Source organism: Microcoleus sp. CZ3-B2 (assembly GCF_036705055.1).
Classification (GTDB): Bacteria; Cyanobacteriota; Cyanobacteriia; order Cyanobacteriales; family Microcoleaceae; genus Microcoleus.
This window is the reverse complement of the sequence record NZ_JAUBTN010000008.1, coordinates 65,235-121,197: the sequence shown is the minus strand read 5'-3', so window position 1 is coordinate 121,197 and position 55,963 is coordinate 65,235. Positions and strand designations below refer to the sequence as shown.

The following is a 55,963-nucleotide window of genomic DNA, read 5'->3' as shown; positions in this document are numbered from 1 at the left end:
TGTTTTGTCCACAAATATTGTGTGTTGTTGGCACGGAAGGAGACGGCAATGCCGTGTCCCTACAAATATTGTGTGTTTTGTCCACAAATATTGTGTGTTGTTGGCACGGAAGGAGACGGCAATGCCGTGTCCCTACAAATATTGTGTGTTGTTTCGACGGTAGGGAGACGGCAATGCCGTGTCCCTACAAATATCGCAATCAAATCGCAAATTAAGCAGTAACTGCGAGCAATTTGTCGGCTTGTTTGGCGGTTTCAAAGAAGAAACGCACGTTGTCTTCGGGGGTTCCCGGTAACACGCCGTGTCCTAAATTGAGGATGTGTCCGCGATCGCCTGCTTTGCGAATTGTATCAAGAATTCGATCGCGAATAAACGCTTGAGAACCAAACAACACGCCGGGATCGAGATTTCCCTGAACGTTCATGTTGGGGCCCAAACGCCGGCGGGCGTCAGCCATATCAACTGTCCAATCGACGCTGATGATATCGGCGCCGGATTTTGTCATGCTTTCGAGGAGGCCGCCACTACCGCTGACTAACAGAATTAGCGGGGTGTCGGGATGGGTTTTTTTGACTTGATCGAAAACCTGTTTTTGGTATGGTAGGGCGAAGGTTTCGTAGTCCTGCGGGGACAGTTGGCCGGCCCAGGAGTCGAACATTTGCACTACTTGCGCGCCGCAGTCGATTTGGTAGCGCATATAAACGGCGATCGCATCGGCGAATTTTGACAGCAACTGATGCAGTAAAGTTGGATCGGAAAATGCCATGTTTTTGATGATGGCATAATACTTAGAACCTTTGCCCTCAACCGCATAGGCGGCCAGCGTCCAGGGCGCGCCCACAAAACCGAGCACGGTGGATTTGTTGCCGACTTCTTCGCGCAGGGATTTCAGGATTGTTTTGATAAACGGCAAGCTTTCTTCCGGGTTCAGCGGTTGGAGGTTGTCGATTTGCTCTTTAGTGCGGATGGGTTCGTGGATAATCGGGCCTTTGCCTTCGGCGATGTCCATGTCGATGCCCAAACCGGGCATTGGGGTGACGATATCGGAAAACAGAATTACGCCGTCGGGTTGAAACGCGCGCCACGGCTGAAGGGAAACTTCGATGGCGACTTCGGGAATTTCGGAACGTTCGCGAAACGAGGGATACTTTTCTCGCAAATCTCGATAAGCCTTCATGTAGCGACCGGCTTGGCGCATCATCCACACGGGCGGGCGGTCTAGGGTTTCGCCGCGGGCTGCCCGCAACAACAAGGGAACTTCATTTAATGCCGACATTTTAACTTTTCTCTACCTTAGATATTTCAATGCCTTTGGTAGCTTACCATTGTCCGATCGTCCTTTTCGATCGAAAATTCGGCGATCGGCCCGCACCAGCTATTTCTGACCTGCGTATCTGGATTCGGACTGATGCGGGGTTCATAAACCGGGTTTTTGGCGATAATTCTTCGTCGCAGTCGGCAGATTCGCAAAAAAACCCGGTTTCTTTGGGTTTGATGGGTAGATGCCATGTATCTGTCATCGCAATGACAAGAAACCGTCTTCGCAATGACAAGGAACAGCTTACCTAGTCACGCACACTCCGCCTACCGATACGCGACATCGATCGCGATCGTACCAGTTATTATCATTAGCGCGATCGTCGTCGAATCTACTATTATCCACCCTCGCCGAGTCTAAATCTCTAGTGCGCGGATTGTAATAATAGTCTCCCTGCGGATACTTGCGACTCGGTTCAGCGCAATAAGTCGCGTTTCTGTCACCATCTTCAAACCTTACTCTCACCATAGTACGTCTCACGCGACAATCAAGAGGCCGCAAGCCAAAATCATCTCGCAAAATCCGTTCTCCGTCGTAGTTACGGTTGTTTCTGTCCCTGTCGTTTCTGTCATCCCACCTATTGCTAGCCCTGTCGCCATCAATTCCCGCAACTTCCAGCGTGTAACTACCGCCCCTAGCAGCATCTTTTGCTAACACTAACAACTTGTAATCGCCGCTGCGGGGAATTTGATAATTAAAAGAACGGTCTTGGGTAAAAGCTACTTGTTTGTTGTTTCCGTAAAATAGTACCATCACGGGAGTAAAACCGCGACTTCTATCTGTATTTAAAAATACTTGAATGTTATCGCCTTCCCGCGCGCTGAACGTGTATTCTTGACCGCGCAATTCTTCTGTCGGAGAGCCCGGTGTCCACATATTTCGGAAACGGTAAATCGGCGAAGTGCGGCGAATTACTCCATCTATGCGATCGTTATTTCGTATCTGTTCGCCAACCGCACTAGAAGAAATCCCCGTAAGTGCCAATCCTGTAACTAGCACAGCGGTAGCAATACTGTTTAACAAGTTGTGTTTTTTCATGTTAACCTCTGGAAAATTATAATTTTTTTTTGCCTTCTTGGCGCGGACATTTGCATACACAATCCATTTTAAATCTAATTTCTGCCCACCGTCTCAACCATTAGTCTCAACTTTCGTTATTTTGGGGTGCGTCTGGGCTGATTTTTTTAACCGCAGACTAATAATTTTTCCCCCAACGCACCTTACAAACTTATAGACGTTGATGTAGCTTTTAAAGTTGCGATGTATCTCCACAAATCAGCAATCCCGATTCACCGTCGATACTCGCCTCAATTCCCATTGGTAAAGCAGCGTTAACGCCCTCGTGACCAAAGGGTAAATCCGAGACAATGGGAATATTTAGGTCTAAAAGCCGATCGCGCAAAACTTCTTCTATGCTAAAAGTAGGAATCTGCGGGTCAATCTCGCAGCGGCTGAAACGCCCCAAAGCAATCCCCCGCACCCCTGCAAAAGCCCCCGCCATCCGCCACATAGTTAGCATTCGATCGACCCTGTAAGGAGCCTCAGAAACATCCTCAAATCCGAGAATAACCCCGGTCAAATCCGGTTGATACGGGGTTCCGAGCAAATGAGAAGCCACCGTCAGATTCGCCGGAAACAGCCGCCCCGCAGCCTTTCCACCGCCCCAACCTTTACCTTGCAAAGATTGTAACGGACGGCCTTCGATGCAGTCAAAAAGGCGATCGACAGACCAATCCGGTTCCGCGCCCAAAGTTGTCAGCATCGGCCCGTGAACGCCCCAAATCCCCAATTTGTCGTCATTCCACAGCAAAGCCGTAATGTCGGAAAAGCCGATCAACCATTTCGGCGCATGGGAATCGGGAGTGGGAAACTGAGAATTTGCCCAATCTGCGACTTTGCCTTTTTCCAAAAGTCGAGTGCTGCCAAAACCGCCTCTAGCACATAGAATACCGCGACAATCTGGGTCAGTGAGGGCCTCTGCAAGCTGTCGGACGCGGTTTGTGTCGGAACCGGCCAAGTAGCCAGTGCGATCGTCAAAACCGGGTGTTAATTCAATGCGATAGCCGCGAGATTTCCAAATTTCTACACCCTTTTCAAAGTTAGTTAATTCTCGCAACGCGCCGCTAGGTGCAATTACTTTGAGCAAATCTCCCGGTTGCAACCATTTAATGTTAGTCATTTGTTATTGGTTATTTGTTATTGGTTATTTGTTATTTGTTATTGGTTATTTGTTATTGGTTATTTGTTATTTGTTGTTTGGTGAATCGATCGTAATTTCGTCGGGACGGGTTTTACAGATGATTTCTAACTGCAACAGACAATCTCGCAAACCAGCCCCCACCTACCCATAAATACAAATCTACATTTTCGGATTCGATGCAAATTTTAGGTTGATGTGGGTTATCGGTTGTGGTTGCATCGGAATGATTTAACCGGCGCTAGGGCGCAGAGAACACAGAGGAAGACAATAGAGAGATGAATACAGGACGATGAAGTGGCGGGGCGGGTTGCTCTAGATTGTTGATAATTGTTAGATATTTTCGGTGAAACCCGCCCCTACGGAGTATTGTAATTATTGATTTAGGAGTGGGTTTTTGAGATTGTTTGTTAATGATTGCTACGGTAAAGTTAGAATTTCTACCCCGGAATCTGTCACGGCTAGGGTGTGTTCAAATTGAGCCGAAAGTTTTTTATCCTTAGTGATTGCAGTCCAACCATCGCCCAATATTTCTACTTCCCAAGTTCCCTCATTAATCATCGGTTCAATGGTAAAAACCATGCCTTGTCTGAGTTTTTTTCCCGTGCCCCGCTTCCCGTAGTGCAAAATTTCCGGTTCGGTGTGAAAAACGCGGTGCACGCCGTGTCCGGCAAAATTTCGCACTACCGAAAAACCCTGTGCTTCAGCATATTCTTGAATTGCTGCACCGATGTCGCCGGTACGAGCACCGGGTTTGACTTCGGCAATTCCTCTTCTCAAGCATTCTTCGGTAACTTCAACTAATTTTTTAGCTACTGGTGAAGGTGTTCCCACAAAAAAAGTTTTAGAAGTATCGCCGTGATAGCCATCAACTAAGGGGGTTACGTCTATGTTAATAATGTCGCCTTCTCTGAGAATTTGTTTGGCATTGGGGATGCCGTGACAGACTACTTCATTGACGCTGGCGCACAGAGATTTTGGAAAGCCTTTGTAACCTAAAGGAGCACTTTTTGCTCCGCGTTCTACAGTCCAACGTTCGGCTTCGTCGTTAATTTGGAGGGTGCTAACTCCTGGTTTAATCATTGGTTCGAGATGCAACAAAAGTTGAGCTGCTAAGCTGCCGGCTTGACGCATTTTTTCTATTTCTCTGCTGGATAGCAGCACTAGACGTTCGGTTGGCATAGTTTTTTTCGGTCTTTTGTTGTGGTCGATTAGGAGTTTATTTGACTCAATTTTAGATTAGATTTGAACTAGCGTTCAATCAATTTATCAAGGAGCTCAGTCAGCGGAGATTTCTCACAATTTTGCTACTATTACTGACGCACCTTACTAGCTGCAATCGAGTTGAACCAGTGTTGAAATCGATCGCCCAAAGCTTCCAAAGAATATTCTACCTCTGCTTGTCGCCGGCAAGCGCTGCGGTCAATTTGGTCTAAACGGGCGATCGCACCTACCAAGCCATTTACGCTGTCAGGCTCCACTAAAAAGCCCGTGTGGCCGTCTCGAACAATTTCGGCGGGGCCCCCGCGCGCGTAGGCAATCACCGGCACACCGCACGCTAAAGCCTCGATCGCGACATTTCCAAAAGCTTCTACCCAGCGCGGTGTCATCAACAAGGCTCGGCACTGGCGGACTTGCTCTTGCATTTGGGTTGTTGTCAGAAACCCTAAATATTCTACCGGAGCATCCGGGTAATCTGCACAAATTTTTTGCCAATAATCCTCATCCTGCATTTTGCCCATAATTTTTAGGGGAAGGCCTGTAATTTTTGCTGCCGCCACCGCATCTTCTAAGCCTTTCTCCGGGGCGATGCGGCCTAGCCAAGCTAATTTTGATTGTGGTTGGCTGCAAAATTCGTACAGCGATAAATCTATGCCGCTTCCCAACAACTGACATTCTGCGGCAAAGGCAAAGGTTTCGGCTTGGGAAGCGGTGTAAACTCCGATCGTACCGGGAAATTGGGCGGCGGTTTGTTCAGCGACGCGATCGAGCGATCGCACCAGAGAGCCCATACTGATAAAATGGGCGATCGGAGTCCTAAAAAAAGGTGTCAAATAAAACGGCAACCAATCGTAGGCAAAATTAACAATCACATCCCATTCATCCTGAACTTGGCGCGCGTATTCCCACATATTCGCCAGCACAGCATCGGCGGGCATCACAATAGAATCATTGTAATCTTGTGTTTGGGCAGTTACTTGCAAATCTCCCGCTATCTCGATTACTGGAATTGATTCTAAGACTGAACCGACGGGTGCTACAACTGTTATTTTATGACCGCGCCGGTGCAATTCTTTCGCAATATTGAGGACTGTAAGTTCGACTCCGCCGCCCAACCCCGAACCGAGTTGGCCGACAGAAGTTGATAGAAACAATAATTTTAAAGAGTTATTAGTAGTCATTAGTCCTTAGTCATTAGTCATCAGTCATTTATTTTAGCATAGGATCGCTCGTCGTAACGTTTCGGTTTGCATCGGAATAATATTTGTCCGATTGCAGTGCTGGCGCAAGTTCGCGATCGCACTGCATTCAGATAGCATCTGTTAGATTGACCGGAATAAAATTAGTCCGCACTACGAACCAACCGTTTTTGTTATCAATAATCGACAGGACATGATATGACTGTTAACTGTTGACTGTTGACTGTTAACTGTTAACTGTTAACTAATGACCAATGAATGTTGACTTTTAACTGTTAACTAATGACCAATGATCGATGACTGTTGACTAATGACTAATGACTAATGACTAATGACTAATGACTAATGACTAATGACTACTCATCCCTTTCAGAACGAGGATGGATGCGATTTAACTGATTGATTGCCCAGCGAGCAGTCTCCTGAACTTCTGCATCTGGATCGTTAGTCGCGCGGTGCAATAAATAACTGATTTGATTCACCATTTCGTAAATTCTAGTCAAGTCGCGAATCGCATTTTTTCGCACTTCTGGGTTTTCATTTTGCAGCGAAATTGACCAGGCATTATTCATGGGTTTGAGCGTGCGAATGCCAATTTCTGAGACACTTGCCAAAATTAAACTGTACTGGTTTGAGTCGGAATTTGCTAGCAAATCTAGCAACGGTTCAACAGCTCTCGAATCTCCCTGCTGGCCTAGTTCCCAAATTGCTTTGCGCCTATAAGCTGGATTTCGGTGCTGCAAATCTTCAATCAGTGCTTCAATAATATCAACGTTATTTGTATCATCTGTTTGTGCAAGGGAAATATTTTTTTTCTTATTTGTCGCTAGCGAATCACCTCGATTAGTTGTTTCGGGAAGGTTGAAACCTGTTTCGCTGTAGCCGTTGCTGTTAGTTTCTGAGGGCGCGCCGCGGGCATTAATTCGATCGCCCTCTAGTCCAGCATTCTCCGATTCGGATGCTCCAGATTCCAGGAGAGACGGTAAAGATCGATCGCTGTTGTTGTCGAGACTGTGGCCTGTTGAAAAATCCACAGGGTAGACCAATTTTGCCCGATCGCGCGGATTGGTGGCTCGATAGTTTCTTGGGTTGCGGCGATTGCCTCTTCCCCCTCGACGCCTAGAATTATTTGACTCGTCGTTGCCAACTAATTTCAGCATGATAAATACTGCCGCTGCCGTGATGACAACTGCAGCCAAACCCAATATTAAGAATCCCCGCTGGCGAGACAAAATGACGATTAGATTGGAGATTGCTTTCGGGATTTTGGAATTGGATTTTGGCGGTTGGGACGGCTTAGATTTGTTTTTATCCGCCACCGGAGAGGGTTTTGGAGCGTTGGAATCCGGGCGATCGTCCGCCTGAGCAATTTCTTGGGAAACCGCCCGGTACGAAGCATTGAGAGTTTGTGGTCTTCCGTCCGCACTTGGACTGAAGGCAGCGCCCAGACAGGCAAGACAGGTCAATAAACATAAAGTGGAGCGGTAGTGCGCCATAGGACTCAATCAGGGTTTTGAGAGGCAACGCCGCGTGACGAGCTTTAGTGTAACCTTGAGTTAGCTCGATCCTAGCTGCTATGAGTCCAACTAACTTACAAATACCACGGCTTTTCACAAAAAATCTTTAATCCAGATGGTAGCGATCGAGAATGCGATCGCACAATTGTCTCAATAACCGCTGCAGCAGGTAAAGCAGCGGCATCCACAAAGTCGATTGCTACACCTAGCAGAGGCAACAATCGCCTCAGTTACCTGCTGCGATGCGCCGGCCGGCAATTAATTGTTGCTTGCCGTCGATTTCTGACCCCTAGCGTCCCACAAGCAAGAGTTTAACTGTTGCGTTGGCGAGTCGGTCGATCGCTTTTTGTCTCATCGAAATCGGGGTTTGGACGGGGAGGATTTGCTGCGGCAGCCAGAAACCGGGTTTTTGAGTATATTTATGGTAGCAAAACCGCATATTTTTACTATGTTTTTTACTACGCACTTAACCTGAGTTAAATCGATCGGCATTTAATTTGCTTTCATCAAATCTGATATAAGATAGAACTAAATTTTTCGTGTGAGAGTAGAGGCATTTGTGAGCCAACAAGACATCTTAAATTTAGCAAAAGAAGGCGACCCAAGGGCGATCGCATTTCTGATCGGCCAAGCACTCCACAGCTTCGGAGTCACAGCTAAAGCCAGCCGGGAAAACGACACCCTGCACCTGCTGCTGGAAGCAGAACAATTACCCGCAGAAGAAGCCTGTCTGCGAGTCGCAATCAAAGGATTGCAAAGACTCCAAGCAAATAACGTTTACTCAGTAACAGTTTACGGGCGACAGGCCGGTAAACAAATGCCCGCTTGGACTCAAACAGTAGAATTAAAAAAAGCCTTAACTTTCGCACCCATTAGTCTGGCCTCACCCGTTAGCGTAGCCGCAGCCCCAATTCCTGCCGCCGCAGGCCTACGCACAGCCCCAATTCCTGTGACTTTGCCAACCAGAGAAAAAACTCACCATTTTGTCACCACAGCGCCCCCTCCAACACCCGAAAAATTTCCGCCCCAACCCCGGAAAATCCCAACTCCCAAACCCACAAACCAACGCCAGCCAAAGCCATCACCGCGCCCAAAGTTAGCCCGCACTAAAACTAAAAAATCTTGGCTGTCAGTCGGTGCCCTGAGTCTGATTCTCGTGCCGATATCCGGCTTTGTTTTGCGCGCTCAATTTCACAAATCCTCCAGCACCGCCCCCATTAATTCTATAACCTCAAAACCTGCGGTACAACAAGTGCGTGAAGTGCAGCTATCCCGCAGCCCATCGACACCAGCACCAGCGCCCGCAGCCAAACCAGAACCAGCTCCAAAATCGCCCTCTCCCGCAGCACAAAAACCCGCCAATCTCCCCGCAACAGTCAGCATCAAAGCCGTTGGCGACATCATCCCCGGCACCAATTTTCCCTACAACAAACTGCCAACAAATAAGGAGCGTTTATTTGATTCGGTAAAACCGTACCTTCAAGGAGCCGACATTCTGTTTGGCAATTTTGAAAGCACGATGACCGATTACCCTTACAGTTCCAAAGGAGTCGGCGGACGAATGCTTTTTGCCTTTCGGACTCCTCCGAGTTATGCCAAAATCTTCAAAGATGTTGGTTTTGATATTTTGAATATTGCCAACAATCACTCCTACGATTTTAACGAGCAGGGATTTAAGGACACGATTAAAAACATCGACAGCAACGGCATGAAAGCAGTTGGCAAAAGAAACCAAATTGTTTATCAAAATGTCAAAGGCGTAAATGTTGCTTTTATCGGTTTCAGCAACTACGGCGAAGTTCACAATTCCTTACTGGAACTTAAAGAAGGGGCAGAACTTGTCAAAAAAGCGAAGCAAAAAGCTGATATTGTAGTGATATCAGTTCATGCGGGAGCTGAAGGAACCGGAGCTCAGAATGTGAGAAATAAAACCGAGTTCTTTTACGGAGAAAACCGGGGAAATATGGTTTTGTTTTCGCGGACGATGATTGATGCGGGAGCGGATTTGATTTTAGGACACGGCCCGCACGTTACCAGAGCCGTGGAACTTTACAAAGGGAAATTGATTGCTTATTCCCTGGGCAATTTTATGGGTTATCGCACTTTGTCTACAGCCGGAGCACTCGGTCAATCTCTGATTTTGGATGTAAAAATGAATCCGCAAGGGGATTTTGTTTCTGGTAAGATTATCCCCGTGGAACTTGACAAGCAAGGTATTCCGTCTGTGGATCGAGATTTTAGGAGTGTGGGGTTGATTCGCCGTTTGACAAAGAGCGATTTTCCCAACACTGGTTTGACAATTGATGACAAGGGACAAATTTTGAAAAAGAGTAAGTAGTTAGTAGTCAGTAGTCAGTAGTCAGTAGTCAGTAGTCAGTAGTCAGTAGTCAGTAGTCAGTAGTCAGTAGTCAGTTGACTGTTGACTGTTGACTGTTGACTGTTGACTGTTGCCAACTAACAACTAACAAACAACTAACAACTGCCAACTACCAACTACCAACTGCCAACTAACAACTAACAACTAACAACTGCCAACTGCCAACTACCAACTGACTACTCGTCAACCATTGCTTTCAAAGCTTCTTTCATTTCCTCTGCTGTTGTCGTCGCCGTACCGAATTGACGCACGACAATGCTAGCCGCTAAATTGCCCAAAACTGCCGCTTCCCAACCGGATGCACCGACGCATAAAGCTAAAGTCATTGCTGCTACAACTGTATCTCCCGCACCGGTTACATCGAATACATCAGTTTTGTTAAAAGGGGGAATATCCCAACTTTGAATGTTAAATTTTCCCTGTTGGCAAATAGATGTTGGAGAAGGTGAATTTTTGATTGTTTCGCCGTTCACCCTTTCAAACAAACTCATCCCTTCTTCGCCGCGAGTAATCAGGATTTTTTGAGCTTGAGTTAAGTTCAATAAATCGCGTCCTGCCTGCATTAAAGTTTGAGGGTTTTTGATAGCATATCCGACTGCTTGTTCGGCTTCGGGCAGGTTCGGAGTAAACAGCATTGCTCCAGAATATCGCTGCAAATCTGTTTGAGCGTCTACTATTGTTTTGCTGGGAACTACTGCCGATTCGATCGCCAAATTGGTCAAAACTCCGTCGCCGTAGTCGGAACAAACCACAGCATCTACTGTCGGGATTTGGTGCCGGATGTAGTCTGCTAATTGCAACTGCAAGTCTAAATCCGGCAACTCGTCAGATTTGCGATCGACTCGGACAATTTGCTGAGTCACTGACTGTCGCGCGTGCCCGGAAATTCGAGTTTTGGTGACAGTTGGACGCTGCGAATCGATGAAAATCCCGCCCGTATCTATTCCCGCCGCCTCAAAAATACCGCACAAAGCCTTTCCCTGGTCGTCTTTTCCTACCAAACCGGCAACTTTGACTTTGCCTCCCAGTTTTGCCAAATTGTAGACAGCATTTGCGCCACCTCCGGGTAGTTGCCGAGTATTTTCGTAGCGCAAAATCAACACAGGTGCTTCGCGGGAAATTCGCTCTACTTGTCCGGTAAGAAACTCGTCCAAGGTCAAATCTCCGATCGCTAATACCTGCGCTCGATCGAAGCAGTCTAATCTTTTCAATAATTGCTCTGTTGAGGCACGCAGTTGAGGCAAAAAATCGGAATAGTCGTTAGTCATTAACCAAAAAAATGAGACTGAGGAGTTGATTGTTGAGCATGGGAGGAGCAGCACTTAAAAGTCCTAATAAAGATTAATAATTATTTCCTCCCTGATTTGATTTTTAACTGTTTGTTCATTGTCTCATTTGGATTTTGAGAAACCCGTTGCAGGCTGCGGGCGAGATCCCTCCCTCGACAAAGTTGCAAATAATTGCATTAAGACTCAAGATCGAGTTTCACGGTGTAGAATTTTCTTTCTACATAACTGCCTGCAAACAAACAGCAGAATTATTTCAATTTTTGCTTGATAATCGCAATCACCTGAGACATTTGTTTTTTGAGTGCATCAATTTCCGCTTGCATTTTTGCCATTTTCAGGGTCATCGCCTGAATGTCGGCAGTGCCCGCTCCTGAGCTTGGTGCTGCGGCGGCTTCGGGCACTGGTTTCTTTTTGGCCAGTACCATCGCCGATTTGATCGCCTCGGTTAGCTGCTTCTTCTCAAAGGGTTTGGCGATGAATGCAAAAAAATGCTTCTCGAAGGGTTTCGGAATTTTTTCCATCACCTCTTCTTCGCGACCCGACATGATCACCAAAGGTATCTTGGAAAGTTCGGCGTGGGCTTGCACTTTTTGATACACTTCCCAACCGCTGACTTTGGGCAGTAGGAAATCTAACATAATTAGATTCGGGCGGGCTTGGCGGATCAGTTTGAGTCCCTCTTCGCCGTCTTTTGCTTCTAGAACTTCAAAGTTACCTTGAGGTAACATTTCTCGGACTCGGACGCGGATGACTTTACTGTCATCGATTACCAAGATTTTTTGACCAGCCACGACTGACTCCTTCAGTAATGAGTGATGAGATTCGCAACCTTTAGTATATCCCTAACCGAATTCTACCCAGAATTCTGGGGAATATTGTTTTGCTGCAATGGTCGCCTGATTTTGATTTGGGGTGACGCTGCTACAAGTTGAGGGACTTTGATTTCGGATACGATCGAATATATTAACTCGATCGCCATCCTAATTTTATGTCGCCCCAGACTCCTCAAACTCCTACTGTCAAAGCAACTGCCGCCCAAATGCGGGATGAAATCGAAGCGATGCCGGAATGGCTGCGACGGCCTCTTGGCAAAGCTAGCGAACTTTCCCAAGTCCAGAAAATTATTAAACAGCGGCAAATTCACACGATTTGCGAGGAGGGCAGATGTCCCAACCGGGGCGAGTGCTACGCCCAACAAACGGCGACTTTTTTGTTGATGGGGCCAACTTGCACCCGCGCTTGTGCTTTTTGTCAAGTAGATAAAGGTCATTCTCCGATGCCCCTAGACCCGGAGGAACCGCAAAAGGTAGCCGAGGCTGTGCAATTGTTGGGTTTGCGTTATGCGGTGCTGACTTCGGTGGCGAGGGACGATTTGCCGGATGGGGGTGCGGGTTGGTTTGCAAGGACGATCGCCCAAATCCGCCTCTTAAACCCCGATACTGAAGTTGAGGTACTGACGCCAGATTTCTGGGGAGGAATCGGTAGGGGCGGTGTCCCCGACGGGGAGAATTCCGACCTCGATGAGTTGCAGCGAGAGCGGATTCGGACGGTGGTGGAGGCAAAACCGGCTTGTTACAACCACAATATTGAGACGGTGCGACGCTTGCAAGGGCCGGTGCGGAGGGGGGCTAAGTACGAGCGCTCGATCGGCGTTCTCCGTATTGTCAAGGAATTTGACCCAACTATTCCCACCAAATCCGGTTTGATGTTGGGCCACGGGGAAACCTCCGCCGAGATTGTCGAAGCGATGGCCGATTTGCGGGATGCCAAGTGCGATCGGCTCACCCTCGGTCAATACATGAGACCATCTCTAGAACACCTCCCAGTGCGTAAATACTGGACTCCGGCCGAATTTGACCGTTTTGGGTCGATCGCCCGAGAGATGGGGTTTGAGCGCGTGCGATCGGGGCCTCTCGTCCGCAGTTCCTACCACGCAGGAGCGATCGATTGAAATCAATCTCAATTTAACTCGGTATAAACTCCTAGTTACAAAAAATAACACTCTTAGATTGTGCAAATATGCCACGCTCTCTGCTATTTGTGAATACAGTGACTTATGAATTAGGAGCTTGAATCATGGCAGAGATAGCAAAGAACCAATTAAAATCCGACTCCGTGATGAAAACGGGCAAATTCCCTTACACCTTTCGCGCAGCGTGGTTTCTGTTGCTGTTAGGTATCAATTTCTTGGTTGCAGCCTATTATTTCCATATCATTGAATAGTTCTGCCGCCTGAATTTTAGCAGACCCTGCTTTTGGGTAGCTCAAAGTCGGAGACGGGGAGAGTGGGGGAGTGGGAGAGTGGGAGAGGGGAAGAGGGGGAGAGTGGGAAAGGGGAGACTTTTTCCTTTTTACTACTTCGCTTTTCCTTCTGACTATTTCCCTCGTCATTCTTCCCGATCATTCTTCCTCGTCCTTCTTGCGTCTTCTCTCTTCCCTCTTCCTTCTGACCAATGACCAATGACTAATGACCAATGACCAATGACCAATGACTAATGACCAATGACTAGCGATTTCTCGATGCTTCTAACTTAGACAACCGCTCTTTAATTTTGAGCACATCCTGCTTAGTTTCAATTGCCAAAGTTGCTAAATTGTCAAACATCGGATCTCCCGAAAGCATCCTAGAATTTGTCCGGCTCGAACCAGGCCGGTTCGGAGACTGAGACCGACTCACTCCAGAACCTTGAGACTGCAAGCTGTAGATTTGTGCCCTGAGTTCAGCAATTTGACCTTCTAATTGAGTAATCCGAAACTCTAGTTGAGTCGTAGATTGAGCGGGCGTAGAAATTGGTCTAACAGTAATTGCTAAAAAGCAAATAAGACACAAAAGAAAGATTTTTATGGCGCGGTGTCGAATATTTTTCGGCATAGCTTTAATAATTGAAATTATACCATTTCCGCTTGCATCGGAATGATTGAACCACAGAGAACGCAGAGTACACAGAGTCCGAGAATATATATCTGAATCATTCCGATGCTACCGGATTTGATATGAGTCCGTTTATAGGATAACAAATCGCCGAGATTTTACGTCTCTATCAGAAGTATGTTTTATGCCACCTAAAAACGTAGCTATTTTAATGTTTGATGATGTCGAGGTGCTGGACTTTGCAGGCCCTTTTGAAGTGTTTTCGGTGACAGCAGAATTAAATTCAGAATCAAATAAAGATTCGCGACCTTTTGCAGTCTCTACCGTAGCCCAACATCCCGGTGCTGTCAACGCCCGCAACGGTTTGAGCGTAAATCCCGACTGCACCATTTCCAATTGTCCGCCACCGGATATTTTAATTGTCCCTGGGGGAAAAGGTACGAGAAAGTTGATCGATAATTCAGCAGTTATTAACTGGATCAAAGATTGTTCGCAAACAGCAGAATTAGTGCTTTCTGTTTGTACGGGTTCGCTGCTGTTAGCAAAAGCTGGCTTATTGGAAGGATTGGCAGCAACTACACACCATCGGGCGTTAGATTTATTGAGAGAATTAGCTCCCAACACAACTATTCTTGAAAATCAGCGCTTTGTAGATAACGGCAAAATCATCACTTCTGGGGGAATTGCTGCGGGAATTGATATGTCTTTGCACGTTGTCGGTAAGCTTTTGGGCACAGCACAAGCTGAAAAAACCGCAGAGCACATGGAATATAAAATGGGGAATTGGTAATTGCGAATCTAGTTCATTCCGTCCTTATGCAAAACCTGTATATTTAGGGTGGGAAGTACGCACCTTACCGCTATAATTCCCTCGCGTCAAACTACGCATAATACCAATTCTCAAAAGCGAGCATCTGTAGGGACACGGCAATGCCGTGTCCGGCGCGGGGAGTAGGACACGGCAATGCCGTGTCCCTACGGTTCCCTTTTAATAATTGGTATAAGATTGAGGATTGTAGCAAGACTTTTTTAAATTGGTATCAAGCATCTTCGCTCCAAACTTTTAGTTGCACATAAACTAATATCAAAGCTACAGCCATCAGGAAAGTTGCCGCAGCCGCTGCATAGCCAAAATCGAATTGCGAAAAAGCTTGCTCGTAAATATAATAAACTAGCAAATTAGTAGAGTTCAAAGGGCCGCCGCCGGTGATGACGTAAACTTGCTCGAAACTCCGCAGGGTAAAAATAGCTGTTGTCACCGTAGCAAATATTAAAGTCGGTCGCAAGCCTGGTAAAGTGATGTGCCAAAATTGTTGCCAAGCGTTAGCTCCGTCCAATTCTGCCGCTTCGTAACGATTTATGGGAATTGCTTGCAATCCTGCTAAAAATACTACCATATTAAAGCCTAATTGTTTCCAAACACTGAGTAGAATTATTACTGGCATTGCCCAAACTGTGCTACTCAACCAAGGAATAGGATTTAAGCCGATCGCCATTAACATATCATTCACCGGGCCTTCGGTTTGAAATAACCACCGCCAACCCAAGCCAACGGCAACTAAAGAGGTAATCGAAGGGATAAAATAAGCGGTGCGGAGAGCGCCCCGCCAAGCAAAGGAGCGATTTAGCAGCACTGCTAAACCCAATGGAATCACTAAACTGGGAATGACTGTGGCGGTAGTAAAATAGATCGTGTTTTGGATAACTTGCCAAAAATCCGGGTTAGTGATTAGACGCAAGTAGTTGTTCAAACCAATTAAACGCACTCCCGACTGGGTAAAGCTGCCGCTGGTAAAGCTGAGGTAAAATAAATAGGCGATCGGCCCAATCAAAAAAGTACCCAGAAACAGCAAAGCCGGGGCCAGAAAAGTCCAAGCTGCGATCGACTCATTGTCCAACCAGTTAAAACGCCCAAATTTAATCGGAACCATTGGCTTGTAAATTGTAGCTTTTAGTTTTAAATGGTATCACAATCTAGGTCAAGGTAACAATGAATTTTCTCGATATATTATCTAACTTACCTACTATAGAAACCGAGAGACTATTGCTGAGAAAAATTACTTTAAACGATGCCAGCGATATGTTTGAATATGCTTCCCATTCCGAAGTCTCAGAATATACAATGTGGTCAACTCACAACTCGCTCGAAGATACTAAATATTTCATCAAATCACTGATGAAAATGTACAAAAAACGAGAGCTTGTAGATTGGGGAATTGTCCACAAAGTCGATGATAAATTTATCGGAACTTGCGGATTTGTGGAGTGGAGCATGAACCACAGCCGCGCCGAAATAGGCTACGCACTTTCTGGGAGATATTGGGGGGAAGGATACATGAGCGAGGCTGTCAATGCGGTTATTGAATTCGGCTTTCGGGAGATGTTGCTGAATCGAATTATGGCTCGATGTGAAGTTAACAATATTGCTTCGGCGAGGGTGATGGAAAAGGTGGGGATGCAATTGGAAGGAATTTTGCGGCAACAGCTATTTGTGAAAGGCAGATATTGGGATCTGAAAATTTATTCGATTCTCAGGGAAGAGTTTTTTGCCAGTCGGCAAGATTAGCAACCGTTACAGGTGGTACAATTATTTTAACGATTGGGCTTTAGTATTTATGAGCATAAAAAAGTTAAATATTTCCAGATTGCTGATTTGTGCCTGTTGCCTGTTACATTGGAGCAGAGTAGGTACGAGTGCGATCGCCCAACGACCAACTTTGCGATCGGCAATTATCTCTCAAGCAAATCCCCCAGCCCAAACTGTAGCCGAAAAATTGGTAGGACAGTGGCAACTGAAATATTTATCACCCACTCCTTTAACAGTAATTATCACACCTGAAGGCAAATTATTTATACTCAAGGGCTATCCTTTCCCTAATCCTAGCGCCTATCAATTTAGCTACCAAATTAACTCGCTCTTCCAACCCATGCAAATCGATTTAGTTAGCAGCGATAAAACTTTGCGGACAATTTTTGAATTCAACAATCGCGGTCAACTGCGTGTAGAACTCATGGGTTTAAAGCCAGGAGAACCCAGACCAAATACTTTTACGGCTGGGGCAATTTTTCTCGAAAAAGTTTCTACAGTTACAGCTTTACCGCGAAATACAAAAATCGAAAGATTTAATCTATTAGAAATAGAAAATCCGCGACGAGTGTATGAAGGTGAAGAATTTATTAGGTATGCGATTATGGCACAACAAACTTTTTACGCCGAAAATACCAAATTTGCTAGAACCCTTGAGGAACTGGGCCTAGGAATGAGATTAGATACAGAAAATTATCGCTATCAAATTTTACCGGAAAGTGGTTTAACCGAAGGTGTAATTATGACTGTTCAAGCTAAAAAGCTTCAATTTAGAAGTTATACAGGTGCAGTTTTTTTAGTTAAAGACAAAGATTACAATGATGCTCAAACTAGCATCGGATTTATTTGCGAAACAAATCAGCCTTCTACTATACCTCCACCTAGACCTATAATTCCGATAAATAATGACAAAGCAAACTTGAGATGCCCACTTAATTCTTCTTTAATATAACCATAAAAATTTTATGATCGCACCAAATACCAACTCTATAGATTGTTTGATTGTTCCCCCAATTCCTGCCGCCCAAGTCGAAAAAAATGCTTCTATTAGTAAGCCATTAAAAATAGGAATTCTAGCATCAGGAAGCGGCAGCAACTTCGAGGTAATTGCCCAAGCCATCCAAAACCAAGAACTTAATGTTCAAATTCCAGTATTAATTTACAACAACCCCGAAGCCAAAGCCGCAACGCGAGCCGAAAAATACGGCATTCCTTCGATTTTGCTCAATCACCGCGATTGCAAAAGCCGCGAAGAATTAGATACAAAAATTGTTAAAACTTTTCAAGCTCATGATGTAGAATGGGTAGTGATGGCGGGTTGGATGCGTATCGTCACCAAAGTTTTGCTCGATGCTTTTCCCGACAAAGTTATTAACATTCACCCCAGTTTGCTGCCGAGTTTCACAGGAATTCGCGCTGTCGAACAAGCACTCGCAGCCAAGGTTAAAATCACCGGATGTACGGTGCATATCGCCCGTTTGGAGGTAGATAGCGGGCCGATTTTAATGCAGGCTGCAGTGCCTGTATTACCTGACGATACGGCAGAAACGCTGCACGCCAGGATTCAGGTACAAGAACACAAGATTATGGTAGGGGCGATCGCCCTTATTGCCGAATCCCATCAAAAACATTGTGACTAAAAACCTCACCAGTTCCGCATCTGTCCCGGAATTACCAGTCAGCGACTCGCCCGAAATAAGGCCGCCGCTGACCGACTGCAATCGCTTGCAATTAATACTGAAAGACAGGCTCAAAAAAAACATCGGCATCAAGGGAGAATTTTATCTGCCTTGCTTGCCATCGATGCTAGACGACTATCTAAAATTACTCTCAGACTTCTTAATCATCCTCGGGCAAAACCTTGATGCTGCCCAATCCGAAAACTTGCGAATATTAATCGCCAACGCCTTAGCAGAAGGATTCAAAAATTCTCCCCACGCTAATCTAATAGTTTCATACTTTCCCGCCAATTCCCAAACCGGTTTAGCCGACGGCATTACTCTGAATACCAAGATTCAAATCGAATCAATGGCCGAGAAATATCATAGCTGGCCGGATATTCGCCCCGAACCTTTATTTGGTAGCCATCCCGATGCCAAAGTCATCGCCATTGCTACCGAATTAGGAGAACCAAGTAAAGCACCTATTTTAGATGTCGGTGCCGGCCCAGGGCGCAATAGTTTGCCTTTAGCAAGGTTAGGTCATGCCGTGGATGCGATCGAGCTAACACCGATATTTTCCGAGAAACTATCAGCAGCAGCCACCGCCGAAAACTTGCCGATCAATGTCACCCAAGGCGACGTTTTAGACCCTTTATTGAGGATGAAAACCTATCGGTACAAATTAGCCATTGCTACCGAAGTTCTCTCCCACTTCCGCTACCCCGAACAAGTCCGCTTATTCCTCGGCAAAATGTCCGATGCTGTTTTAAGTGGCGGGTTTATCTTATTCAGTGCTTTCTTAGCAGTAGATGGCTACGAACCCGACGAGATGGCCAAACAAATGTCTGAATTGTGTTGGTCTTATCTCATCACAAAGCAAGAATTGCAAGCAGCAATCGAGGGTTTGCCGTTAGCAATTATTTCTGATGAATCGGTGATTGAATACGAACAAAAACATTTGCCGGATTCTGCGTGGCCGCCGACACCTTGGTTTGTGAGTTGGGCCAGCGGGCGCGATTTATTTCCGGTGCAAGAAACGCCGCCGTTGGAGTTGCGGTGGATACTGGTTAAACGCTTGTAGATATCTGTTTCTTTTGTGTGAACTTATATCATCTCCGGTAGCATCGGAATTATGTAGTGCGATCGTCCCGCTCCCACGCAATATCATCCAAATATATGATTCCGATGCCATCGGAAACGATATTATCGATCGACCAAATTAATCAACCTGCCAATTACAAAATCTTTCGGTATCTTTTCCTGTTCTAAACGAATTGTTTGCTTCGATAAATAAACAAATAAATCATGCTCTTTAGGTTTCAGGTAAGGTAAGTTAGCAACCTTGCACAATGTTCCCGGCACAGCATATTCCTGAAATGTGTCGAAAGTTTCTCGATCCATCATAACAGAATTTATTTCAGAAAAATAAGACCTTAATTGCGAAAGAATCTGGAACCCTTGGGCATCCAAATCACCCCAGTAAATTATTTGGCAATCATTTAGCCACTCAACATCTTTTAAAATAGCTACATTAAATCCCTTTCCCCACAGTGCAAAGCTGTTGCTTAAATCAGGTAAGTTGCGAAAATTCATCAGATTTTCAGTAATAATAAAGCGGTATCCTTGAAGCTTGCGACGTTCAAAATCAGAAATGAGTATGCTCATCTCCGAGGTGCTAATGCCATGCTTCACCTGTAGGTTTTGATCCAAAGCTCTGATAGTTACCGATGGCTCAGCATATCGCAAACCAAATCGCTTTTCAAAATCATTTCCTTCTGGATTAATAGCATCGTCAGGCAGGATAGCTGACAGCAACTCATTCAGAATACCTTGATTTTGTTCTATGAACTTAGTGTGAACATTTATCGGTAGTTCGCGAATATAAAGATGAGGTTTCGGATTCTTCTGGAAATACAAGCAGACACGCAATAAATTATCCCATTTTCCTAAGTGCTTGATTACTTTTTTAGGATTTTGACTAAGCCATATCTTCAATTCAGGGAATTCATTTCTCATCCTTGCTACAGCTTGTTTAAAATCCGCCACTTCGGATTCCTTATTCAGGAATTTGAGATAATCTGTCTCGGCTTCAAATATAATTCTGGATGGTAACGACTGCATATCAAAGCGAGTTTTCCGCCGTATCGACTCAAGTTGATACCCGTACCCAACACAATGTTTTGAGCCTTTCTTAAGTTGCTCAACAGCATCTCTTAGCTTCTGGAAGTCGTCGGGAATTGTGCGACCTGCGGCAAAATCTCGCGGGAAAAAAGGTTCTCCCAGGAGCAAGGATTGCAGGAAGGGAATATAGAGTCGCTCGGCTTTTTTTCGGATTTCTTCGGGGGTAATCATCAACAGACACGGTTAATTTGAAGCAATTTGTCCAAGAGGCTGTTTGTCTAGGGACATATTATAAACCTTGGAGTCGTTCTCTTCTATACTGTTTTCAACATAGTAAGCAGCTCCTACATAATGCTCAACAACTGGGATTTTGTCCTTGGGCGTAACTACCAGAAGCTGAAGATTTAATTGTTTAAATAAGTTCATTGCATACCTTGCATTTGCTTCATCTGACTTGCTAAAAGCTTCATCAATCACCACGAGACGAAATGATTCAGATTTAGTTTTATCCTGTACTAATCCAAATTGGTAGGCAATAGCTGACGCTAGAATAGTGTAAGCTAATTTAGCCTTTTGCCCGCCGGATTTTCCAGAGGAGTCGGAGTGATATTCTTTCTCAGTGTCGTCGGTTTTATTCTTGACGCTGACTGAGAAATTGAGCCAATTACGCACATCGGTGACTCTTGCTGTCCACTTCTCATCTGACTGGAGGCGATCGATCAGCTCTTTAATTTTTTTAAAGCTAGCTTCGTCAGCTTCCGAAGTTCGCTCAACCCCTACATCAGCATAGCACAAACCTTTTTTTAAGAGATTTTTAAATTCCTTAATTTGGTTTTCTCCGTTGGGTTCGCATTGGACTTGTATATAAGTAAAGGGTGTATATTCAATCATTTTTAAGGATTGATTGAGATCGTAAATATTGTCTTTAATGTCACTTTCCCATTCTTCTAAAGTATCTTTAAAATTATAAATAGCGCTATTAATTTTCTCATCAAGCAGTTTTTTAAACCTTTGTTCCTGTGTGGGTAAATCATCTCGTTCTATTTTTTCTAGCATTCCCTTGAACTCAGGGATAAATTCTACTGATGCGTCAACATTTGCAGTTTCTGCGGGATAGCCCCCCTTGTAACTCATCATCTTTTTTTCAATGCTGTTTCGCAGAGAATTCAACTTGTTGTTTGCGTCGCTTATTCGACCCTGGTAAGACTCCTTTACTCTAGTTTCCCAAGTATCAATGTTATCGAGGCTCGGAATTTGATTGCTGAAACTCTCTTCAATATCAGGAGTATAAGTCTGCATCTCTTGGGATGTCGATAAACTTGAGCGTTTTTCGCATTCAACGCTCTGTTTTTGGTAATGCTCGATATCGCGATCGAGAATACCAATATTTCTTTCGGCGACACTTTTAGCTGCTTCGTTGTTCTGAATGTGGGTGCTGACATCAGCTAGTTTTCTCTTCAACTCCTCTAAACGATCGCAATTCTCCTCTAACTCCTGCTTTTGCTCCACTAGAGTTTGCTTTTTGCTCGCGTCCGGTTTCCAGTCGATCGCAGAAAAATCATTGAATTCCAATAACTTTTCTAGCAGATTCTTGTGCCTGTTGCGCTCTTTTTGTTGTGTTTCAATATCCTGTATAGCTTTTTCTACTCGACTAAGCTCTGCTTTACGCTCATTCAATTCAGCTTCACAATCCTTTATTCTCTTAGAATTGTCCCACCCCAAAATATATCTTCTTTTGTTCTCATTGCTGGAATGGCGATCGTCTTTTTCATGTCTATTCCCCTTCTTAATCAAGCCATTTATTGTAAGAGCATAATTCTGCTGCTCAAGCAGCTCTAAATCTTGACAACAGAGGTAGTTACCATAATATTGTGATAATTCATTAGCCAGCCAAACATTATATTTAGTATCAGATTTAATCTCCAGTTTGTAAAACAAAGAATTATCATCTAAGTTTTTGGAGACCAAATCTAAATTTTTATTGTCAACTTTCTGATAAACGACGCGGCCTCGCAGATTAGTGTGATCGACATATCGAGTGAATTGATGGTAGTATTTTTCAGGAACTAAGAGTTGCAGTCCAAAGTTGTGCAGCAGTTTTTCGATCGCCCCTTCCCATTTTTGGCGTTCTCCATCCTTTACCTTCAGCAGTTCGCCCACAAAAGGAATTTCCTCCTCAGCAATTCCCAAATATTTTAATATCTTTTCTCTGATTCGCAAATTGTCAGCAGGAATCTGATTTTTTCGCTGTCTTAAAGATTGCAGTTCTTGGTTTAACTCAGTCCAACTATCTTTAACTTGCTTAGCATAAGTTTTTTTGTCATCGCGTTGGGCTGTTAATTCTTCCAGTTGAACATCAACACCTTTTTGAGTTTCCCTTGCTTGGATTATAGAACTATTAAATGTATCCAGGTCACTGTAAGTTGGAAATCCTATACCTTCAACAATTTTATCGTATTTTTCGGCTGCTTGTCGATGATTAGCTATCTGACTGTCTAAAAACTTAATTTCCTGTTCTAATTCTTTGATTTTCCGTCCTGTTTCATCATTTTCAATGGCGGCTGTCAAGTCTTGCTTTTTCTGTCGTAAGCCTTCTAAATCTAGGCGTTTTTTTGATAAATCACGGCTAAGTTGACTCTGTTCTTGTTGTTTTTCGGCAATTGCTTTTTCCAATAAACCTATTTTATGCTGAGCGAAGTAGGCGGGAATAATTGGGAATACTTTATTTAAGTGATTCAGCTTCTCCTTGACATTTTCGTAACTTTCAGACTCAGCCATTAGCGGTTTTAAAACCTCTAGCTGGTTCTTGGCTTTCTGCATTGCTTCATGGGAAGAGGTTAAATTTTCATAATACTCAATCAGCTCTTTTATGGGATTCTCAACATAAGTTTTTTCCAGCATATGACCGCGCACAAAGTCATTTAATTTGCCAATTTCTTTGATACTAACAGTCTGATTGAATAAATCGAAAGCTTTTTCCGATTCCACACCAAAAATTTTACGAAATCGTTTGCTATAGTCAACAAATGTGTCAAATGGTTCTATTTTTACTTTCTGGAAAGATGCCAACTGCTTTTTTAACTGTGGTAAACTTTGAAAGTTATTGAAGTGTTCGGCGATGCTCAGTTCGCCAGCAGCAACCAGAAACAACTTTTCAACTCCCTCTTTTACATATAAAACCTGAGCCAGGGTGACTTTCTGTTTGTATCCTTCGTTATAGAAATAAGCGAGTAAAACTGAATAATCATCTTTGGTACGCAGGTACTGCGGTTTAGATTTGTAGTCATCTTCAGTTTTAATTGTGCTGTAGGCTCCGAGTACATACGTCTTTTCGTCTCGTTCTCGCTTTCCTGAACCTGAAGCCAAGTTATAATTCCGCTTTCCATTCGGCACTAATAGTGTCAGCAGTGCGTCAACCAAAGTCGATTTACCGGAACCATTTGCCCCCGTGAGCAAGGAAGTTTGACCGCACGGTGCGATCGTACCCTGCTTAAAAGTTCCCCAGTTTAATACTTCCAGCCGATGCAAGCGGTATCCAGCTTTGGAATTGTCACTCAAAAATTCAAGCATTAGATTTGTCATAAGCTTCTAACCCTTTTTTGATATCCGTCAATGTTTCAGCGGGAATTTTAGCTTTGAGGATGCGGCGAATTTCATAGGATTCGCCTTCTGTATTCTTTAACTCTTTCAAAAAGTGCAACTTGACAACTCGATTGATCGATTCGTCAAATTTTTTCAAAAGCTTTGGGTCATCACTTTGCTCTGGAAAAAACGGACGCATCAAATCGTGAATGTGATGTTTAGACACAATGCAGCGAGCCGAATCAGAGGTAGAGGTGCTGTTATTAAACTCTAGCAACTTCTCGCGTAATAAAACACATAGTACCGTAACTTCGTAACTCAGGGGAAGTCTCTTAACCAGCCTGGGCAGTTTCTTTGCTTCCTCGTCGCCATCGTCACCATCTGGCTGCTGTAAAAAAGCATATCCTTCCGCTTCATCTAAATAAAGTCTCAGCCCAATTTTTCCGAAGTATTCTCTGACGTTTTTTTCATTCTTCAATAGCTCACACCAATCCTCCTTATCTTCATCTTCATACAGGATACCCTGTAGTAATTTGATGATTGCTGGTGCGTAGGATGCGATAATCTCGTTTGTCATCATGAATTTGCTGTGTTTATCTTTTAAAAATAACTTGTGGGAGTGTCAGGTGCAGGATGTTCTGCTTGTCAAAGGAACTTGCCGTAATGCGATCGCTCACTGAGTCATCGATCGCGTGTTTTGTGTCTTGAGAGGCGATCGCCAAATAAGCAACTACTTCAGACAAACCCTTTTCCACCGGATACTTCTCAATTACTTCAGCTAGCGTTACCCAATCTTTGCCCTCCAATGTTGCTGCAATCTGCCGCTTCAATACTTCCTCATCCACATAACAAGAATTTCGCAAAGCATCAATTTGTTCCCTCGGTAGATCCACAGTTGCGTCGCTCAAATTGTAGCTTTTAAAACTCCGCTCTTCTGTTGGTTTACCCAACGGTCTTTCCATCACCAGTTGCACTTCCGGGTCGCCTTCTATCCAAATAAAGTCCTCATTTTTTGGAGGATTATCGCTCGCCGCAAGGGCTAATTTTTTAATCAGTTTAATCAGTTCAATTACTCGTTTGTTCTCGGCGATATGCTGCTCGGTCAGCATTTTTCGCAACTGTTCGGCAAGACGATAATTAGATTTAATAATTTTGTCGCTAGCTTGAATTAGACTACGTTTAATTCTTCGGAGTATGGGATTTTTTTTACCCAAATCTTGAAGTTCTGGCAAGCCATATACCCCATTAATCAGTTGTTCCAATTCTTCCTGTTTAGAAGGATCTGTCAGGAAATCTCGGAAGGCATAGAAGCTGCGCCCCTGATCGGATTTCCTAATTTCTTCATCCGCATCGATTACCAGTGCCACAACTAACCCCTTTCCCCCCTCCTCTTTTAGCTGTGCCTTTTTCACTTTGTCCGTGATTTCTTTAAAATTTTGCTCGACATCTCCAAAATCAGCAAGGAGTCGGCGGGCCACATCATTAGCTTTTAGAAACCACTCTTTGAGCTTAGCTTCGCTGTAGCGTTCAACCTCACCAGTTTGTTTGATTGTGTCGATTTCTTTCTGAATGGCTGCTTTTTGTTTTTCTAATTCGTCTAAACGCGCTGCTGGATCTTCTGTACTTTTGGTTACAATTTCTTTGAGAAGTGAAAATATCTCTAAAAACTGTGATTCAGTGCCAATAAACTCTCTCCTCTTCAAATCTTCCAGCCAACCAATCGCCCGATTAGTACCCGGTGTAAGTTCAAAAACCGGATCATCATCCTTCGTCTGATAATATCTCTTCAAGAACTGATGATCGCTGTTGCACCAAGTGTCCAGGTAAGTCTGTGCTTTCCCACGATATAGTTCCGGTTGATCTTCGCACAGCTTCTCCAAATAATTTTCAAGTTTTTCTACCAGTTCTGATTGGGAAACGGTAATCCGATTTAGAGACTTGAACTGGTGATACAAAAAACTGATAATTAAAGGTGCGTTGTCAGTTCTTAAAAGTTTAAGGCTAGGCTCGTTTTTTAAATCATATTCTATTTGGTCATGTTTCATATGCCCAGCGTTAAATTATAGATTTAATTGTCGTCCGATTAGCATTTAACCCTTGGCAAATATGAATTATGAATGGTGAATATGTTTTTTTCACAATTCATAACTCATAACTCATAAGATTTAAACCTCAGATGCCCGCAATTGTCCGCAGGCTGCATCTGCTTCTAAGCCGCGAGAATACCGCACGCTAACAGCAATTTTCTTCTCCTTCAAAACCGCAACAAAATTGTTGATTCGATTTGGAGTCGGACGCTGATATTCAGCTTCTTGAATCGGATTGTAAGGAATCAAATTGACGTGACACTGAAAACCGCGCAACTGATTTGCTAACTCGGCTGCGTGTTCTGGTAAATCATTTACGTTTGCTAAGAGCACGTATTCAAAGCTTAATCTGCGTCCAGTCGATCGCACATATTCCCGACATTCTGCCACTAACTCACCCAAAGGATAAGGGCGGGCGCTAGGAATTAACTCTTCGCGCAATCTTTGATTGGAAGCGTGGAGGCTGACGGCGAGGGTAATTTGCAGTTGATGTTCGGCTAGTTGGGTGATGCGATTGCGGATTCCGACTGTGGAAACGGTGATATTGCGCTGTCCAATTCCTACGTCTTTATTCAAACACTTGACAGCAGCTACAACGTTATCGAAATTCAGCAGGGGTTCGCCCATTCCCATAAATACGATGTGGCTGACTCGGCGGCCGAAATCTTGCTGTACTGTCAAGACTTGATCGACGATTTCGTTTACTTCTAAATTGCGCTTGAAACCGCCTTTTCCCGTAGCGCAAAAGTCGCAGCCCATCGCGCAGCCAACTTGGGCTGAGACGCACACTGTCAGCCGTTTTTCGGTGGGAATGCCGACTGTTTCAATGATTTGACCGTCTGCTAATTTTAGAAGATACTTTACCGTAGAGTCTGGTGCGACCGATCGATAGTGAATAGTCGATCGCCCGATCGGAATTTTCGCAACAGTCTCGCGCCACTGTTTAGAGAATACAGAAATCTCAGAGAGCGATCGCGCGCCTCTCTCATAAATCCACTGGTACAACTGCTTCCCGCGATAAGCGGGTTGCCCGTTTTGCTGCACCCACTCCGTTAACTCAGCCAAACTCGCGCCCAACAACGGCGGAATTTTACCAGACTCAACAGACAAAGCAGCAGTCTTGCGAGACTGATTCGCACCCTTGGAATTACCAGAAGAGTACACCTGAGAAACGGAAGTAGAAGGCATAGGTCATCAGAAAATTTTAAGCCACCCTCCATAGTAAAACTTCTCGACCAAAACTGCCGTTAATCCTCAAAAATGTGAAGTCTCGATCCCTCTAAATCCCTTAAGAAGGGGGACTTTAAGAATAATCCGGTTCCCCCCTTTAAAAAAGGGGGTTAGGGGGCTGTTATTGTGGACTCACAAAGAAAACTCCAGACAGAAATCTGCACAATCAAGAATCCAGTTAATTTTTGGCCAAATCCCCCAAAAATTGCGTGTAAATGACCGCAGCCCCCTAAAATAAACTCCAGAGTTTATTTTAGGGTATGCAATCTGACTGCTTTCCATCACAATTAATGCAACTTTTATGGTGCTAAATATTCTTGCGCTGCCCTTAGCGTTTCAATTTACATCCCCAGGCCCGATAATCTTTCAACTAGGCCCCCTAGCTATCCGTTGGTACGGGCTGTTGATAGCTTCTGCCGTCTTAATAGGGGTCAGTTTGTCCCAATATTTGGCCGAAAAGCGCCGCGTCAACCCAGAATTGCTGGGCGATTTAGCAATTTGGCTGGTTCTGGGCGCTATTCCCTGCGCTCGAATTTATTACGTGGCTTTTGAGTGGCCGCAATATGCCCAAAGACCTGAAGATATTATAGCGATTTGGAAAGGCGGAATTGCTATTCACGGGGCGATTTTGGGCGGCACGATCGCAGCTTTAATTTTTGCGAAAATCCAGCGAGTTTCTTTTTGGCAATTGGCAGATTTAATCGCGCCTTCGGTAATTCTCGGTCAGGCGATCGGACGCTGGGGAAATTTCTTTAATTCCGAAGCTTTTGGCGGCCCTACGGATTTACCTTGGAAACTTTATATTCCGCCAAACAGCCGCCCGATCGGCTACGCTAATTTTGAATACTTCCACCCCACATTTCTCTACGAATCTCTGTGGAATTTGACAGTATTTGGGTTGCTGCTGACTTTGTTCTTCCGCGATTTGCAAGGAAAAATTAGGTTGAAAACAGGTGCTTTGTTTTTGGTTTACCTGGCAGCTTACAGTTCCGGTAGAGTCTGGATTGAAGGGTTGCGAACTGATAGTTTGATGTTCGGGCCACTCAGGGCTGCACAGATGGTAAGTTTGACTGGGATTGTGTTAGGTTTGGGCGGGTTGGCTTGGCTTTATTTGCTCGATCGACCTTTACCCGATGTTGTCTCCCCCAATAGCGATCGGGCAAATATCGATCGCAAATCCCCGGGCGATCGATAAAAAACCCCAGAGAGGTTAGTCTCTAGGGCTCAAAACCAGGGTGCATCTACCATCCCTTACTTCCAACCAAAATCGGTGCATCCGGAAGCGTCGGTAAATTTAGCAAATTTTTTAGCAGCCATGAGTTTGACAGAGATTGAAGACCCCCTTTCAGGGGTGTACATTGTAGGTGCAGGCCCGGGAGACCCGGATTTGTTGACTGTTAAGGCTCAAAAATTACTGGCTGTCGCCGATGTGATATTATTTGCTGATTCCCTAGTTCCAGAGCAAATTTTGCAGGGAGTGCGCGCAGATGCTGAAATTATCCAAACTGCGGATAAGACTCTCGAAGAGATTGTACCTTTGATGGTGGAGCGAGTGCGCGCCGGGAAAAGCCTCGTCCGCCTCCATTCCGGCGATCCCTGTCTCTACGGCGCTGTCGGCGAACAAATGCAAGCTTTGGCCGAGGCGGGAATTGCTTTTGAGGTAATCCCAGGAATTAGCGCTTTCCAATTAGCCGCCGCGAAACTTAAAATTGAGTTGACAGTTCCCGGAATTGTACAGACAATTATTTTGACCCGAATTACCGGCCGCACTGAAGTACCAACACGCGAAGAATTGGCGAGTTTAGCGGCCCATCAAGCGAGTTTATGTCTGTATTTGAGCGCCCGCCATGTCGAACAAGCTCAATCTAAATTGATGGAACATTACCCATCGGATTTACCAGTGGCGATTTGTTATCGCTTGGGCTGGCCGGATGAAAAAATTGTCCTAGTTCCCCTTGACAAAATGGCGCTTGCTACCCGCGAACATAATTTGTTTAGAACGACCATGTATGTAATTAGTCCGGCTTTGGGAAAAGAGGCCCAAGGGCGATCGCGCTTGTACCATCCAGAGCACGATCGGCTGTTTCGTCAGTAGTCATTAGTCATTAGTCATTAGTCATTAGTCATTAGTCAGCAGTCATTAGTCATTAGTCATTAGTCATTAGTCATTAGTCATTAGTCATTAGTCATTAGTGGTTGACAATTCCCAATTCCCAATTCCCAATTCCCAATTCCCAATTCCCAATTCCCAATTCCCCATTCCCAATTCCCAATTCCCAATTCCCAATTCCCAATTCCCAATTCCCAATTCCCAATTCCCAATTCCCAATTCCCCATTACCCATGAAAGATTTAACTCGCAGAGAATTTATGACTGTCACCGCATTAACCGCCGGATTTGCCTTAGCAGTTCATCCGATTGCTGCGGCAACTATTACCACAGATAAAACTGGTTTAATAGCAGGTGAAGTGAAAATCCCCGTGAAAGACGAGTTCATTCCAGCCTACAGAGCAATGCCCGCTACTGGAAGCGATTTTCCAGTAATTTTAGTAATTCAAGAAATCTTCGGAGTTCACGCATACATTCAAGATATTTGCCGCCGTTTTGCCAAATTAGGCTATTTGGCGATCGCCCCAGAAATGTTTTCCCGTCAAGGCGATGTTTCTAAAATCACCGACATTCAAGAAATTATTAGTAAAGTTGTCTCGAAAGTTCCCGATGCTCAAGTTATGTCCGATTTAGATGCTACCGTAGAGTGGGCACAAAAGTCAGGAAAAGGCAATATTAATAAGTTGGGAATTACAGGATTTTGCTGGGGAGGCCGAATTGTTTGGATGTACGCGGCCCACAACCCAAAAGTCAAAGCAGGAGTTGCTTGGTACGGGCGTTTGGTTGGATCTTCAACGGCTTTAACTCCCAAACATCCGATCGACCTTGCAGCAACTTTGACAGTGCCCGTATTGGGTCTTTACGGTGGCAAAGATGACTCAATTCCCCTGGATACAGTCGAAAAAATGCAGCAACTGCTCAAAACCGGCAGCAGCGGTTCCGAAATCGTAGTTTATGCAGATGCGCCGCACGGTTTTAATGCCGACTATCGCCCCACTTACCGAGAAAAAGATGCCAAGGATGCTTGGCAAAAGCTGCAAAATTGGTTTAAGAAGCACGGGGTAGCATAAGAGTTTTGAGCGAGCAAGTTTTGAGTTTCTTACCTTCGCAACTAGAGCTCGCTCAAAGCCATTTCTTCCTGCAATCCCTCACGGGATTTAGCTTTCATGCTACATGCAAAAATACCAAATACCAGCACAAAAACAACAATTGTTCTCCATTGAACCAAAAAATTCCCACCCGCCGCTAAAAATATTCGTATATACTTGGTTGTCAAAAAATACAAATACCTTAATTTAATTCTAACAAAATAAAGGTGGCCCGAAGCAGCATATTTGCGATCGAAAACAGCCAGACAGGCAATCTGAACAATATCGGTGTAGCCCGATCGCCCTTAAGACAGTTGGGTTTGTGGGCGCAACTTGGTAAACTGGCCTGTGTAGAATTATCGATCGACAGGTAAGCCCGTGCTAGACGAACAAGCTAAAAAGACCATCTTGCGGAAAATCCCCCACGGATTGTACATTTGCGGCGTCAAAGAGGGAGAGGAACTCAACGGTTTCACCGCTAGCTGGGTGATGCAATCTTCCTTTACCCCTCCCTTAGTCGTTAACTGCGTCAAGCAAGACTCAAAATCCCACGCCATGATTGAAGCCAGCGGAGTCTTTGCGTTGAGTTTCCTAGAAGCAGGACAAAAAGAGTTAGCCCAGAAATTCTTCAAGCCACAGCGCCGCGTTGGCAATAAATTTGAGGATGTAGAATTTTATGCCGGGGCAGAAACTGGTTGTCCGATTATCTCCGACTCTCTGGGTTACATTGAGTGCAATGTTGTCGGCGCTGTAAAACATGGCGATCACACGGTGTATGTCGGAGAAGTGGTGGCCGCCGGCGTTCACCGAGAAGGCGATCCGTTGCTGTTAGAAAGCACTGGTTGGAATTACGGCGGCTAAAAACTTAGCAATTGGCAATTGGCAATTGGCAATTGTCAGTTGTCAGTTGTTAGTTGTTAGTTGTTAGTTGTTAGTTGTTAGTTGTTGGTTGTTGGTTGTTGGTTGTTGGTTGTTAGTTGTTGGTTGTTAGTTGTTGGTTGTTAGTTGTTGGTTGTTAGTTGCTAGATATAGCGGCTCGATCGCGTTGTGAGGTATGCCCTAGGCCCTAGGCCCTAGGCCCGACAGCGCCTCATCTTTCTGAGAAATACTATAGTTCATTGTTAAGCGATTCACAATAGATAAAAAATCGACAACAATCTTGTCGGTGTTGTCGGGAGTTAAAATCGGGACGTGGACAAAAATACATTGAGTGGATATTTGAGAATCATAAATATGCTTTAAAACCGCATAATAGAGGTCTTCGCAAACATATTTCCCGGCTTCGTGACTGATTTCTGTGACGGCTAAATCTGCGACTAGCTGTTCAAGATTAACTGTTGTTTTCAAAATATCCGCATCACAGCAAGCGCAGGATTCCACGGTTAATTTTTCCCTGCTTTCTGCCATGCCACAGCAGATAATTATGTCTGGTTGGAGTTGGTTGATTTGGGCGATCGCCAAATTCGCTGCTAGCTGGGAATCTACGGGTAGTTTTCTCAAAAAAGTCAGAGAATCAGGCAAAGATTGAATTTGGGAAATGTTAGCTAATAAATCGTCAGAAGAATTTGATTGCTGATGCGATCGCCAAGTGTCGAATGAAGTTAGCAGGATTTTGGTATTCATATAATCTCTCGTAAATTGACGTGCAGAAAACCTTGTCGCTGGGTAGGGGCGAGTGTCAAAAATCCTCTGGTTTTACAGCAGAGATACTGATGAACCAGTCCCTACGACTCTCGAATATGGGAATCAGGAATTGAAAATTCATCAGACTGTTGGCTGTTGGCTGTTGACTGTTGGCTGTTAACTGTTGGCTGTTAACTGTTGGCTGTTAACTGTTGACTGTTGGCTGTTAACTGTTAACTAATGACTAATGACTAATGACTACTGACTACTGACTACTGACTACTGACTAATGACTAATGACTACTGACTACTGACTACTGACTACTGACTACTGACTACTGACTACTGACTACTGACTAATGACTACTGACTAATGACTACTGACTAATGACTACTGACTACTGACTACTGACGTTTTGTGCAATAATACTAAAAATTGATCATATAAGGCAAGTAAGTCAATGTCTGTCATCGCAGTAGTAGACTATGACATGGGCAATCTGCACTCGGTCTGTAAAGGCTTGGAAAATGTGGGTGCAGTGCCAAAAATTACGGATTCTCCTGTAGAAATCGAGCAGGCTGATGCGGTGGTTTTGCCGGGAGTTGGTTCCTTTGACCCGGCAATGCAGAATTTGCGATCGCGCAATTTGATAGAACCGATAACAAATGCGATCGCCTCTGGAAAGCCTTTTTTAGGCATTTGTTTGGGCTTGCAAATGCTGTTTGACAGTTCCGAAGAAGGTACAGAACCAGGATTGGGAATTATTGCCGGAAAAGTGCGCCGATTTCGATCGGAACCGGGGTTAACCATTCCGCACATGGGATGGAATCAATTAGAATTCACTCAGCCAAATTTGCCGCTGTGGCAAAATCTTTCATCTCAACCTTGGGTTTATTTAGTGCATTCCTATTATGTCGATCCGGTGGACTCAACAGTCAAAGCTGCAGTGGTGACGCACGGAAGTCAGACGGTGACGGCTGCCATAGCTAAAGACAATCTGATGGCCGTACAATTTCACCCGGAAAAGTCTTCAAGCACGGGATTACAAATGCTATCAAATTTTGTGAGTCAAGTGAGAGCAAAAGTAGCCACTTAGAGTCAATTAAAAACCCGATTTCTTCAAGAAACTGGGTTTTTAATAAATCAGCTATTACTGTTTAGCGATCGATCGCCAATTTTATTTGAGACACTTTAAAATCACCACAGATCGCGCCGTCACCGGAACAGCTTTTCCCTTTGCATAAATTCGCCCTTGAGATTCCACAAATTTCGGTTCAGCAGTGTCAAGCACAGCAATCCACTGCAAACTTTGAAAGCGAGGGGGAATCACAAAATCGAGCGTCTCCCAATAAGCATTGAAAAACAACAGAAAACTATCATCAACAATCCGTTCGCCGCGAGCATTTGGCGTAGCAAGTTGTTCGCCGTTGAGGAAAATGCCGATCGCCTTAGCATATCCCACTTGCCACTGTTCGTCAGTCATTTCCCCGCCATCGGGGTTAAACCAAGCAATATCGCTAACTTGAGAACCGTGAATGGCGCGCCCTTGGAACCACTTACGCCGGCGGAATACCGGATGTTCGCGCCGCAAGCGGGTTAACTCGCGGGTAAATTCGAGTTGATCGGCGTTTTTGAACTGCAATCCCCAATCCACCCACGAGATTTCATTGTCCTGACAGTAAGCGTTGTTATTGCCTCCTTGACTTCGCCCCATTTCGTCTCCCGCCACCAGCATCGGCACCCCTTGGGACAGCAGTAACGAAGTTAAAAAATTCCGCTTTTGGCGTTCTCGCAACGCCTGCACTTCGGGATCCTCAGTTTCCCCGTCCCCAGCACAGGGGTCTGGCGGAGGTGGATATTCTCCCTCTCCTAGCGCTTCAGTATATGGGAATTCCACCATCGTGCAGTTCCAAGACTGATTGTGGTTTTCCCCGTCGCGACTGTCTTCACCGTTAGCTTCGTTGTGTTTTTGGTTGTAGCTGACCAAATCGTGCAGGGTAAACCCGTCGTGGGCAGTGATAAAGTTGATGCTGGCGTGGGGTCGCCGTCCGTTACTTTCGTACAAATCGGAACTTCCGGTAAAGCTGTAGGCAAACTGAGAGAGAGTTTCATCGGTTCCCCGCCAAAAGTCGCGCATGGTATCGCGGTAGCGACCGTTCCACTCCGACCACAGCAAGGGGAATTTTCCGACTTGATAGCCGCCTTCGCCGATGTCCCAAGGTTCGGCGATTAACTTGACATCGCACAAAACTGGGTCTTGGTGGATGATATCGAAAAAGGCAGCAAAAGTATCGACGCGATCGGTTTCCCGCGCTAAAACCGTCGCCAAATCGAAGCGGAACCCATCGACGTGCATCTCCAACACCCAATACCGCAAGCTGTCCATAATCAGCTTCAATACTTGGGGATGGAAGACGTTGAGGGAGTTGCCGCAGCCGCTGTAATCCATGTAGTAGCGGGGATTCTCTTTCACGAGGCGGTAGTAAACGGCGTTATCGATGCCTCGAAACGAGATGGTCGGGCCCATGTGGTTGCCCTCTCCGGTGTGGTTGTAGACCACATCGAGAATCACCTCAATGCCCGCAGCGTGCAGGGCTTTGACCATTTCCTTAAATTCATTCACCTGTTCGCCGGTGTCGCCGCTGGCGCTGTAGCTGGAGTAAGGTGCGAAATAGTTAATCGAGTCGTAGCCCCAGTAGTTCCGCAGTCCCTTGGCATCCAGAAATCCGGGACAGCCGATGAAGTGGTGGACGGGGAGGAGTTCGACGGCGGTAATCCCCAAGGATTTCAGGTGGTCGATGGCGGCGGGATGGGCGAGTCCGGCGTAGGTTCCCCGCAAGGGTTCGGGAATGTCGGGATGCAGTTGAGTAAAGCCTTTGACGTGCATCTCGTAGATGATGGTTTTGTGCCAAGCCAGTTGTGGGTGAGTGTCGCCTTCCCAGTCGAAGGATTCATCGATGACAACGGCTTTGGGGATTAAATGAGAATCGTCTAATGCGCTGTAGGATAAGTCTTCGGCTTCGTCGTCCCAGTCATAGCCGAAGAGTTCCCGTCCGTGATCCACATCTCCGGCGATGGCTTTTGCGTAGGGGTCGATCAGCAGTTTGGCGGGGTTGAACCGATGTCCGGCTGAGGGTTCGTAGGGGCCGCGGACGCGAAACCCGTACAATTGACCGGGTTTGATGCCGGGAATGTAGCAGTGCCAAATGAAGTTGTAGACTTCAGTCAGCGGGACTCGGGTTTCCCACCCTTTTTCGTCGAACAAGCACAATTCGACTGCTGTGGCATTTTCGGAAAATAGGGCAAAATTAGTGCCTTTACCGTCCCATGTTGAACCCAAGGGATAGGGTTTACCGGGCCAAAGTTTTAAATCCATAGAACCTAGAGTGGTAATTTTATTTAAGTTGAACAATCAATCATTAGACTTGTAGCAAAAAGCCTTTCCTATCCTGGACGATCGATTACCATCACAAAAACCGCTTTTGGGCGGACGGTCGTCCGCACGCGCGATCCTTGCTGATTGCGATCGATCGAACATGATATCAATGGTAGGCAAGATGCCTGCTGTTTACAGACTTTTTAGGAGAAAACTATTCAACTTGATATAGAATAAAGCTTTGATGCCGAAGGCTGACCTCGGCTTGGCCTGTAAGTTTTTCGGGCAAAGTCGAACCGTCCCCCATCCACTGAGGGTCGGATGAGTCTAAGACTTTTTGCCAGTTTCCTTCTGGTAGTACAAGTTTAGTTTTTTGTGTGGTATCGCTGAAATTAAAGATTGCTAAGACTTCACTGTCGTCAACGCTTCTGATGAGGGTAATGATTTTTTCACCGTCAAAACTGTTAATATCAATGCTTTGGCGATCGCGACACTTCAAGGCAGGAATTTCTTGGCGAAGTTTAATCAGAGTTCGATACAACTCTAACAACACTTTATGCTTGCCTTCGCGCCGTTTTTTCCAGTTAAGCTTTGATTGCAAAAATGTTGTCTTGTCTTGTACGTCCGGCGGTTCTCCTGTGTGGTGAAATTCTTTGAACTCGGCCTTTCTTCCCTGGCGCACCGACTCAACTAAATCTGGATCGCCGTGGCTGACAAAATACAGAAATGGTGCTTCTTCACCGTACTCTTCCCCCATAAATAATAAAGGAATGTAAGGAGAAAGCAATACCGTAGCTGCTGCCAATTTTAGTGCTTCAAACGAGACCAAATGTGCTAGCCGTTCGCCTAACATTCTGTTGCCCACTTGGTCATGATTTTGGCAACAAACGACGAATTGATCTGGGTCGAAATTGCCCGCCGGACTGCCGTGGTAGCGCTGCCGAAATTCCGAATATTCTCCTGCATAAGCAAATCCTTCTTGCAAGACTTTCACTAAGGTTCTGAACTCGCGAAAATCTTGGTAATAACCTCGGTCTTCCTTGGTAATGAGGCTGTGCAAACAGTGGTGAAAATCATCGCACCATTGGGCATTGATATCGTAGCCACCTTTGCTGGGAGGATTGATAATCCGAACGTCGTTGAGGTCGCTTTCAGCAATTAAGTAAAACGATCGCCCTTGCTGTTGGGACAATTCTCCGGTTTTTTCGGCTAACTCGGCTAAAAAGTGCTTGGCGGAGAAGTCGTAAATCGCGTGAATGGCATCTAACCTCAGCGCATCAATGTGACAATCCCGAAACCAGTAGAGGGCATTTTCGATAAAGAAATTGCGAACGCCATAGCTACCAGCATCATCAAAGTTGAGGGCGTTTCCCCAAGGGGTACGATATTTATCGGTAAAGTAGGGGGCAAAATTCGAGGTATAGTTGCCTTCGGGGCCTAGGTGATTGTAGACGACATCTAGGACAACGGCTAAGCCTTTTTGGTGGCAAGCATCGACTAGGGTTTTCAAGCCGTTAACGCCGCCGTAGGAGGATTGAACGGCGAAGGGATATACGCCATCGTAGCCCCAATTGCGATCGCCCGGAAACTGCGCCACGGGCATAATCTCGATCGCGTTAACTCCCAATTCTTTCAAGTCATCGAGACGGTCAATCATTGCCTCGAATGTTCCTTCTTCGGTAAACGCGCCTACGTGTACCTCGTACATAATATAGTCTGCCAGAGCAATCCCTTGCCAGTCGGCATCGTTCCAAACAAATGCGCTTTGGTCAACTACTTCTGATGGGTTGTGAACGCCTTGGGGTTGACTATAGGATGCTGGATCTGGTAGGGTCGTCTTTCCATCGAGTTGATAGGTATAAAGCGTACCGGGAGATATTCCTTCTGCTGTGACTTGCCAATATCCTCTCCGTTTTTTTTGCAGGGGAATGAGTTGTGGTTCGGGTGCTGTGATTTGGACTGCTACATCTTGTAACAAGGGTGCCCATAGCGTAAATTCACAGCGATTATTGCCCAGATACGTTGCGCCAATTCTCATATTTACTGATTGATTCCATGTAACATCATATTTTTGCTCCAACTTAACGATTCTATTTTTTTTATCAACTATTCGATCGTTTTTTGGATGCCAGCTGCAGGCCTTATCCTCGAAGTATGTTTCAACATCGGGCTTGTCTATCCCAATTTGCTTCGATTTTTCAGACATTCCCTGCTGGCTTGACAGAAGTATAACAGTAAGCTGGCTGTTTGCCAAGCGATAGTCGATATTATCCCCTCTCTCAAGAGATCTTTATCACTTCAACAAACCCTTGATTAGAGCGAGTTTCAGCAAATTTGAGATGGGACATTAGCTTTTTTCCAGCCATTATTTTATTTTTTAGTTGGATACATCATTAGGTTGAGCGACAGGAGCATCTGCCAAATGTATGATATTTGACAGACAAAATGGCGATCGTCCTTTATAATTACCGACGGTCAGGGAGGATTAAGCCAGCTTTTATATCGTTTCAGGTAGCATCGAAATCACATATTTAAATCATTGATAGTGAGGTCGCGCTGGCGAAGTCGATCGCCAGCGCGACGGCACTATATAATTCCGATGCTACGGGATTTGATATTATAGGGCATCCCCGAGTCTGCGATCGATCGCAGACTCGGTTTCGGGCGATCGCGAGTATTGTACAGCTAGCGATCGAGACGCTGGCACTCTTAATGCTTTCGGGAGATATTCCCCAATTTATGCAGATATTTTGGGCCGGGGCGAACTCGCCAAAGCACTCAAAGAAATGCTGCTAAGTCGGAGATGCAGCCTTGCATTCAAACTTAGTTTGGGGAATCAAATTAATTATAAAATACTGTGACAAATTGGGTGTTAAATGAGCTTGAGAATCTGCGGCAACCGCCAAATCAAAACTCTGCCGGGACTGGCCACTCGTCCTACGCCTTCGCGAGTCAGAGAAGCTTTGTTTAATATTTGGCAGGGGACGATCGCAGGTTGCAGATGGCTTGACATTTGTACCGGCAGCGGCTCGATGGGCGCAGAAGCTTTGTGTCGGGGGGCGGCTAGTGTTACTGGCATCGAACAGTCGGCGAAAGCTTGTGCGATTATTCATGAAAATTGGGAGAAAGTAGCAGGCTCTTCCCAAACATTCCAAATCCTGCGGGGAAACGCGATGGCAAAATTGGGGGCGCTGGGAGGACAGCAGTTCGATCGCGTTTACTTCGATCCGCCCTACGCCAGCGACTTGTACGAACCTCTGTTAAACAAGCTCGCCAGCCAAGAAATGCTAGCACCTGATGGCGAAATTGCGATCGAACACAGCCCCGAGCGATCGACACAACCGATTCCCGGTCTAGAAATTTGCCGCCAAAAAATCTACGGCAATACAGCATTAACTTTCTATGCCCGCAGTGGCTGACTAGCTCAAACGGCATCAGCATCATAATATCAAATCCCGCCCAGATCCGAACGATCGCGCAGTGCGATCGTCCCGAATAGCGGTCTCAACCATCCTGCAAGCGCCTGCAGAGCGTAAAATTTAGCCCTTGAGTCCGATACAAATTTTTCCCGAAAAGTTAAACTTTGTGCGTAGGTTGACAGGGTACGTTACCTGATAAATCCCCGAAATAAATCGAGTTTACGCTGAAAATAAAGACTTTCAGTTGTAACATGAACTGCAAAGTGTGAGTGTGAATATTCCTAAAGGAGTGAATATGGTTCAGACACCTTCGCGCCATCGCGGCAGCGAGTTTCCGGCTGTTAATTCAGCAAGCCCAGTCAAACGCGATACGATTCTGCTGGGAGATAGCGCCCCGCTGCCAAATACAAAACTCTTCGGCACAGACGGCATTCGAGGGAAAGTGGGAGAATTGCTGACTGCATCCCTAGCGCTGCAAGTTGGCTTCTGGGCGGGGCAAGTTCTCCGCCAAAATGCCCCCAACCAGGGCCCTGTGATTTTGGGGCAAGACAGCAGGAATTCTAGCGATATGCTGGCAATGGCGCTGTCTGCGGGTTTGACAGCGGCCGGTTTGGAAGTGTGGAATTTGGGCTTGTGTCCGACTCCCTGCGTTGCTTATCTGGCAAGCATTTCGGAGTCTGTCGGCGGTGTGATGATTTCGGCTTCTCACAATCCCCCTGAAGATAACGGGATTAAGTTTTTTGGCTCAAACGGCTCTAAGCTGTCGCAACAGTTGCAGGAACAAATCGAAGCGGGAATCCGGGGGGCTAAGGTTCCGGTTGCTAGTTTTGCTTTGGGACACCACTACCACCGCCAGGAGTTGGTGAAAGATTATGCTGCTTCTCTCTCTGATTCGCTGCAAGAGATGAATTTGTCGGGAATGCGGGTGGTTTTGGATTTGGCTTGGGGGGCGGCGGCTGGTTTGGCACCGGCGGTATTTGAGAAAATGGGGGCGGATGTTATCTGTTTGCACGACTCTCCTGATGGATCTCGCATTAATGTTAACTGCGGTTCTACTCATCTCGAAAGTTTGCAAGCGGCGGTTTTGGAACACAATGCCGATGTGGGATTTGCTTTTGATGGCGATGCCGATCGAGTTTTGGGTGTTGACAACAAAGGTCGATCGATTGACGGCGATTACATTCTTTATCTGTGGGGCCGACAGTTGCGCGCCTCCGAACAGTTACCGTCCAATTTAATTATTTCTACTGTAATGGCTAACCTCGGCTTCGAGCGAGCTTGGGAAAAATTAGGAGGAAAACTAACTAGAACGAACGTGGGAGATCAGCACGTTCACGCTGAAATGCAGCGCACCGGTGCGATGTTGGGCGGCGAACAGTCGGGACACATTCTTTGTCCGCATTTTGGTATTAGTGGCGATGGTTTGCTGACAGCTTTGCACATAGCTTCGCTGGTGCGCCAATCCGGGGAATCTTTAGCGCAATTGGTCAGCGGCAGTTTCCAAACTTATCCGCAGTTGCTAGTAAATGTGCGGGTGGACGATCGGGAAAAACGCCTAAAATGGCACGAGTGCGAAATTTTGCAAGGGGCGATCGCCCGTGCTAAAACTGCAATGGGAGAACAGGGACGAATTTTGGTTCGCGCTTCTGGCACCGAACCCCTGATTCGAGTTATGGTAGAAGCTGCCAGCGCCGAATTGGCTAATTTCTGGACTGATAATTTGGTGTTGGCAGTTCAGAAATACCAGTCTCTTTGATCTGAAGTCATTAGTCATTAGTCATTAGTCATTAGTCATTAGTCATTAGTCATTAGTCATTAGTCATTAGTCATTAGTCATTAGTTATTTGTTATTGGTAACAACTGGCAACTGACAACTGACAACTGACAACTGCTTTCCGTACAACGTCCAACGTCCAACGTCCAGCGTCCAACGTCATAAGTGCTGTCGCCTCCGAGCTTTCCGTACAACATCATCAGTCCGAGGGAAGAGGTCCGAGGGAAGAGGTCCGAGGGAAGAGGGAAAATTATAGAGATTCAGTCTCTTGGTTTAAAACTAATTTCTGATCCTGCTTTGATATTCCTTCTTCCTTCTTCCTTCTTCTTCAAATCTCAAATCTCAAGTTTCAAATTGAATATTTTGGCGGCAAGTGCCATGATGATTTCTGTTGTGATACCTACCTACAATCGCGAGCAACCTTTGCGAGAGACACTGGCTGACGCTATCCGGCAAAATTACGATAATTTTGAAGTGCTGGTAATCGATCAAACTCGCACCCATGAATTGGAAACTCAAGTTTATTTGAACGAATTGGCAAATGCGGGAAAAATTAGGTGGTTTCGGGTAGATTGGGCGAGTTTACCAGGTGCTCGAAATTATGGAGTGCGGCGCGCTGTTGGAGAAGTTATTTTATTTATTGATGATGATGTACAATTGCCAGATGGTTTTTTGGCGGCTCACGCTGGCAATTATTTAGAAAAACCTGATGTGGGATGTGTGGCGGGCAGGGTTTTTGACAGAATGAAACTGGATAATTCTATCAGCGGTTTGGCGATCGAATATTTGCCTCCAGAAGCGATGGATGCAGCCGTTGCTTGGTATTTTATCGATTTGGTGCATACGGTACAACCGCAGCAGGTGCTCTCGGCTAGAGGCTGCAATATGTCGTTTCGCAGGCGGATTTTTGCTGAGTGGGGTTTGACTTTTGATGAGCGGTTTGCGGGGAGTGCTGTGCGAGAGGAGTCGGATTTTTGTTTGAGATTGCGATCGACTAACATGAAAATTTGGTACGATCCCGATGCCTGTTTAGTTCACTTGGGGGAGGAGAGCGGCGGATGTCACGATGTCAGTACGCGATCGATCGAATATCAAATCACATTTTATCACAACCACTTCCTCATGGGATTGAAAAATTTAACAGCCTTTCAATGCCTGCAATTTTTCGCCAAACTCTTTGACTGCCAAGTTTTGGGAAATCCGCCTTGCCATAAAAGCCGATCGCCTCTTAAAATATTCCTGAGACTTACTTTTTATCTCCTCGGCTTGATTAGCGCCATCAAGACATTAATTCAGTCCCTCTGGAACGACGGACAAATTTACACCCATCAAGATAACATTAACGCTAAATAATTTATGACTTACGCATGGGAACCCAGAAACCGGGTTTTTCACCAGTATGAAAGGCCCAAATGCAGTATTTTCGTAAAAAACCCGGTTTCTATGTCCGTGACTGTAATTATTATTCCCAATTCCCCATTCCCCATTCTCCATTCCCCATTCCCAATAAATGAGAATTCTGGTCGCCAGTCACACATATATAGTTGAGATTAATCGCGAAAAATTCAAAATATTAGCCAACCTAGAACCCGATATTCAAGTAACAGTTATAGTGCCGCGACTCTGGAAACCTGGAGGCCTACAAAATAAAATCATTAAAACCGGATTCTGTCAACAAGGTTCATTTAAAGTAGTTCCCCTCTCCAATTACAGCCAAAACAATCAAGGATTACTAACATTTGGCCCAGATTTAATTAAAATATTACAAGAATTTAGACCGCAGATTATCCAAGTCGAACAAGGTTCAAAGTCCCTAGCCTGCGCTCAGCTAATTTTACTAAATAAATTGCTAAAATTGCAAGCAAAAAATATATTATTTACCTGGTGGAATCTGCCGTATAAATTAAACTGGCCCGTTTCATTATTAGAAAATTACAATCTCAATCACACCGACGGAATTATTGCAGGGAACCTAGACGGAGCGAAAATTTTGCGCGATCGAGGCTATCAAGGTGCGGTGAAAGTAATGCCGCAACTCGGAGTAGATGAAACTTTATTTCTACCGACTGGTAAAAACGCTGATTTATCCAAAGAATTAGGCATTGAACCGACCGATTTTGTGGTAGGATTTGTAGGGCGATTTGTCGAAGAAAAAGGATTGTTGACTTTGGCTGAAGCCTTGGCAGGGTTGAAAAAAAGCTCTTGGAAGTGGCTGTTAGTAGGACAAGGAAAATTGCAGGCGTATCTCGCAAAAAAATCTAGAGAATGGGGAATCAGCGATCGCATAATCTGGGTAGAAAGCGTTTCTCACGAAAGAATCCCCCCCTATATTAACTTAATGAACTGTTTGGTATTGCCATCGCAAACGAGCTATAAATTCAAAACTTTAACTACTGTGGGTTGGAAAGAACAATTCGGCCATGTTTTAATTGAAGCGATGGCTTGTAAAATTCCCGTTATTGGTTCCGATTGCGGGGAAATTCCCCACGTCATCGGATCTGCAGGGTTAGTCTTCCCGGAGGGAAATGCGGGGATTTTGCGAGATTGTTTGCAGCAATTGATGGAGCGGCGGAAGTTTGCTGCTGATTTGGGCGATCGGGGTTATCATAGAGCGATGAGCCATTATACAAATAAAGCCTTAGCTGAACAGTTATTAGATTTTTACAAAGAATTTTCCTAGCGATCGTAACTTTTAAGCAAATCCACCTAATTAAACGTAAAATACAGATCCAGTCGCGCTGAAGCTAGATGTATATGTATTATTCCTGCTATAGCAACGATAACTCAAGCCTTCTTCCTGATGACGTTGTACGGAAAGCTCGAAGGCGACAGCACTTATGACGTTGGACGCTGGACGTTGGACGTTGGACGTTGGACGTTGTACGGAAAGCAGTTGTCAGTTGTCAGTTGTCAGTTGCCAGTTGTTACCAATAACAAATAACAAATAACAAATAACTAATGACTAATGACTAATGACTAATGACTTCTAATTAGCAGTATAATATGATTGTCAAATAAAAACTGTGGTAAATGTCTATTCCTTCCGACATACGACCTTTGGTTAACGAACTCTACCAGGTACTGAACGATACCGAGCGCCAAGCAACCCAGGGACTTTTTGCACTTAGAACAGCAATGTCTCTGTTTCCTGAAAATGAAATACTGATGCAATACTTTTCTTCGATCAGTAATTTTCAATTCTGCGTAGCAGGTACTCGCTTACAAGCAGAGAACATTGTGAGCAATATATTGCTGACTGGTGTTCCCGACGAAGATGTTCAAAAAGCCGGAGATTATTTAGCAGCCTTGCTACATATGGCTCCAGAAGTTAAAATTATGATCGAACAAGTAATTGAAAAATTAGAGGCATTGCCATGAAAAAATTACCCGATGAAAGCCTACTCCTAGAAATTCTTGAAATTGTCAAAGCCACTGAAGCCAAAGCCAGTGAAATGTATGAATTTTCCAAGCAAATATCTCACAATACCCAGATAAAAGCAACAAAGAGAGAGGAAGCTCAACAGCTACATGGTCAGCCTTTTCCAGATAATTAAATTTGTCATTGGAGAGGTTGGTATATTGATTTAAAAAACGATCCTCCATGCGAATTATCCAAATTATTCCCTCAATTTCCCTCGTCTACGGCGGCCCGAGTCACATGGTATTGGAACTTTCTGCCGCCCTAGCTTCCCAAGGCGTTGATGTCACAATTATCACCACAGATTCTAATGGAGATATCGGTCAATCTCCCTTAGATGTGCCGTTAAATCAACCAATCAAACAAAACGGTTATCAGATTATTTATTTCCGCTGTTATCCCTTCCGCAGATATAAGTTTTCACTCTCGTTATTGCAGTGGTTCAATCAAAATTTAAGGCAATTTGACCTCGCTCACATTCACGCTTTGTTCTCGCCAGTAACTACTTTTGCTGCTAGAATTGCTAGAAATCGCCAGTTACCGTATATTATTCGTCCCTGTGGTATGCTCGATCCGGCAGATTTGGAGAAAAAAAAGTGCTTAAAACAGATTTATGCTGCACTTTTAGAACGTCCTAATTTAGCAGGTGCTGCTGCGATTCACTTCACTAGCAAGCGAGAAGCGACAATCTCAGAAAGATTTGGTTTGACCGGGCCAAGTGAGATAGCTATGTCACAAGATTTTGTGTTACCAAATAATGCAAATAATATTGCTATTTCACAAAAATGTTTTCCACAAGATTTGGTGATTCCCTTGGGGGTGAAAGCAGCTTTTTATTCTGATTTATTGCGAAGTATTCAAGTACCAGTCGTATTATTTATGTCGCGAATCGAACCCAAAAAAGGATTAGATTTGCTGATTCCTGCTCTAGAAAATATTTTAGCGGATGGCATAAAGTTTAATTTTATTTTAGCAGGTTCCAATCCCCAAGATGCAGATTATGAAACAAGAATTAAACAACAAATACAAAATTTAAGTTTAGGAAAGTTTACCACAATCACGGGTTTTGTTAGCGGTGATGCCAAAGTTGCACTGTTGAGAAAGGCTGACTTATTTGTGTTACCTTCTTATTACGAAAACTTTGGCATTGCTGTTGCAGAAGCGATGGCTGCTGGTGTACCTGTGGCTATTTCCGATCGCGTACAGATTTCCGAAGACATCGAGCAAGCAGAGGCGGGCTGGGTTGCTCCTTTGGATGTAGGGGCGATCGCCAATTCAATTAAATCAGCACTTCTGAACCCACAGGAACGGCAGCGCAGGGGATTGAATGGCATGGAGTATGCTAAAAAGTATTATAACTGGGAAAATCTCGCCCGACAAACCATCGATGCTTACCAGCACATTTTGTCATCTATATAAGAAGGAAGAAGGAAGAAGGAAGAAGGAAGTTCGGCAGCGGATTATGTAACGGATGTAACGGATGTAAGTCCGATGTCCGTCGGAATAAGGAAGAAGGAAGAAGGAAGAGGGAAGAAGTCATTAGTCATTAGTCATTAGTCATTAGTGCTGTCCTCCCCATCGAACGTCCAACGTCATCAGGAAGAGGGAAGAAGGAAGAAGCAATAAAATAAATCGTTTTAGCTATTAACAACGTCCTAACCGTCTTGGCGGTTGCTATATTAACTAATGCAACAGATGTTTACCTTTTACTTCTTCTCCTGCTGCGAGTTCTGGTGCTGCTGCTATCAGAATCTATTGGCGAGATTTTGGGCTTGCTGCTATTGCTGTCAATCTGAGTCGAGTTAGAGTTGGAAGGAGCGATCGCAGATTTTCTTCTAATTATAATCGGAACATTAACAGATCCACCGCAGCGTCGGCCCAAGGAGTCGATATTCCTTCGATAATCGCAGATTACAGCCGGTGCAGTCGGTTCTTGACACTCATTAATCATGCTTTTTGCTAATTGGTAATTCTTGCCGTCTCCCTGCTTAGAAAAAAGTTCGCCCGCTCGATCGAAATCTGCGACGGCTTGCGATTTTGTTCCCAGCATACAGCGAATAGCGCCTCGTTCCAAATAAGCCAAACCATAATCAGGATTGACGCGAATAGCTTGTTCGTAATTCCCGATCGCCTGTTGGTTATTTCCCAATTCATAGTATGCTTGACCTCGACCAAAATAAGCTTCTGCCAGGTTAGGATTGAATTGCAGCGCTCGATCGTAATTGTAAATTGCCTGCTGCTTGTTTCCCTGTTGTGAGCTAGCAATTCCCAATCCGAGATAAGCTTGGGGTATGTTGGCATTCAGCCCTAAAGCTTGAGTAAAATGGGCGATCGCCCCAGGAACATCTCCCTTTTGAATTTTTAAAGAACCTTGGTTGCTGAAGTTGGTGGCTTTTTGAGCGATCGCCAGTCTTTGACTGATAACAGCGAGATTTTTTCGGTAATTAGATAACTTATTTTGAGCTAAATTATAGATAGGTGTACGCGATTCGATCGCTTCTAAAAGCCCGATCGCCTGTTGCCATTTACCCTGCGACTGATGCCAAACTTCGATTGGATGAGGCGGTTTTTGCACGAGCACAGCAGCTTCCAGCGCCAACTTTTGAGCTTTTTCTAGACTTTCTGCAGCCTGTAAATTTTGCTCGACAGCAACCAAATTCGGGCCTAACGTCAGCAAATCAATTCTCGCCTGTTGATATCCCAAGCCGGGGAAGTTGGGAATTTTTTCTAAATTCGCGATCGTTTCTTTAAGTCGTTTATCGAAACTTCTGAGTAGGTTGATATCGGTTGCTTGCGCTGCATTCTGCGTTTCAACGGTTAGTATTTTTGATTGCTTCAGCGTTTCATTTCCCGATCGCATAAAGGTGAGCGCGACTGCACCAGTCCCCAGCACCAAAACCCCTAAACTTGCTGCTAAAGCTAGCGGTATTTTGCGGTTTCGGGAATTAACTTGATGGTTAATTTGCGATCGCGGCGGGCTTTCCGTCTCCCCGGAAGCTGCCGCTTCTGACTCCACTTCCAACTCCCAAGCCGGCAACTGCAAATCATCGGCTGCCATTTCCGGTGCCAACTCGTTAGTAATTGGAGCAGTGTTATTGCTATTTTTGCTACAATACTTGTCAACAAAACTCTGCAATCCAGCTTGATATCCTTCTCCTACCGCCTGAAATCTCCAATCTCCATTCTTTCTGTACAAGCGCCCGAATTCTACAGCAGTTTCTCGCGAAAAATTCTCTTTTAATTTATACCGAGCAAGTTCGGTTCCCGTATCCACATTGCAAATTTTGATAAAAGCATTTGTGATATTACTAAAATCTCCCTTAATTTTATCTGCTTCGTGAATGGTGACAGCAAAAGTTATTTCCTCAATTTCAGGATTAACTTTTTCTAATATCAAGCCGTAAATAGTCTTATTTTTTTGACTTGGGTTGTTTTTTGCAGGAATCGATTGCAGTAGCGAACCGTCACAGGATTGCAGATTATTGTAAAATATAAAATATTTATCGTTAGGCACTTTACCGTCAGAACCTAGCATAAATGCTGAGACATCAATCTCGTAGCTTTGTCCTGCCTCTGTCAACTGCCAACCGAGGGCGATCGCCATTTTTTTCAAATCCGGCGCTTCTTGAGAGATATTAAATCTTTCACCCTTACTTAATTGCATTGCCATCTGCTTATTTATAAAAGATAAAAATTGATATCGCTCACTTTAATATAAATTGGTCTCACAACTTTTTGTTTTTAATAAGACTTAATATTAACTTGCGTCTGATAGCAGGCTAGATTAAAAATATGTGCTTTTTGTAGCCAGATTTACGAAGATTTACTAACATATAATTCAATTAACTTGGGTTACAGCCGCTCGCCCCTAGTCTCCCTTAATCGGAGCAATGTTATTGCTATTTCAGCTACAATACTTGTCAACAAAACTCTTTAATCCAGCTTGATATCCTTCTCCTACCGCCTGAAATCTCCACTCTCCATTTTTGCGATACAAGCGACCAAATTCTACAGCAGTCTCTAGGGAAAAATTATTTTCTAATTCATACCGAGCAAGTTCGCTTCCCGTATCCAAATTGCAAATTTTGATAAAACTCTTTGTGACATTGCTAAATTTTGCATTAATTTTCTGTGCTTCGTGAATAGTGACAACAAAAGTTATTTCGACTATTTCAGGATTAACTCTTTCTAAGATAACGCCATAAATAGTCTTATTTTCTTTGCCTTGGTTGTTGTCAGGAATTGTTTGCAGTACCGAACCGTCAGAGGATTGCAGGTTATTGTAAAATATAAAATAATTATCGTTAGGTATTTTACCGTCAGAACCTAGCATAAATGCTGAGACATCAATCTCGTAGCTTTGTCCTGCCTCTGTCACCTGCCAACCGAGGGCGATCGCCATTTTTTTCAAATCCGGCGCTTCTTGAGAGATATTAAATCTTTCACCCTTACTTAATTGCATGGCTATATACTTATTGGTAAATAATAAAACTTTATACTGTTCATTTTATATTAAAATGACATCACGATTTATGATTTTTATTAAAATTTAATATTTGGCGTTTGATAGCGGGATCGATGAAAAATACCTGCTTGCTGTCTAGGAATTTATTGAAAATTAGAGCGGTTATCAAAAAAGTGAGCTATACCCTATGCCCGGTTTGGTCGGTTTGGCCTATGCCACATAGTACCTCATCTTTCTGAAAAAGGCTATACTTAGATATAATTACGCAAGTAAAAACCGGGTTTTCTAGAAAACCCGGTTTTGAGAATTGAACTTAATTTAATCCTAATTTTGAGCATTTTCAGAACTAGGTGGCAGGGTGACAAAATTACCGAAAGCTGCAACGGTTGGATAGGTTTTTTGGCCCACTTGAGTTTTGTAAATGCTGACAACGCCTAAGTTCTGACGTTCCGTTGTATTGTCGAGCAAGTGTTCGATCGAGCTCCGTTGCGAAGTTAGCAAATTTTTGCAACTGCCGATCAACGCCTCTGCAACGCCGCTCAACGCTTGAGGCACGCGAGAGTCCTTACACACAGTGGTTTCCAACTCGGTTTGGAGTACGCCGGAAGCATAAGTTAAATATTTGTCTCTAGGAGGATTTGTAAATGCCATACCGGCGGCTAACACGGTTAGGGCGATCGCCACTTTTCCGACATTACCGAAAAAATTAGAAGTTGGTTTGTGAGTATTCATTGGTTTATCAATAATCATTTTTTTCTTAGCTCCATTGAGTTATAAGCTTCTCTAAATTTAAACTACACGTTCTCAGAAACAAATTTCAGAAAAAAGAGGACAGTTTGTAGATTGGAGATTAGTTGCGAGTGCCAGCGATCGCGATCGGGAGGCTCCCACTCAAATATAATTTGGATCTAGCCCGATGGGATATCCGCAGTTTAACTTCCTTCTACTCTACTTTCTCGCCCAAATCCGGTAAATTTTCAGTTAGGCTCTTGTAGGCTCTTGTAGCGTGCCCATTGTGTACCAATCGGTAAATCGGTACACAATGGGCCGTGGGACACCCCGTCAACCGGTGCTTGCTAAGCACACCCTACGCAAACAGTGGTTGAGGGCGCGAATAATCGCGGTAAGGTACGCCCGCACGCCCTAGATTTAGTTTCGCTTTGATTTTTGTCGATCGATCTCCCGCTGCAATTCTTCAATCTGACGGCGCAAAGCCTCCGTCTCGCTGTTAGATGTTTGGGACTTCACATCAACCGCACCCTCAGCCACAGCCCGCTTGTAGTTTCCCAGCTTGATTTGGCGGTATTCCTCCGAAGCGGCCCAATCTCGCAAATACCGCAGGCGTTCCACCGGGAAAGGGTGACTCAGCATCACGCCTTGACCGCCGTTGTACAGTAAAAATTTATACACTTGATTGAGATTGTCGCGATCGAGCTCTTGATAGTTATCAGACTGGCGGATAAATTCTTGCAAACTGCATTGGTCAGCATATTTACTGCTCACTCCCGCAAGTTTCATCATCGTCTTCATCACGCTATTCAAATCATCAGTTACTAACAAAGCCGCCCTGTCTGCTGACAATTCCGCCTTGCGCCGCCACTCATAAAAAGCGTAAATTAAACCGCTTCCGACCATATTTCCCAGCCCGAAAGTCATCTCGCCAATGGTCGAGGCGACGCTCATCGCCCACATCGCCATTTGATTTAAAATTGGATGACCACATTTGATGTGTCCCAACTCGTGAGCTAGCACTGCCTTGATTTCTGCCTCGTCCAATAAGTCTAAAAGACCCGTATTTAACACTATATAAGGCTGGTTTTTTCCTAGGGCGTAGCTGTTAACGGCGGGATTTTGAGAAACAAACAAACCCGGTTCTGGAAAAACATCTAAATCCTGCACACACTCCCGAAATATGTGATAAATGCTGGCATACTGGCGCGGCCCGACTTGAATGCTATTTCCCATTAAGTAAACGAATTGCGGTCGTTCGTAGATAAATTCTACAAATTTGCTGGCAATTAAGTCAAATCCAGGTACGCTGCGTAACGCTTCTTCGGCTTGGCGATCGAGGGGATGCTGAAATGCTTCGCTAGAAATTCCAGTATAAGTAGGCATGGTTGTTGCAAAAATTACATGAATAAAATCAGTATACTGAACCGCTGGCGGTACAGACGGACACCTGACTGTTTTGGGGTTCTGATTAAATACTGACAAATTAATTGGAAAATTGTGTTGAGTCGATCGACCAAACTTGCGAACACCCACAAATCCTAAAATTAGCGTTAAAATTGTTTTTCTGCTACAAGGGCGATCGACAAACATCTTGCAAAGTGCCTGTGTAAGTAAATCCACCTGATTAAACGTAAAATATGGATCGCTAACAAGCTTACTGTGTATGTCTTCTTCCGACGGACATCGGACTGATGACGTTGTACGGAAAGCTCCGAGGCGACAGCAAAACATGACGTTGGACTAATGACTTCTTCCTTCGACTTATCGCCTTACTCAACAATTGGAACCTGCAAAAATGGCTATCCTGCAACTTGAAAACGGTACAACCTACAATCAATTAAGCGATATTGCGCGCGAACTCGCGCCTTTAAACATTCAACTCAACCGCTGGCCCGCGGGCGACAACCCAGAAATTCTGGAATTGCTAGCGAAAGATACTCTTGACGACAATCAAAAAGAACAAATCCTGCAAGCCCTCGACGGCTACTTTCAGCAACTCAAGGAAACCGCAGGCTATCAGTCGCGAGACTTAATCGTACTGCACCCAGACATTCCCAACATCGACACCATGCTGTCGAAATTCAACAAGTGCCACATCCACGCTGACGATGAAGTGCGTTATATCGTAGCAGGCGAGGGCATTTTTGGCTTCGTGCGGCCCGACGGTAGCCAAGTCGAACTCACTGTGCAGCCAGAAGAATTTATCAACGTACCGGCGAATACAGAACATTGGTTTTATTTGACTGCGGCCCGGAAAATTAAAGCAGTGCGCTATTTTACCACCACAGAAGGCTGGACGCCCGAGTATACCGATACGGAAATTCGATCGCGCTTAGCTACTGTTTGAACAGAGTTGACAGTTGACGGTTGACGGTTGACGGCTATCCTCAAATCATCTAAAAATCCTCAAATCCAGCCTCAAATTTGGTGATTTGAAGATCGCAATATACTCAAAGCAACCGCCTCCGCCACCTTAATCCCATCAATCCCCGCCGACAGAATTCCACCCGCATATCCCGCACCTTCCCCAGCAGGATAAAGGCCTTCTGTATTCAAACTCTGATAATCTTCCCTGCGCTTAATCCGAATCGGCGAAGAAGTGCGCGTTTCCACCCCAGTTAAAACCGCATCATCCATCGCAAATCCTTTGATCTGTTTGTCAAAAGCCGGAAGCGCTTCGCGGATGGCTGCGATCGCAAAATCCGGCAAACTTTCGCTCAAATCAGTCATCACAACCCCCGGCGTATAAGAAGGCTGCACGCTTCCTAGGGCGATCGAAGGGCGATTCGCTAAAAAATCTCCTACAAGCTGCCCTGGGGCGTTGTAAGTACCTCCTCCTAACTCAAATGCCCGTTCTTCTAGGCGACGCTGAAATTCAATTCCCGCCAAAGGATGACCGGGATAATCTTCCGGCGTGATACCCACCACAATCCCGCTGTTAGCATTGCGTTCGTTGCGAGAATATTGACTCATCCCGTTAGTGACAAGTCGCCCCGGTTCCGACGCAGCAGCCACTACCAAACCACCGGGACACATACAGAAACTGTAAACAGAACGGCCATTTTGGCAATGGTGCACCAGTTTGTAATCGGCGGCACCCAAAAGTTTGTGGGCCGCGCGATCGCCAAAACGACAGCGATCGATTAACTGCTGCGGATGTTCCACCCGAAAACCAATAGAAAAAGGTTTAGCCTCGATGTAAACACCCCGCGAAAACAACATTTCAAAAGTATCGCGGGCGCTGTGTCCCACCGCCAATACTATATAATTACTCGCAATATATTCTCCGCTGGCGGTGGTAATTCCCTGCACTTTGCCATTTTCGATATGGATATCTTCTACACGAGTTTGAAAACGAATTTCTCCGCCTAACGATTCAATTTTTGCCCGCATACTTTGGACAATTCCTACCAGTTTAAAAGTGCCAATATGCGGTTTGTTGATATATAAAATTTCCGGTGAAGCTCCCGCATTCACAAGTTCCGTCAGCACCTTGCGCCCGTAATGCTGGGTATCTTTAACTTGGCTGTATAGTTTACCATCGGAAAAAGTACCTGCGCCACCTTCGCCAAACTGAGCGTTAGATTCTGGGTTGAATTCGGTTTTTTTCTGCCAAAATCCAAAGGTGTCAACTGTGCGATCGCGCACTGCTTTGCCGCGTTCTAAAAGGATCGGGCGAAATCCCATTTGTGCCAGCATCAAGCCTGCAAAGATACCGCAGGGCCCCGTACCGATCACAATGGGGCGGGGAACGGTCAAATTGCTGGGGGCTTCGGCTACATAGCGATAATTCATGTCTGGTGTTACCGTGACATGAGGGTCTTTTTTGAGGCGTTGCAGATGTTGTTTTTCCTGTGTCGTTTCCACATCCACAATATAAACAAGGACGATTTCTGCTTTTTTGCGAGCATCGTAGCTGCGCTTGAAGATGGTATAGCTGAGCAATTCTTCGGGGGGGATTTGCAGCTTTTTGAGAATGCTGTCGGCGATCGCACTTTCAGGATGATCTAAGGGAAGTTTGATTTCGGTTATTCGTAACATATAGTAGTCAGTTGTCAGTTGTCAGTTGTCAGTTGTCAGTTGTCAGTTGGGGCGGTGGATGGTGCGTGCGGGCCCTATACGTTGTCAGTTGGTAGGGGCGGTGGATGGTGCGTGCGGGCCCTATACGTTGTCAATTGTCAGTTGAAAATTGAATAAAATCAGTCGAATAAAAGTATTTTGGAATTGTGCACGGGTAGCTAAAAAGCGTTTTTTTCGTCCCAAACCCGGTTATGAGAGTCGGAGTGCGATCGCGAATTTTATTATAACTATTTGACTGGACATCCTACGGGCGATCGCCAGTAGATTTTTGACTTTTGACTTTGATTGGATAATTGCAGAAGCGCTATAATAAACAAAAAATTAAGTTTTGTAAATACCCTTGACTGCAACATTCACATTCAAAAACAACCGCACCTGGCACGCTCTCAACCCCCTGTGGGAAGGAGCAGAAGACGCTGTACAGAAGGGTTTACCCCACACTAAGCTAGCGCCGGCATGGCAAATACTGCTCCTGGGCGACGGTTCCCCCACCCGTCACCTGCAACTGCTGACAGGGGAACCCACAGAAGTAGACGTAATCGATATGTCCTTGGTGGGTGACGATGCAGACGGCGCACCCCAGCAAATTATCGCGGTGCCCGGGCCCCGCCTCCGCCGCCAAGTGTGGCTGCGAACAGCTTCGGGACAGCGCCTCGCCTACGCGACTTCCTGGTGGGAAGCGAGTCACGTAGATGAATATTTACATAATAAATCTTTGCCCATTTGGGCAAGTTTAGCGCGGCTGCGGACAGAATTGTATCGCGACGTGCAAGGCATTTATCTCGGTGATTCGGCGGTTTTGGAGTCTGCTTTTGAACAATCGGGGCCTTTTTGGGGGCGACACTATTTGTTTTGGCATCACGGGAAGCCGCTGACTCTGATTTATGAGGTGTTTTCACCTTATTTAACTAAGTATTTGGGGCCCATGCACTTGGATGTTGATTCATAAAATGCGATCGCTCTTCGAGAACCCTGTTAGATAAAATATCAGAATTATCGATCTCTCTGTTCTCTTCCTCTGCGTTCTCTGCGTCCTCTGTGGTTTAATCCTTCAGATTCATAGTTGTTTGCCAAAATTTCACTCGCAAACCGTCGCGCGGGTGCTGAGTCGGTACTGGGATTAAATTCAAATCTTGATCCGGTAACAACTCCCATTCGCACTCCCGAACCATCCTCGCCGCAAACAATTTCATCTCTAACCGAGCAAATTCTTTGCCCAAACATTCCCGCAAACCGCCGCCGAAGGGTACGTAGCTGAAAGGTTTCGCATTTGTCGATCGATCGCCTGTAAATCGATCGGGATCGAAGCGATCGGGTTCGGGATAAACTGCGCTATCCTGATGCGTCTGATTAATTTCATACAAAACGCTCCAACCCTTGGGAATTTCGTAGCCACCGAACGAGCACGCCTTAATTACCTGGCGAAAACCGCCTCCCACCGGCGGCACCAACCGCAGCACTTCTCGCATCACCTGCTCTAAATAAGTCATTTGTTTGAGTTGTTCCAAAGTTAGCGGTTCAGTTGCAGGAAACTGCTGTTGTTCGGCGCGAATTTTTGCCATTACATCGGGGTTTTGAGCCACGAGAAGACAAAAAGAGGCGATCGCCGAAGTCAGAGTTTCGTGTCCCGCAAACAACAGCAGCAGCACTTGATCTTTCAACTCCTCCAAACTGAGAGAATTCCCCTCATCATCGCGAGCACAAATCAGCAAACCCAAAGCATCACTCCCGCCGGGGGCTGCTTCCTGTCTGTCTCGAATAATATTTTCTAGTTCTGCTAACAGCAAATCTCTGCCTTTTTTCGCCTTCCCAAACTTCGTCCAAGGCACATCTAAAGGAATCGAAAATAATCCCTCACCCCAAGTTTCAAAATAATGTCCTAGCGCCGTTTCCGAACCATTGTCAATCCCAACTAACAGCTTGCAAGCAACATCAAAAGTATAATTTCTCAGTTCGGGATACCACGCAAACTCGCTCATTTGCGTCCACCTTTGCAAGTAGCGCCCCGTGATATCTTCCATCCCGCCGATGTAGCCGGCCAGAGCTCGCGGTTGAAATGCTTGATATAGCAGCTTGCGCCGATTTTGGTGTTCCGAACCCGTTTGCAGCGCCAAGGAAAGCGGCCCTAAAAGCGCTTTCGTGCTGGGAGGCCAACTTACCACAAAATACTGGTTTTCATGGCTTAAAACAAATAAATTCGCCTCCGGGCCGCACACAAACACGGTAGGTTGTCCGAAGATGCTGGTTTTGAAAATTGGCCCGTACTGTTGGTGGCGTTTTTTGGCAAACTGAGAATCTTTCAAAAAGTTGAGAGTATCGCCAATTAGCGGTAAACCTAAACTGCCTGGAGGTAATGCCATTTGAGATTTGAGATTTGAGATTTGAGATTGTTAAGATTGTATCAATTTTAGTTGTAGGGTGGGGAGTACCCACCGCATAAATTCCTGGTAAAATAACTCCGATCTGTTTGTAGCCTGTAGGGTGCGTCAGTCTTCAGGTTAGTACAAAAAATTGTGGTTTGACCACTGACGCACCCTACTAAACTGTTTGTAGCCTGTAGGGTGCGTCAGTCTTCAGGTTAGTACAAAAAATTGTGGTTTGACCACTGACGCACCCTACT

Annotated in this window: 51 protein-coding genes; 24 read left to right on the top strand and 27 right to left on the bottom strand. The window is 45.1% G+C overall.

Features of this window, described 5'->3' with window-relative positions; genetic code table 11:
- Positions 1-211: 211 nt before the first annotated feature.
- The gene (gene hemE, locus QUA97_RS05610) at positions 212-1,276 is read right to left on the bottom strand and encodes a uroporphyrinogen decarboxylase (protein WP_333193769.1); all 1,065 of its coding nucleotides are present in this window, start codon (positions 1,274-1,276) and stop codon (positions 212-214) included.
- A 29-nt stretch (positions 1,277-1,305) separates the two neighbouring features.
- Between hemE and QUA97_RS05605 the strand changes: the two genes are divergently transcribed.
- Positions 1,306-1,569 (top strand): hypothetical protein, encoded by a 264-nt coding sequence (locus QUA97_RS05605; protein WP_333193766.1) that lies wholly within the window; start codon positions 1,306-1,308, stop codon positions 1,567-1,569.
- Here QUA97_RS05605 and QUA97_RS05600 read toward each other — a convergent pair.
- The 7 genes from QUA97_RS05600 to QUA97_RS05570 form a co-directional block, all read right to left on the bottom strand.
- Positions 1,562-2,356 carry a hypothetical protein gene (locus tag QUA97_RS05600; RefSeq protein ID WP_194066656.1) on the bottom strand — a complete coding sequence of 265 codons (795 nt, stop codon included), beginning with the start codon at positions 2,354-2,356 and terminating at the stop codon, positions 1,562-1,564. The genes QUA97_RS05605 and QUA97_RS05600 overlap by 8 nt on opposite strands.
- Positions 2,357-2,567: 211 nt before the next feature.
- Positions 2,568-3,497: a S66 peptidase family protein gene (locus tag QUA97_RS05595; protein WP_333193763.1), complete on the bottom strand. Its 930-nt coding sequence runs from the start codon at positions 3,495-3,497 to the stop codon at positions 2,568-2,570.
- Positions 3,498-3,935: 438 nt separating this feature from the next.
- Positions 3,936-4,697, bottom strand: a complete 762-nt coding sequence (gene map / locus QUA97_RS05590) for a type I methionyl aminopeptidase (protein ID WP_194066658.1) — start codon at positions 4,695-4,697, stop codon at positions 3,936-3,938.
- Positions 4,698-4,828: 131 nt separating this feature from the next.
- Complete coding sequence (locus tag QUA97_RS05585; protein ID WP_333193760.1) at positions 4,829-5,917, bottom strand: glycosyltransferase family 4 protein; 1,089 nt, start codon at positions 5,915-5,917, stop codon at positions 4,829-4,831.
- 374 nt (positions 5,918-6,291) lie between these two features.
- Positions 6,292-7,401: a HEAT repeat domain-containing protein gene (locus QUA97_RS05580; RefSeq protein ID WP_333193757.1), complete on the bottom strand. Its 1,110-nt coding sequence runs from the start codon at positions 7,399-7,401 to the stop codon at positions 6,292-6,294.
- Between the two features lie 125 nt (positions 7,402-7,526).
- Complete coding sequence (locus QUA97_RS05575) at positions 7,527-7,673, bottom strand: hypothetical protein (protein WP_194066661.1); 147 nt, start codon at positions 7,671-7,673, stop codon at positions 7,527-7,529.
- Positions 7,674-7,741: 68 nt separating this feature from the next.
- The gene (locus QUA97_RS05570; RefSeq protein WP_194066662.1) at positions 7,742-7,891 is read right to left on the bottom strand and encodes a hypothetical protein; all 150 of its coding nucleotides are present in this window, start codon (positions 7,889-7,891) and stop codon (positions 7,742-7,744) included.
- A gap of 120 nt (positions 7,892-8,011) precedes the next feature.
- On the opposite strand from QUA97_RS05570, the gene QUA97_RS05565 reads away from it, so the two are divergent.
- A complete protein-coding gene (locus QUA97_RS05565) occupies positions 8,012-9,790 on the top strand; it encodes a CapA family protein (RefSeq protein WP_194066663.1) in 1,779 nt (592 codons plus the stop codon).
- A 215-nt stretch (positions 9,791-10,005) separates the two neighbouring features.
- Here the strand turns inward: QUA97_RS05565 and QUA97_RS05560 are convergent, their stop codons facing one another.
- Entirely contained in the window at positions 10,006-11,097 is a 1,092-nt protein-coding gene (locus QUA97_RS05560) for a bifunctional heptose 7-phosphate kinase/heptose 1-phosphate adenyltransferase (RefSeq protein WP_333193751.1), read from the bottom strand.
- Between the two features lie 269 nt (positions 11,098-11,366).
- Positions 11,367-11,909, bottom strand: coding sequence for a response regulator (locus tag QUA97_RS05555; protein WP_194012679.1), 543 nt, complete (start codon positions 11,907-11,909; stop codon positions 11,367-11,369).
- Positions 11,910-12,106: 197 nt separating this feature from the next.
- Here QUA97_RS05555 and lipA point away from each other — a divergent pair, with 197 nt between their 5' ends.
- Together lipA and QUA97_RS05545 are read left to right on the top strand one after the other, a co-directional pair.
- Positions 12,107-13,069: a lipoyl synthase gene (gene lipA / locus QUA97_RS05550; RefSeq protein WP_333193747.1), complete on the top strand. Its 963-nt coding sequence runs from the start codon at positions 12,107-12,109 to the stop codon at positions 13,067-13,069.
- A 125-nt stretch (positions 13,070-13,194) separates the two neighbouring features.
- The gene (locus QUA97_RS05545; protein ID WP_194012677.1) at positions 13,195-13,341 is read left to right on the top strand and encodes a photosystem I protein PsaX; all 147 of its coding nucleotides are present in this window, start codon (positions 13,195-13,197) and stop codon (positions 13,339-13,341) included.
- 283 nt (positions 13,342-13,624) lie between these two features.
- Here the strand turns inward: QUA97_RS05545 and QUA97_RS05540 are convergent, their stop codons facing one another.
- Complete coding sequence (locus QUA97_RS05540) at positions 13,625-13,990, bottom strand: hypothetical protein (RefSeq protein ID WP_333193743.1); 366 nt, start codon at positions 13,988-13,990, stop codon at positions 13,625-13,627.
- A gap of 184 nt (positions 13,991-14,174) precedes the next feature.
- Here QUA97_RS05540 and QUA97_RS05535 point away from each other — a divergent pair, with 184 nt between their 5' ends.
- The gene (locus QUA97_RS05535; protein WP_194066668.1) at positions 14,175-14,780 is read left to right on the top strand and encodes a DJ-1/PfpI family protein; all 606 of its coding nucleotides are present in this window, start codon (positions 14,175-14,177) and stop codon (positions 14,778-14,780) included.
- A 250-nt stretch (positions 14,781-15,030) separates the two neighbouring features.
- Here QUA97_RS05535 and QUA97_RS05530 read toward each other — a convergent pair whose 3' ends face one another.
- A complete protein-coding gene (locus QUA97_RS05530; RefSeq protein ID WP_333193741.1) occupies positions 15,031-15,921 on the bottom strand; it encodes a carbohydrate ABC transporter permease in 891 nt (296 codons plus the stop codon).
- A gap of 59 nt (positions 15,922-15,980) precedes the next feature.
- Here QUA97_RS05530 and QUA97_RS05525 point away from each other — a divergent pair, with 59 nt between their 5' ends.
- From QUA97_RS05525 to QUA97_RS05510, 4 genes are read left to right on the top strand one after another with little or no spacing between them, the layout of a single operon-like run.
- Positions 15,981-16,556 carry a GNAT family N-acetyltransferase gene (locus tag QUA97_RS05525; protein WP_194066670.1) on the top strand — a complete coding sequence of 192 codons (576 nt, stop codon included), beginning with the start codon at positions 15,981-15,983 and terminating at the stop codon, positions 16,554-16,556.
- Positions 16,537-17,529, top strand: a complete 993-nt coding sequence (locus QUA97_RS05520; RefSeq protein WP_194066671.1) for a type IV pilin-like G/H family protein — start codon at positions 16,537-16,539, stop codon at positions 17,527-17,529. Before QUA97_RS05525 ends, QUA97_RS05520 begins: the two co-directional genes overlap by 20 nt.
- 13 nt (positions 17,530-17,542) lie before the next feature.
- Positions 17,543-18,217, top strand: a complete 675-nt coding sequence (purN, locus tag QUA97_RS05515; protein WP_194066672.1) for a phosphoribosylglycinamide formyltransferase — start codon at positions 17,543-17,545, stop codon at positions 18,215-18,217.
- A complete protein-coding gene (locus tag QUA97_RS05510) occupies positions 18,210-19,319 on the top strand; it encodes a class I SAM-dependent methyltransferase (protein ID WP_333193736.1) in 1,110 nt (369 codons plus the stop codon). The genes purN and QUA97_RS05510 overlap by 8 nt, the downstream gene beginning before the upstream one ends.
- A 122-nt stretch (positions 19,320-19,441) precedes the next feature.
- On the opposite strand, the gene QUA97_RS05505 is transcribed toward QUA97_RS05510, so the two are convergent.
- From QUA97_RS05505 to rlmN, 5 genes are all read right to left on the bottom strand, one after another.
- The gene (locus QUA97_RS05505) at positions 19,442-20,590 is read right to left on the bottom strand and encodes a Wadjet anti-phage system protein JetD domain-containing protein (protein WP_333193802.1); all 1,149 of its coding nucleotides are present in this window, start codon (positions 20,588-20,590) and stop codon (positions 19,442-19,444) included.
- Positions 20,591-20,602: 12 nt separating this feature from the next.
- Complete coding sequence (locus tag QUA97_RS05500) at positions 20,603-23,929, bottom strand: ATP-binding protein (protein WP_333193799.1); 3,327 nt, start codon at positions 23,927-23,929, stop codon at positions 20,603-20,605.
- Positions 23,922-24,521, bottom strand: coding sequence for a DUF4194 domain-containing protein (locus QUA97_RS05495; protein ID WP_333193733.1), 600 nt, complete (start codon positions 24,519-24,521; stop codon positions 23,922-23,924). Before QUA97_RS05495 ends, QUA97_RS05500 begins: the two co-directional genes overlap by 8 nt.
- Positions 24,522-24,534: 13 nt before the next feature.
- Complete coding sequence (locus QUA97_RS05490; protein WP_333193730.1) at positions 24,535-25,986, bottom strand: DUF3375 domain-containing protein; 1,452 nt, start codon at positions 25,984-25,986, stop codon at positions 24,535-24,537.
- Between the two features lie 120 nt (positions 25,987-26,106).
- Entirely contained in the window at positions 26,107-27,216 is a 1,110-nt protein-coding gene (gene rlmN / locus QUA97_RS05485) for a 23S rRNA (adenine(2503)-C(2))-methyltransferase RlmN (protein WP_333193728.1), read from the bottom strand.
- Positions 27,217-27,559: 343 nt separating this feature from the next.
- On the opposite strand from rlmN, the gene lgt reads away from it, so the two are divergent.
- Both lgt and cobM read left to right on the top strand, forming a co-directional pair.
- A complete protein-coding gene (gene lgt / locus QUA97_RS05480; protein WP_194066674.1) occupies positions 27,560-28,453 on the top strand; it encodes a prolipoprotein diacylglyceryl transferase in 894 nt (297 codons plus the stop codon).
- Positions 28,454-28,573: 120 nt separating this feature from the next.
- Positions 28,574-29,353 (top strand): precorrin-4 C(11)-methyltransferase, encoded by a 780-nt coding sequence (cobM, locus tag QUA97_RS05475; RefSeq protein WP_194066675.1) that lies wholly within the window; start codon positions 28,574-28,576, stop codon positions 29,351-29,353.
- Between the two features lie 87 nt (positions 29,354-29,440).
- Here the strand turns inward: cobM and QUA97_RS05470 are convergent, their stop codons facing one another.
- Positions 29,441-29,602 (bottom strand): hypothetical protein, encoded by a 162-nt coding sequence (locus tag QUA97_RS05470; RefSeq protein WP_333193724.1) that lies wholly within the window; start codon positions 29,600-29,602, stop codon positions 29,441-29,443.
- Between QUA97_RS05470 and QUA97_RS05465 the strand changes: the two genes are divergently transcribed.
- The 3 genes from QUA97_RS05465 (at position 29,601) to QUA97_RS05455 (ending at position 31,316) form a co-directional block, all read left to right on the top strand.
- On the top strand, positions 29,601-30,437 hold the full coding sequence (locus QUA97_RS05465) for a dienelactone hydrolase family protein (RefSeq protein WP_194066677.1): 837 nt from the start codon (positions 29,601-29,603) through the stop codon (positions 30,435-30,437). The two genes, QUA97_RS05470 and QUA97_RS05465, sit on opposite strands and share 2 nt — an antisense overlap.
- A 245-nt stretch (positions 30,438-30,682) precedes the next feature.
- Positions 30,683-30,829 carry a hypothetical protein gene (locus QUA97_RS05460; protein WP_333193720.1) on the top strand — a complete coding sequence of 49 codons (147 nt, stop codon included), beginning with the start codon at positions 30,683-30,685 and terminating at the stop codon, positions 30,827-30,829.
- A gap of 4 nt (positions 30,830-30,833) precedes the next feature.
- Positions 30,834-31,316, top strand: coding sequence for a flavin reductase family protein (locus QUA97_RS05455; protein ID WP_194066679.1), 483 nt, complete (start codon positions 30,834-30,836; stop codon positions 31,314-31,316).
- Positions 31,317-31,514: 198 nt separating this feature from the next.
- Here QUA97_RS05455 and QUA97_RS05450 read toward each other — a convergent pair whose 3' ends face one another.
- A complete protein-coding gene (locus QUA97_RS05450; RefSeq protein ID WP_194066680.1) occupies positions 31,515-32,078 on the bottom strand; it encodes a pyroglutamyl-peptidase I family protein in 564 nt (187 codons plus the stop codon).
- A gap of 461 nt (positions 32,079-32,539) precedes the next feature.
- Between QUA97_RS05450 and hisH the strand changes: the two genes are divergently transcribed.
- Positions 32,540-33,175 carry an imidazole glycerol phosphate synthase subunit HisH gene (gene hisH, locus QUA97_RS05445; RefSeq protein WP_194066681.1) on the top strand — a complete coding sequence of 212 codons (636 nt, stop codon included), beginning with the start codon at positions 32,540-32,542 and terminating at the stop codon, positions 33,173-33,175.
- Between the two features lie 81 nt (positions 33,176-33,256).
- On the opposite strand, the gene glgX is transcribed toward hisH, so the two are convergent.
- Both glgX and treZ read right to left on the bottom strand, forming a co-directional pair.
- Positions 33,257-35,455 (bottom strand): glycogen debranching protein GlgX, encoded by a 2,199-nt coding sequence (gene glgX, locus QUA97_RS05440; RefSeq protein ID WP_194066682.1) that lies wholly within the window; start codon positions 35,453-35,455, stop codon positions 33,257-33,259.
- 214 nt (positions 35,456-35,669) lie between these two features.
- On the bottom strand, positions 35,670-37,493 hold the full coding sequence (treZ, locus tag QUA97_RS05435; protein WP_194066683.1) for a malto-oligosyltrehalose trehalohydrolase: 1,824 nt from the start codon (positions 37,491-37,493) through the stop codon (positions 35,670-35,672).
- Positions 37,494-38,331: 838 nt separating this feature from the next.
- Here treZ and rsmD point away from each other — a divergent pair.
- The 7 genes from rsmD (at position 38,332) to hpsP (ending at position 45,485) form a co-directional block, all read left to right on the top strand.
- Positions 38,332-38,874, top strand: coding sequence for a 16S rRNA (guanine(966)-N(2))-methyltransferase RsmD (gene rsmD, locus QUA97_RS05430; RefSeq protein WP_194066684.1), 543 nt, complete (start codon positions 38,332-38,334; stop codon positions 38,872-38,874).
- Between the two features lie 295 nt (positions 38,875-39,169).
- A complete protein-coding gene (glmM, locus tag QUA97_RS05425) occupies positions 39,170-40,630 on the top strand; it encodes a phosphoglucosamine mutase (RefSeq protein WP_194066685.1) in 1,461 nt (486 codons plus the stop codon).
- Between the two features lie 396 nt (positions 40,631-41,026).
- Positions 41,027-42,001, top strand: a complete 975-nt coding sequence (gene hpsN / locus QUA97_RS05420; protein ID WP_333193714.1) for a hormogonium polysaccharide biosynthesis glycosyltransferase HpsN — start codon at positions 41,027-41,029, stop codon at positions 41,999-42,001.
- 157 nt (positions 42,002-42,158) lie between these two features.
- A complete protein-coding gene (hpsO, locus tag QUA97_RS05415) occupies positions 42,159-43,328 on the top strand; it encodes a hormogonium polysaccharide biosynthesis glycosyltransferase HpsO (protein WP_333193711.1) in 1,170 nt (389 codons plus the stop codon).
- 350 nt (positions 43,329-43,678) lie between these two features.
- Complete coding sequence (locus tag QUA97_RS05410) at positions 43,679-44,026, top strand: hypothetical protein (protein WP_194066688.1); 348 nt, start codon at positions 43,679-43,681, stop codon at positions 44,024-44,026.
- On the top strand, positions 44,023-44,202 hold the full coding sequence (locus QUA97_RS05405) for a hypothetical protein (RefSeq protein WP_194008849.1): 180 nt from the start codon (positions 44,023-44,025) through the stop codon (positions 44,200-44,202). Before QUA97_RS05410 ends, QUA97_RS05405 begins: the two co-directional genes overlap by 4 nt.
- Before the next feature lie 47 nt (positions 44,203-44,249).
- Positions 44,250-45,485 carry a hormogonium polysaccharide biosynthesis glycosyltransferase HpsP gene (gene hpsP / locus QUA97_RS05400; protein ID WP_333193707.1) on the top strand — a complete coding sequence of 412 codons (1,236 nt, stop codon included), beginning with the start codon at positions 44,250-44,252 and terminating at the stop codon, positions 45,483-45,485.
- A 280-nt stretch (positions 45,486-45,765) separates the two neighbouring features.
- On the opposite strand, the gene QUA97_RS05395 is transcribed toward hpsP, so the two are convergent.
- The 4 genes from QUA97_RS05395 to QUA97_RS05380 all read right to left on the bottom strand — a co-directional run bounded on the left by QUA97_RS05395 (position 45,766) and on the right by QUA97_RS05380 (position 50,646).
- Positions 45,766-47,730, bottom strand: a complete 1,965-nt coding sequence (locus QUA97_RS05395) for a TerD family protein (protein ID WP_333193705.1) — start codon at positions 47,728-47,730, stop codon at positions 45,766-45,768.
- Between the two features lie 240 nt (positions 47,731-47,970).
- On the bottom strand, positions 47,971-48,528 hold the full coding sequence (locus QUA97_RS05390; RefSeq protein ID WP_228049839.1) for a TerD family protein: 558 nt from the start codon (positions 48,526-48,528) through the stop codon (positions 47,971-47,973).
- A gap of 327 nt (positions 48,529-48,855) precedes the next feature.
- A complete protein-coding gene (locus QUA97_RS05385; RefSeq protein ID WP_194066692.1) occupies positions 48,856-49,281 on the bottom strand; it encodes a DUF4359 domain-containing protein in 426 nt (141 codons plus the stop codon).
- A 399-nt stretch (positions 49,282-49,680) separates the two neighbouring features.
- On the bottom strand, positions 49,681-50,646 hold the full coding sequence (locus QUA97_RS05380; RefSeq protein WP_194066714.1) for a M48 family metallopeptidase: 966 nt from the start codon (positions 50,644-50,646) through the stop codon (positions 49,681-49,683).
- A 412-nt stretch (positions 50,647-51,058) separates the two neighbouring features.
- On the opposite strand from QUA97_RS05380, the gene QUA97_RS05375 reads away from it, so the two are divergent.
- The gene (locus QUA97_RS05375) at positions 51,059-51,610 is read left to right on the top strand and encodes a 1,2-dihydroxy-3-keto-5-methylthiopentene dioxygenase (RefSeq protein WP_194066693.1); all 552 of its coding nucleotides are present in this window, start codon (positions 51,059-51,061) and stop codon (positions 51,608-51,610) included.
- 71 nt (positions 51,611-51,681) lie between these two features.
- Here the strand turns inward: QUA97_RS05375 and QUA97_RS05370 are convergent, their stop codons facing one another.
- On the bottom strand, positions 51,682-53,304 hold the full coding sequence (locus QUA97_RS05370) for an NAD(P)/FAD-dependent oxidoreductase (RefSeq protein WP_194066694.1): 1,623 nt from the start codon (positions 53,302-53,304) through the stop codon (positions 51,682-51,684).
- 379 nt (positions 53,305-53,683) lie between these two features.
- Between QUA97_RS05370 and QUA97_RS05365 the strand changes: the two genes are divergently transcribed.
- Complete coding sequence (locus QUA97_RS05365; protein WP_194066695.1) at positions 53,684-54,292, top strand: chorismate lyase; 609 nt, start codon at positions 53,684-53,686, stop codon at positions 54,290-54,292.
- A gap of 94 nt (positions 54,293-54,386) precedes the next feature.
- Here QUA97_RS05365 and QUA97_RS05360 read toward each other — a convergent pair whose 3' ends face one another.
- Complete coding sequence (locus QUA97_RS05360) at positions 54,387-55,703, bottom strand: cytochrome P450 (RefSeq protein ID WP_333193692.1); 1,317 nt, start codon at positions 55,701-55,703, stop codon at positions 54,387-54,389.
- Between the last annotated feature and the right edge of the window lie 260 nt (positions 55,704-55,963).

Bases quoted from the DNA above. Each gene is read 5' to 3' on its own strand.
- treZ (WP_194066683.1), bottom strand. From the start codon at position 37,493: ATGAGAATTGGCGCAACGTATCTGGGCAATAATCGCTGTGAATTTACG.
- QUA97_RS05450 (WP_194066680.1), bottom strand. From the start codon at position 32,078: ATGAATACCAAAATCCTGCTAACTTCATTCGACACTTGGCGATCGCAT.
- hisH (WP_194066681.1), top strand. From the start codon at position 32,540: ATGTCTGTCATCGCAGTAGTAGACTATGACATGGGCAATCTGCACTCG.
- QUA97_RS05380 (WP_194066714.1), bottom strand. From the start codon at position 50,646: ATGCCTACTTATACTGGAATTTCTAGCGAAGCATTTCAGCATCCCCTC.
- QUA97_RS05405 (WP_194008849.1), top strand. From the start codon at position 44,023: ATGAAAAAATTACCCGATGAAAGCCTACTCCTAGAAATTCTTGAAATT.
- QUA97_RS05370 (WP_194066694.1), bottom strand. From the start codon at position 53,304: ATGTTACGAATAACCGAAATCAAACTTCCCTTAGATCATCCTGAAAGT.
- QUA97_RS05495 (WP_333193733.1), bottom strand. From the start codon at position 24,521: ATGATGACAAACGAGATTATCGCATCCTACGCACCAGCAATCATCAAA.
- QUA97_RS05490 (WP_333193730.1), bottom strand. From the start codon at position 25,986: ATGAAACATGACCAAATAGAATATGATTTAAAAAACGAGCCTAGCCTT.
- glmM (WP_194066685.1), top strand. From the start codon at position 39,170: ATGGTTCAGACACCTTCGCGCCATCGCGGCAGCGAGTTTCCGGCTGTT.
- hpsP (WP_333193707.1), top strand. From the start codon at position 44,250: ATGCGAATTATCCAAATTATTCCCTCAATTTCCCTCGTCTACGGCGGC.
- QUA97_RS05605 (WP_333193766.1), top strand. From the start codon at position 1,306: ATGCCTTTGGTAGCTTACCATTGTCCGATCGTCCTTTTCGATCGAAAA.
- rlmN (WP_333193728.1), bottom strand. From the start codon at position 27,216: ATGCCTTCTACTTCCGTTTCTCAGGTGTACTCTTCTGGTAATTCCAAG.
- QUA97_RS05360 (WP_333193692.1), bottom strand. From the start codon at position 55,703: ATGGCATTACCTCCAGGCAGTTTAGGTTTACCGCTAATTGGCGATACT.
- QUA97_RS05540 (WP_333193743.1), bottom strand. From the start codon at position 13,990: ATGCCGAAAAATATTCGACACCGCGCCATAAAAATCTTTCTTTTGTGT.
- QUA97_RS05545 (WP_194012677.1), top strand. From the start codon at position 13,195: ATGGCAGAGATAGCAAAGAACCAATTAAAATCCGACTCCGTGATGAAA.
- QUA97_RS05470 (WP_333193724.1), bottom strand. From the start codon at position 29,602: ATGGGTAATGGGGAATTGGGAATTGGGAATTGGGAATTGGGAATTGGG.
- QUA97_RS05500 (WP_333193799.1), bottom strand. From the start codon at position 23,929: ATGCTTGAATTTTTGAGTGACAATTCCAAAGCTGGATACCGCTTGCAT.
- map (WP_194066658.1), bottom strand. From the start codon at position 4,697: ATGCCAACCGAACGTCTAGTGCTGCTATCCAGCAGAGAAATAGAAAAA.
- hemE (WP_333193769.1), bottom strand. From the start codon at position 1,276: ATGTCGGCATTAAATGAAGTTCCCTTGTTGTTGCGGGCAGCCCGCGGC.
- QUA97_RS05535 (WP_194066668.1), top strand. From the start codon at position 14,175: ATGCCACCTAAAAACGTAGCTATTTTAATGTTTGATGATGTCGAGGTG.
- QUA97_RS05530 (WP_333193741.1), bottom strand. From the start codon at position 15,921: ATGGTTCCGATTAAATTTGGGCGTTTTAACTGGTTGGACAATGAGTCG.
- QUA97_RS05395 (WP_333193705.1), bottom strand. From the start codon at position 47,730: ATGCAATTAAGTAAGGGTGAAAGATTTAATATCTCTCAAGAAGCGCCG.
- hpsN (WP_333193714.1), top strand. From the start codon at position 41,027: ATGATGATTTCTGTTGTGATACCTACCTACAATCGCGAGCAACCTTTG.
- rsmD (WP_194066684.1), top strand. From the start codon at position 38,332: ATGAGCTTGAGAATCTGCGGCAACCGCCAAATCAAAACTCTGCCGGGA.
- QUA97_RS05410 (WP_194066688.1), top strand. From the start codon at position 43,679: ATGTCTATTCCTTCCGACATACGACCTTTGGTTAACGAACTCTACCAG.
- QUA97_RS05570 (WP_194066662.1), bottom strand. From the start codon at position 7,891: ATGCGGTTTTGCTACCATAAATATACTCAAAAACCCGGTTTCTGGCTG.
- lgt (WP_194066674.1), top strand. From the start codon at position 27,560: ATGGTGCTAAATATTCTTGCGCTGCCCTTAGCGTTTCAATTTACATCC.
- lipA (WP_333193747.1), top strand. From the start codon at position 12,107: ATGTCGCCCCAGACTCCTCAAACTCCTACTGTCAAAGCAACTGCCGCC.
- QUA97_RS05600 (WP_194066656.1), bottom strand. From the start codon at position 2,356: ATGAAAAAACACAACTTGTTAAACAGTATTGCTACCGCTGTGCTAGTT.
- QUA97_RS05585 (WP_333193760.1), bottom strand. From the start codon at position 5,917: ATGACTACTAATAACTCTTTAAAATTATTGTTTCTATCAACTTCTGTC.
- purN (WP_194066672.1), top strand. From the start codon at position 17,543: ATGATCGCACCAAATACCAACTCTATAGATTGTTTGATTGTTCCCCCA.
- QUA97_RS05525 (WP_194066670.1), top strand. From the start codon at position 15,981: ATGAATTTTCTCGATATATTATCTAACTTACCTACTATAGAAACCGAG.
- QUA97_RS05385 (WP_194066692.1), bottom strand. From the start codon at position 49,281: ATGATTATTGATAAACCAATGAATACTCACAAACCAACTTCTAATTTT.
- QUA97_RS05505 (WP_333193802.1), bottom strand. From the start codon at position 20,590: ATGATTACCCCCGAAGAAATCCGAAAAAAAGCCGAGCGACTCTATATT.
- glgX (WP_194066682.1), bottom strand. From the start codon at position 35,455: ATGGATTTAAAACTTTGGCCCGGTAAACCCTATCCCTTGGGTTCAACA.
- cobM (WP_194066675.1), top strand. From the start codon at position 28,574: ATGAGTTTGACAGAGATTGAAGACCCCCTTTCAGGGGTGTACATTGTA.
- QUA97_RS05595 (WP_333193763.1), bottom strand. From the start codon at position 3,497: ATGACTAACATTAAATGGTTGCAACCGGGAGATTTGCTCAAAGTAATT.
- QUA97_RS05390 (WP_228049839.1), bottom strand. From the start codon at position 48,528: ATGCAATTAAGTAAGGGTGAAAGATTTAATATCTCTCAAGAAGCGCCG.
- hpsO (WP_333193711.1), top strand. From the start codon at position 42,159: ATGAGAATTCTGGTCGCCAGTCACACATATATAGTTGAGATTAATCGC.
- QUA97_RS05375 (WP_194066693.1), top strand. From the start codon at position 51,059: ATGGCTATCCTGCAACTTGAAAACGGTACAACCTACAATCAATTAAGC.
- QUA97_RS05465 (WP_194066677.1), top strand. From the start codon at position 29,601: ATGAAAGATTTAACTCGCAGAGAATTTATGACTGTCACCGCATTAACC.
- QUA97_RS05560 (WP_333193751.1), bottom strand. From the start codon at position 11,097: ATGACTAACGACTATTCCGATTTTTTGCCTCAACTGCGTGCCTCAACA.